This is a genomic window from Aeromicrobium sp. P5_D10 (assembly GCF_054049535.1).
The window spans coordinates 1-55,466 of record NZ_JBFUME010000013.1 but is presented as its reverse complement, the minus strand read 5'-3'; the positions used below and the strand labels follow the sequence as shown (position 1 = coordinate 55,466).

Genomic DNA, 55,466 nt, shown 5'->3' with positions numbered 1-55,466 from the left:
CGCAGCGCACTGCTGACAGCGGCGAGGGCGGCAAGTGGATCATGCAGGAGCGGCCCGTCGGCAGCTTCCACCGCCGGTTCACATTGGGCGACGGCCTGGACACCGAGGCGATCTCGGCACGCTACGACAACGGTGTCCTGAGCGTCTTGATACCTGTCAGTGAACGGGCCAAGCCGCGCAAGATCAGCATCGATGCCGCGCCGGACCAGGCCAGCATCGTGGCGTGACGATCGGTGCGCAACGAGCGCGGCGCCGCCGAAGGGGTCGGTCGTGGGTTTCCTCCCACGGCCGACCCCATTGGCGTGAAGGTGGCATCGCGCCAATGGGCTGAGCGCTGGGACTTCGGTCGAATTTCCGCATGTTGGAACTTTTCGACGGATGAGCAAGGACAATGAGGAGAATTCTCGAGTTGGAGGCCTGAACTTCCAGGGGCTGGAATCCGCCGTTGTGAGGGGTCGTCGTGACGCACTACACAGGAGTCACAGCGAAACCTTGGAGGGTTCATGAGTTCGACGATCACAGCGGTGGGACGAAAGCCAGTCATGGATGATCAGCCGGCCGTTCCCGATCTGGCTCAGTCGTCCGTATCGAAAGCACTCCAAGTCCTGGCCGTCCTGGTCGACAACCCGACCGGCGAGGTCAGTCTCTCCGACCTCAGCGAGGAGGTCGGTCTACCGCGCAGCACGGTGCATCGTCTGCTGAACGAGTTGTGCCAGCACGGTCTCGCCGGCCGGGTGGGACTCAAATACTGCCCGGGGTTCAAGCTCGTCGAGCTGCGGACGAGTTCGCAGATGACCGAGCATCGAGCGCTGCTGACGGTCGCGACGCCGGTGCTGGAATGGCTGTTCGCGCAGACCAGCGTGACAGTTCAACTCGGCGTTCTCCGTGGCTTCGACGTCGTGTGCCTCGAGAAGCTCTCCGGCTCGGGTAGCAGCCGCATCCCTGCGCGGGTAGGAGCCCGACTGCCCGCCTCGTGCACGGGACTGGGCAAGGCGCTGCTGGCTGCCAACGGGTTCGCCGATCTGCTCGAGAACCGCGGCACTCGCAAGCCGCTGCCCAGCCTGACCCAGTTCTCGATCCGCGATCCCAAGGTCCTGGCGAAGCAACTGCGCGATATGTCCAACACCGGAGTCGTGCTCGACAACGGCGAGTCATATGTCGGAGTGCGCTCGATCGCCGCTCCCGTCGTGCCTCGAAACCGGGTCCCCGCCGCCGCGATATCGATCTCAGCATTCGGATCCGGTGCACCTCTGGAGCGGTTCGTGCCGCTCCTGCTTCAAGCCGCGCGGCGTATCGCCGACGGTCTCGCCTGACTTCCGGTCAGCCAGGCGGTCGAGTGTCGACTGCCCCATCCCAGCACCCAGCATCACGACCGGTTCATCGGTCGACCCTAAAAGTGGAGGAAACATGCGAGTTCAGGAAACGATCTTCATCGGTGGTCAGTGGGTCGCCTCGACCGCGACGACCTCGATTGAGGTCGTCAACCCGGCAACCGAACAGGTCGTCTCGTCGGCGCCCGCGGGTACGCCCGAGGACGTCGACCGGGCCGCAGAGGCGGCGTCGGCGGCCTTCGGTGCCTGGTCCCAGTCGAGCCTGGACGTGCGCATCGGCGTCATGCGCGGGGCAGCCGACGCCCTGGAAGCGCGAGTCGAGCAGGTCGCGCAGGACCTGTGTGCCGAGATCGGCAAGCCGATCAACCTGGCACGCGGAGAAGTGCGTTCCGTCGTGGCCGGGCTGCGGCTGATCGGCGAGGATCTGCCCACGATCGAATGGAAGGAGCAGATCGGCAACGCCATCATCGTCAAGGAGCCGATCGGCGTCGTCGGTGCGATAACGGCCTGGAACGCGCCGCTCATGGAGATCTTCGTCAAGGTCTGTGCCGCGATCGCTGCGGGCTGCACCGTGGTACTGAAGCCCAGCGAGCGTTCTCCCAGCACGGCCTTCGTGGTCGCTGAGATCTTCGAGGTCGCAGGTCTGCCCGCGGGCGTGCTCAACGTCGTACCAGGCACCGGGCCGGTTGTCGGTGAGGCGATGGCGACCCACCCCTTGATCGACATGATCTCGATTACGGGTTCGGTGCGCGCCGGCAAGCGGGTCATGGAACTGGCCTCCCAGTCGGTCAAGCGAGTCGCCCTCGAACTGGGCGGCAAATCGCCCAATGTCATCTTCGCCGACGCAGACCTGGAAACTGCGGTCAAGGACGGGGTCGATGACTGTCTGCGGAGCGCAGGCCAGGTCTGTGCTGGCCTGACTCGGATGATCGTGCCATCGGGGCTGGTCGACGAGGTGGCTCGCTTGGCCAAGGCCCGTGCCGAGAGCTATGTCATCGGCGATCCTGCCGACGAAGCGACGACGCTCGGGCCGGTTGCCAATTCCGATCAGCTGGAACGCGTGCGGGGCTATATCCGTCTGGGTCTGTCCGAGGGAGCGATCGCCGTGACAGGTGGCGAGGAGCTGCCCGACGGTGTCGACCGGGGCTACTACGTGCGCCCGACGATCTTCACGGGAGTGCACAACAGCATGCGGATCGCGCAGGAGGAGATCTTCGGACCGGTGCTCAGCATCATCGCGTTCGACGATGACGAGGAGGCGGTCGCGATTGCGAACGACACCCGGTTCGGACTCGGCGCCGCGGTGTGGTCCCAGGATGCCGATCGTGCGATGGCAGTCGCATCGCGGTTGCGGGCCGGCCGGGTCCGGATCAACGGCGGGCCGGTCAACCGGGCCGCTCCGCACGGGGGATTCAAGCAGTCCGGTGTGGGTCGCGAAGGTGGCCGGTTCGGTATCGAGGAGTTCCTCGACCTCAAGGCGATGCTGACGTGACCATCATGCAGAACGCCCCGATCCCATTGATGACGAGCCCACAACGAGAGGTGAGTGACTCCGTGTTCCCACGGCCCCCGGACTTTGCACCGGACCTGCTGCGGAAGGCCTACGGGTGCTTCCCCAGCGGAGTGCTCGCACTTTCCGGGTTGGGGGAGTCAGGCTCTCCGATCGGGATGGCCGTCAGCGCGTTCGTCCCGGTGTCATTGGATCCGCCACTTGTGCAGATCTGCATCCAGAGCTCGTCGACGACCTGGCCGGTGTTACGTGGCATGCGGCGCCTGGGCTTGTCGGTGCTGTCGGAACAGCACGGTCCGGTGGCTCGGGCACTGGCCTCGAGATCGCCCGACCGGTTCGAGAACGTCGACTGGGAAGCCAATGCGGACGGCGCGGTGTTCGTCCACGGATCGACGCTCTGGTTGGAGACGACAATCGAAAGCGAGGCGACCGCAGGCGATCACTCGGTGTGCTTGATGCGGATCTGGTCGATCGATTCACATCCCGATGTCACCCCGCTGGTCGTCCACGGGAGCACCTTTCGGGGTCTGCAACCCAAGCTCGTCCATGGGGTCGGCTGAGTCTTCGACCTCGCCACCGCGGCCGACGGCTCGTCCTGAGGGACGGGCCGTCGGCCGTTTTCGACTCCGGGCGAGCAAGTGATTTGCGGCACATTCCAGATCTCGGAAATGGCTGTTGGCGCGTCCGCCCAGAGCGCATAACTTGATCGAACCGGGCCGCGCAGTGGTCCGATCAGAACATGAGATTCCACTGAAATGAGAGTCGTCGCACCATGACTAAATTGCGGTTCGGAGCGTTCATGGCTCCCTTTCACGCGCGCCCCGGGGACAACCCGACCGTGGGACTTCATCACGACCTGAAGATCGCCAAGCACCTCGATCAACTGGGGTACGACGAGATCTGGTTCGGCGAACACCACTCAGGCGGCGTCGAACTGCTCGGCTCGCCGGAGATCTTCGGCGCCTGGGTCGCGGGCCAAACGAGTCGGATCAAGATCGGCACCGGCGTCATCTCGTTGCCGTACCACAATCCGCTCTGGGTGGCCGAGCGCGCGATCCTGCTCGATCACCTGACTCGAGGACGATTCATGCTGGGGATCGGCCCTGGCTCGCTTGCGACAGACGGCGACATGCTGGGTCTCGACGTCAGCCAGCTGCGCAATTATCTGCAGGAGGATTTCCCGATCCTCATGCGGCTGTTGCGGACCGACGACCTGATCAGCATCGACACGGGCCGCTATCGGCTGGTCGACGCGCGGGTCCAGCTGGATCCGTACAGCGACTTCGATATCGCCGTCACGTCGGTCTTCACTCCGTCGGGTCCGATGCTGGCGGGCCGGTTCGGCATCGGCCTGCTGCAACTGTCGGGTCTGACTCCCGACAGTCTGTCGATCCTGCCGGGGCACTGGGAGACCGTCGAGGCCCAGGCCACGAAGTACGACACCACGGTGCAGCCCAAGGACTGGCGCGTCGTCAGCATCATGCATGTCGCCGAGACGAAGGACAAGGCGATCGAGCAGGTTCGCTACGGCCTGGAGCACTACTTCAACTACTTCCAGGACGTTGTCAGCATGGAACGTCTCATGGCAGCCGGCCGGACGTTCAACGATCGACTCGAGTGGGCCATGGAAACCGGCTACGCGGTTGTCGGCACCCCCGAGGATGCGATCAACAAGCTGGAGGAGATGAACGAAGCGTCGAGCGGACGTGTCGGAGCCTTCCTGCACTGGGCCACCGACTGGGCATCGCCGGACGACACCTTGCGCAACTACTCGCTGTTCGCCGAGCGGGTCATGCCGCAGTTCCAGGGGACGCTCGACCGGATCCAGTCTTCGCAGGACTGGGTCTCGCGCAACTCTGCCGAGATCACCGGCCGGCTCAATGCAGGTGCCAAGCAGTTCGCAGCCGATCATTCAGCAGCGAGGGTCTGAGGGCGGCCCAACAGGGCGGGTTGACTCCCGCGCAGGACCGTGACGGCGAACGGCTGCCGGTCACGCGGCCTGCCGATGCCTGAAGTCGGGGGACTCGAAACATCGGCTCGACCCACAGCAACTCAGACACCCATCAGGAACGGAAGTACAGCACATGAAGCATCTGCGCACCGCGGGGCTTGCCTCCGCCGCATTGACCATCAGCCTCGTCGCCTCGGCCTGCGGCGGCAGCAGCGACAGCGGGGGAGGCGGTGACGAGGTCATCAAGCTCGGCCAGATCCTGCCGATCAACAGCGTCCAGGCCGCGCTCGCCAAGACCCAGGTCGTCGGCGCCCAGATCGCGGTCGACCAGATCAACGCCGAGGGCGGTATCGACGGCAAGAAGGTCGAGATCATCGTCAAGGACAATAAGCTCGAGGCGGCGCGAGTCGGCACCGTGCTGCGTGAGCTCAACGACGAGGGCGTCAAGCTGACCTTCGGCTACGAGACCTCGCCGGAGTGCCAGGCCGGTGCCGAAGCTGCTGTCCGTCTGGGACAGCTCGTCCTCGCCAATCACTGCTCCAGCCCACTGCTGACGAGCCCCAAGCCGGCTTCCGACGCGTTCTACATGCTGTCGGCCAGCGGCGACGAGATCTCCGAGGCAGCCGGCAAGTACCTCGCCACGAGCAAGGCCGAGATCACCGACTGGGACGTGTTCGGCTACGACGCCGACATCACGCGCGGCAACTGGAAGAACATGCAGGCCGCGATGAAGACAGCCGGCGGAACCGTCGACGAGAACCAGGCCTTCTGGGTTCCCGTCGATGCGACCAACTACCGCAGCCAGCTGTCCAAGCAGGTCGCCGGTCTGACCGGCACCAAGGAGAGCCGCGGACTGTTCATGTCGACCTACGGCGCGGGCACCACGAGCTATCTCAAGCAGGCCGAGCCGCTCGGAGTCCTCGACAAGTACTCCGAAATCGTGACGCTGGGTGCCTTCTGGCAGTCCGCGGTCTCGATGAACGGCGCCGCGCCGGAGATCATGAACGTCCACGAGTACGTCGCCGGCTGCCAGGACAACGCGATGGACACCGCCTTCATCGCCGCGTACGAGAAGGAGATGAAGAATCTTCCGGACGCTGGCGCCTACCAGGCCTACGTCGGGGTCAAGTTCTACGCCGCAGCCATCGAGAAGGCCGGCAGCGCGGATCCCAAGGACGTCCAGAAGGCGTTCGCCGGATCCCCTGACCGGCCGCGCCGCCCGACGACCGGACACCCATCTAGGAGTCACTGATTCACGTGAACGACCTTCTCAACATCGTCCTGTCGGGCCTGGCCCAAGGATTTCCGCTCTTTGTCATCGCCAGCGGTCTGACGCTGATCTACGGCGTCCTGCGGGTGCTGAACTTCGCCCACGGCTCGCTGTTCATGATCGGCGCTTACGTCGTGGCCGCGTCTTTGAACAGCACGAGCCTGCCCATGTTCTTGCTGACCGCCCTCTTGGCGGGTCTCTGTGTAGCGGTCGTCGGCGTCCTGTGCGAGGTGCTTGTCTTCCGCCGCCTCTATGACGGCGCCCACTCGATCAGCCTGCTCGGTGCCTTCGCGCTGTTCCTCGTCCTCAACGGACTGGTGGAGAAGATCTTCGGCGTCGAGCCCCGTACTGTGCCCTACCCCAAGACCCTCGCCGGATCCATCGAGGTCGCCGGTGTGCCGATCTCCAAATACGACCTCCTCGTGATCGGCATCGGCCTGCTCATCGCGATCTTGCTGTGGCTGCTGATCAGCCGCACGACATTCGGCGCGCAGATGCGAGCCATTTCGCACGACCGGACCATGGCCCTGGCACTCGGCATCCGGGTCGGGCTCGTCTCGACCGTCGTGTTCGCGCTGGGCGCGTTCCTGGCCGGCATCTCCGGCGCCCTCATCGCACCTGCCACCTCGGTGGACCCGAGTATGGCCGGAGCATTTCTGACGCCGGCCTTCGTCGTGATCATTGTCGGCAGCATGGGTTCGGCCGGCGGCGCATTCGTCGCGGCGCTCGTGCTGCAGACGCTCGAGAGCTTCATCTTCAACTACATCCCGTGGCTCAGCGGCTTCGGGTTCTACGTGGTTGTCGCCATCATCCTGATGGTGCGACCACAAGGCTTGTTCGGTGGACGATCGACGTCCACCGTGGTTGCGCGATAGGGCAGATGATGACCACCAACCAATCTTCCGTCATATCCGTGCTCCGCACGGCCCGCGCCGCAGTCTCGCGACCCGTCGCGATCTTGCCGATCGCCCTGATCATCGCGATCGTCATGCCGGCGATCACGAGCGGCAGCGCCCTGTACGTGTGGACTTCCGCCGCGATCTGGGTGCTGTTCGCGCTCGGGACGAATGTGCTGTTCGGCTGGTCCGGCATGATGTCGTTCGGTCAAGCGGCCTTCTTCGGCATCGGTGCCTACACGGTCGCCCTACTCAACGAAGGAGAGGGCGATGTCTCGCCGCTCCTGCTGGTCCTGATCGCTGCGATCGTCGCCGCGGTCGCCGGCGGATTGTTCGCCCTGATCGCCCTGCGCACCTCGGGTGTCGAATTCGCGGTACTCACGCTGGTTTTCGCCCAGGTGCTGTGGTTGTTGACCTACACCGTGGCCGATCTGCGTGGTGACGACGGCTTCTCCGGTCTGGCGGGCGGCACGCTGTTCGGGATCGACTTGATCCTCGACGTCAACTATTGGTACTTCGCGATCAGCATCGTCGCGGTCTGCGCCTATGGGTTGCGCCGGATCGAGCTGTCGTCGTTCGGTGCCGTGCTCCGGGCGGTTCGCGATGACGATCTGCGTGCGGCATCGCTGGGCCTGCCCGTCCGCCGACTCCAGATCATCTCGTACGCGTTGTCGTCGGCAGTGTGCGGAATCGCCGGAGCGCTCATCGCCCAATTGCAGGGCGTGGCCACTCCGCAGACCCTGATGTTCACGGTGTCCGGCCAGGTCCTGGTGGCCTGCCTGATCGGTGGCACCGCCTTCTGGGGACCGGCAGTCGGCGCGATCGTCTTGATCTCGGCCGAGAACTTCTTCTTCGGTGGCAGCGACTCGCCGGCACTGCTGACGGGACTCATGCTGCTGGTCATCGTGCTGGTCGTGCCGGGCGGCCTGACGAGCCTGCCCAAGGCGTACGGCGATCTGCGCCGCCGGTTCGCGGGACGTGGCGGGCCGACCAGCAGTGTGGGGCCGATCGAGCCAGAGGTCGTGGCCGAGAAACAACCCGTTGGATCGACGACAGGAGCAGACCGATGACCAGCACGCCACTCATCTCGGTCCAAGGACTGGCCAAATCATATGGAGGAGTTCTCGCGATCTCCGAGATCGACCTGGACATCCGTCGGGGCGAGCGCATCGCGATCATCGGACCTAATGGCGCCGGAAAGTCGACGCTGTTCGGAACTATCGCGGGTGAACACCGGGCGACCGAGGGCAAGATCATGTTCGCCGGCAAGGACGTCACGACGTGGCCTCCGTCGCGGCTCACCAAGGCAGGTCTCAGCCGGACGTTCCAGGTCGCCCGATTGTTCGGATCGATGTCGGTACGGGAGAACCTCGTGATCGCCGCGAAGGCGACCCGGCGTAATCCCGTCGTGTGGTGGGACACGTTCACGCACTACGAGACATCGGTCGCAGAACGCGTCGATCGCGCCCTGGGCCGTACCTCGCTGACCGATCTCGCGGATCAGGAGGCGTCGACCCTGCCTCAAGGGGCCCGAAAGACCCTCGAGCTGGCGATGGCGATCGTGCAGGAGCCTCAGGTCCTGCTGCTCGACGAGCCCACTGCCGGGATGTCGCTGGACGACGCGTTGGGCACGATCCGCACGCTCAAGGAGATCTGCCGTGACCAACCGGATCTGACGGTCGTCATCACAGCGCACGACATGGAGGTCATCTTCGCGGTTGCCGAGCGAGTCGTCCTGATGGCCCAGGGACGTGTCGTCCTGGAGGGTACGCCGCAAGAGGTCACCGCCCACGACATCACCCACGAGGTCTACCTAGGAGGTCAGCATGTCTGATCCGGCACTCAAGCTCACCGACGTCAGCGCGTCGTACGGTCCCGCGCAGGCCCTGTTCGACGTCTCTTTGGAAGTTCATGCAGGGGAGATGGTCGGACTGCTCGGACGCAATGGCGCGGGCAAGTCGAGCACGTTCAACGCGGTCATGAATCTGGAGGTGCGCCGCAATGGCTCCATCCACGCTCTCGGCGAGTCGCTGGACGGGGTCAGCACCGACTCGATCGCCCGGCGAGGGGTTGCCTGGGTTCCGGAGAACCGGCGGATCTTCCCGACTCTGACGGTCGAGGAGAACATCGACCTGGCCCGCAGCGCCGCCAAGGGCGAAGGCCTCGGCACGAATGAGCTCGTCGACGCCTTCCCGTTGCTGGGCAAGCTGCTCGGCCGCAAGGGCAATCAGCTCAGTGGCGGAGAGCAGCAGGTTGTTGCGGTGGCACGTGCCCTGGCTCCGAAACCGAAGGTGTTGCTCCTCGACGAGCCGACCGAGGGACTTGCCCCGGTTGTCGTCGAACAGCTCACGGAGTCGATCCGGGTGCTGCCGGAAACGCTCGGCGTCGCAGTGCTCCTGGCCGAGCAGAATCTCAACTTCGTGCTCGGACTGACATCGCGCGTATACGTCCTGGAGACGGGACGCGTCGTGCACTCGGGGACGACCGAAGAATTCGGCCGGGACGAAGTGCTGCAGCGCCGCTACCTGTCGGTCGCCGGGTCGACGGTCGATGTCTGAGGGCGGGCCGACATGATCGTTGAACTCGACCACGGCTCACTGCTCGTGAAGCAGCCCGATGATCTCGACGGACTGCACGTCATCGCCTCGAATCCCGCGGCCCTCGACGCGGCGCTGCGTTCGCGGGGCTGGGGCTGGCTCGCGGGGGACGGCGATGCGCTGCTCGATATCCAAGCCCTGCGGTCGTCCGCGCTGGCCTCCGGTGTCGCCGATGAACGTGACTGGGAACGCCGCTGGACCGCGATGATCGCCTATGGTTTTGTCCGTGATATCACGGACAAAACCCGATTCTTCCGTCCCTGGCGGACCTCGTCGGTCAGGCGCTGCGGCGGATCGCGGCGGTGACAGTTCCCATCGCGATGACCGTGCCGTCGGCGCTCTCTATCCGGGCGATGCCGACCGCGGTCGTACGTCCGACGTGCTCGAGCGTCCCGCGAGCGATCAGCGCGCCACCGGCCGGGCTGGAGCGCAGATAGTTGATCTTGAGCTCGAGCGTCGTGGCGAAGTCGTCATCCGTCAGCTGGGTCAGCACCGCCTGCATAACGGCCGAGTCGACCATCGCCGCGAGCAGCGCACCCGACGGATTGCCGCGGGTGTTGGCCGCGCCGGGTGCACCGTCGTGGTGGATCCAGGCCTGACCGCGCTCGGGCACCTGGAGTGTCAGTCCGAGCGAAGCGTGGATCGGTGACGTCGGATAGCGAGTCTCCAGATCGGTCCAGTGAGACGGGCGTGCGGTACTCATGCGGGTGACTCCTTGCGAGGCAGCGTCGTGACGGAACGTTCGGGTTGATCGGCCTTGCGGACCAGCTGGACGACGCGTTCGCCGGCGAGAGTGGCAGCCGCGAACGAGAGGTCCGAGACCTCATGGAAGAACTGTTTGGTGGTCTGCACCGCGAGGGTCCGGTGGCCGGCGATCGTGCGGGCCAGGACCAGTGAGCGATCGAGCAGCTCGGCATCGGGGACGACCTGGTTGACCATGCCCATCGTGTGCGCCTCATCGGCGTCGATGCGCCTGCCGGTCACGAGCAGCTCCATCGCGGCACGTGCGCCGACGACCTCCTTGAGGCCGACCATCGTGACGCCGTTGACCAGGCCGTGCCTGATCGCGGGATAGCCGAACTGTGACGACTGGGAGGCCACGACGAGATCGCAGGCCATCGCGACGCCGCAGCCAAGACCCAGTGCATATCCCTGGACGGCCCCGATGATGACGGGCCGGCAGTCGCGGAATGCTGCGAACAGCCGCGGGCCGGCCGGACGGACGGGAGTCGGGCGCACTGAGCCGATCTCGCTGAGATCCACGCCGGCACAGAAGTGATCGCCGACGGCGTTCAGCACGACGGCACTGAGTTCTTGCACCGGCTCGGATTCGAGGATCTGGGTCAGTTCGAGCACGCTGGCGTCGTCGAGGGCGTTCTTTTTGTCCGGACGGTTGATCGTCAGGAGTCCGATTCCGTCTTCGAGGACCTCGAAGTCGATATGGGGCATGGTGGCCTTTCGGTGCTGGTGGTTGGAGTCAGTCGCCGATGTAGCGAGGGGTCCGCTTCTCGCGGTGGGCAGCGGCTCCTTCGAGCCGGTCGGAGGTGCTGAGGACCCGCTCGTACAGCGCGGCTTCTACCTCGAAGCCGTTCGCGACGCCGAGGTCCATCGACATGTTGATAGCCCGCTTGGCCTGCACATTGGAGACTGGAGCGGCCGTCGCGATCTCGTGGGCCAGCGCCGCAACCGTCGCTTCGAGCTCATCGGCCGGCACGCAGTGACTGATCATGCCCCAGCCGAGGGCATCGTCGGCGGTGAAGGTCCGGCCTGTGAAGATGAGCTCCTTGGCGCGGGCGATACCCACCAGTCGCGGCAGGATCTGGGTTCCGCCGCCGCCGGGAATCGAGGCGAGACGACTCTCGATCAAGCCCATGCGGGTGCCTTCGGCCGCCACGACGATATCGCAGCCGAGCGCGAACTCGAGGCCGCCGCCGAGGGCGAATCCGTGTACCTGGCCGATGACCGGGCGGATGCAGTTGCGCATCGCCGAGAAGGCGTGCGGTGCGATGCGGCGGCGCACGCGCAGGTCGGCCAGACTCATGTCGGCGCGTTCCTTGGTGTCGGCGCCGACCGAGAAAGCCCGGCCATTGCCGCGCAGGATGACGCACCACACGTCGGGATCGTCATTGATCTGGTCGAACACCTCGATCAGGCGCCGCAGGAGGGGAGTCGTGGCGGCGTTGAGCGCCTCACGTCGGTTGAAGCTGACAGTGGCCACATGATCGACGGTCTCGATCGTGACGAGCTCGGTGCTGGGGGACATGCGGTCAAGCTAGGGATCGCCTGTTCGGGCGTCAACGGACGTTTCCAGATACCTGAATCGGCGGCCCGAAATCCCTGGTCGACGGACCCCGCAGATATCAATCTCGGCGTTGTTTCCACGCCCCGGAAATGATGGTCGCCGCCGGATCGGCCCGAACCTACTGTGTGTCAGCAGCGGGGATCGGTGCGAGCTGCGTACCCGACCTGCACCAGAGGAAGGAAATCCGTGGACTTCACACTCTCGCCGGCAGCCGAGGAGTTCAGGCTCCGGTTTCGTTCGTGGCTTGAGCAGAACGTTCCACAGGAGTGGCGCACGTATGCGATGCACCGGCAGTCCTTCGATGACGCCGTCCAGGTCCGCCGTGACTGGGGACGCCTGCTGCACTCCGGCGGCTGGGCCGGCCCGGCTTGGCCCGTCTCGGAAGGTGGTCTCGGTCTCGGCCTCGACGAGTTGACGGCCTACACCGAAGAGCTGGTCCGGCACGGTACGCCCGAGCCGATGAACGCCAATGCGATCGGCATCCTCGGGCCCACGATCATGACGCACGGCACCGCCGACCAGCAGGCGCGGCATCTGCCGCCGATGCTGGCGCACGAGGTGTCGTGGTGTCAGGGATTCTCCGAGCCGGGCGCCGGATCGGATCTCGCCGGATTGTCGACGCGGGCCGTGCACGATCCCGAGGCCGGTGTCTACCGGCTCAGCGGGCAGAAGCTGTGGACGTCCCGGGCGCAGTACGCCGACTGGTGTTACATCCTGGTGCGGACCGAGAGCGGCAGCAGCCGGCACCGCGGCATCAGCATGATGCTGATGAGGATGGACCAGCCCGGCGTCGACATCCGGCCCCTGCGCAGCATCGCGGGCTCGTTCGAGTTCAACGAGCTGTTCCTCGACGAGGCCGTGGTCGAGGAGCGCGATCTGATCGGTCAGCCGGGTGACGGCTGGAAGCTCGCGATGTTCGCGTTGGGCAATGAACGCGGCACCCGTCTGGTCGAGCGGGCGCTGAAATTCCGCAAGGAACAGTCCGCCGGTCTGCACGATGTCGTCGCGACCTCGGCGTCGGGGAGCGTCCCGGCCGCGATGGCGCAAGGAGTCATCGATGCGCGGGTCGTCGACGCGATGGCCCACCGGGTGCTGGCGCTCAGCGCCGAAGGAGCTGAACTGGGCGCCTTGTCGTCGATGGCCAAGCTCGTGTGGAGCGAGGCCTATCAGAAGTTCCTGACCACGACGATGCAGTGCTTCGGCGTCGACGGCCTGGCCGATGCGCCGCCGTTCGATGCCTGGCAGGACCGGCTCATGCGTGGCCGCGCCGCCACGATCTACGGCGGCACCTCCGAGGTGCAACGCAATGTCATCGCCAAGTCGCTGGGGCTCCCGGCGAGCTCCGCACGCTGACGACCACCCCATCACGAAGGACACACGTGCACTACTCACTGACTGCGGATGAACGGGATCTCCAGGACGGGCTGCGAGCATTCCTCGCCGATCTGGTGCCCACCGACGCCTATCAAGCGATCTGCGAGAGCGACTCGGGATTCGACCGCCTGACCTGGAAGAACCTCGCGGATCAGGGCTGGCTCGACCTCGTGCCGATGGCCGAGGAGGCAGGCGGTTCGGCCTGGCCCATCTCGGGTGTCGTGATGGCCGAGGAGTTCGGCCGTTCGCTGGTGCCGGCGCCGGTCGAGCTTGTCGCAGGATTTCTCCTGCCTGTGCTTCGTGGCCTGGCGCCCGGAGCGCTCGGACTGCCGGTCGACGGCCCGCCGCCGGACGAGCTGCTCACCTGCCATCTGGCCGATCTGACCCGGCACGTCGTGCAGGGGGCCGAAGCCGTTCCACCCGCGGTCCGGGCTCACGTGACGGCTGACGGCGTGACGATCGACGGCGAACTCGGCGGCGTCCAGTTCGGTGCTGTGGCGTCCTCGCTCGTGCTGCCGGTGTCGACGGGCAGCGAGTGGCTCCTGGTCAGGATCGACCTCGCTGCCGCAGGCGTCCAGGTCGAGCCCGTACGAACTGTCGACCCGGGACGCGCCTCGGCCGATGTGGTCCTGAGCGGCGTGCGGATCGGCGAGGCCGACTTCGTGCAAGCGGGTGCCGACGGTCTCCCGATCGAGCAGCTCCTGGTCGACGGACTCCTGTCGTATCTGCTGTTCCTCGACGGCAAGGCGGTGGGTGCCTCGGTCGCGCTGCTTGAACGCACGATCGCCTATGTCGTCGAACGTCGACAGTTCGGTGTGCCGATCGGCTCGTTCCAGGCGGTCAAACACAAGGTTGCCGACATCGCGACATTGATCGAGTCGTCCCGGTCGCTCTCGACGTACACGGCTTGGCTCGTCTCACAGCGTGCGGACGACAGGATCGAAGCGGTGCTTTCGAGCCGACTGCACTGCGCGGACGGGTACCGGCGGGCGTGTGAACTCGCGATCCAGTGCCACGGTGGCATGGGCTTCACGTGGGAGGTCGGTCTGCACACGTGGTACCGCTCGGCGACCTACGATGCCGCGGTCGCCGGTGTCACGCTGGACGATCTGGCCCGCATCGTGGGACGTGCGGCATGACGGGGCAGCAGTCGTCCCTCGTGGCGGCCGGCGGAATCGGCGCTCTGCTCGACAGCCGCTCACTCGCCGTGGTCGGGGCCTCCGACACGCCGGGGTCGCCGGGTCTGCGGGCGATGCAGACGATCCTCGGATCGGGGTTCACCGGCGAGGTCCTGCCGGTCAATCCGAGACGTCCGCTGTTCGACGGGACACCGGCCGCCGCCTCGCTGGACGACGTCCGGCCGGGTCCGGTCGATCACGTGCTGATCCTGACGCCGGCCGGCACCGTCCCGTCGGTGCTGCGCAGTTGCGTCGCGCGCGGAGTCGGTGCCGTGACGGTGCTGTCGTCGGGAGTCGGCGAAGGGGACGTGACCGCCCAGGCGCAGTTGCTCGCCGAGATCATCGGTGACTCCGGGATGCGCGTGCTGGGTCCCAACTGCCTCGGCGTGGTCAATGCGCACAGCGGACTCATCGCGAGTCCGGCCTCGGCGTTCGTGTCGGGACAGATCAGTGCCGGACCGATCAGCATCGTGAGCCAGAGCGGTGCCGTGGGCGCCTATCTCGTGGGTCTGCTGTCCGAGGTGGGGCTCGGCGTGCGCTACTTCGCGAGTACCGGCAATGAGACCGATCTGAGACTGGGGGAGATCGTCGGCCACTACGCGCAGGACGATCTGACCGGTGCCGTCGTGATCTATCTGGAAGGACTCCGCGACGTCGACTCGTTCATCCCCGCGGTCGCCGAATGCCGCAGGCGGGGCAAGAACGTCATCGTGATCAAGGCCGGTGCGACGTCGGTGGGTGCTGCAGCGGTGCAGTCGCACACCGCGGCGCTCGCCGGTGACGATGCGGTGTACGACGCGGTATTCGACCGGCTCGGTGTGTTCCGGGCCCGGTCGATCACGGAGGCCGCCGTTGCACTCGGCGCTTCGTTGCCGCCGTTGCGGACGCCGCACCGTATCGAACGGCTCGCGGTCATGACGACATCAGGCGGCCTGGGAATCCTGGCCGCCGAGGCGCTGGTGGGTGAGGACTTCGAACTGCCGGACGTCCCGGAACAGACACAACGCCACATGCGTGAGCTGCTGCCGTTCTGCACCCCGCACAATCCGATCGACCTCGGCGGGACCGTGCCATCGGACCCCGAGGCGTTCCTGGGGCTGCTGCACCTGACCGTGGACGATCTCGAGCTGGATGCCCTGGTCGTCGTGGTCAGCAATCTGCCCCGATCGCCGATCGCCTGGGATAACATCCGGGCAACGTTGACTCGACTGATCGGCTCGACCGACGCCGTCATCTCCGTCGTGGGTGCGCTGTCGAACGACGACATCGCCTATTTCCGTTCACTCGGTGCGATCACGGCGACGGATCCGTCGGTGGCGGCCCAGGAGCTGCGGGTGCTCGACCGGATCACGGCGCTGCGATCGAGTGTCGGCTCGGTGGACGTGCCGCTCGTCGTCGAGGCACCGGCGTCGACTACCGCGCTGGGCGATGTCGAGGCCATGACCCGCCTCGCCGGGTGCGGAGTCAGATTCCCCGACCAGATCGTGATCGACCTCGCGATCCGGCAGACGCCGGATCTGTCGTCGGTTCGGCTGCCGGCCGCGGTCAAGCTGCTCCAGACCGGGGTCCTGCACAAGGCTGCTGCGGGCAATGTCGTGATCGGCGTGGAGGACCGCGATGAGCTGATGGCGCTGGTTGCCGCGTTCCGCGCCAAGGCCATCGGCGCGGGTCACATCCTCGTCCAGACCATGGTCGACGGCATCATCGCCGAAGTCATCGTCTCGGCCAGGCGCGATGCGACGTTCGGTCCGATGTACGTCATCGGCACGGGCGGCAGGCACGTCGAACTGCTGCAGGACCGGGTCATCCTGCTTGAGCCGGTGACTGCCGCCGATGTCACGGCGGCCCTGGGTCAGCTGAAATTCCTCGGCGATCTCGGCCCGCACTCCGCCGCGTGCGCTCACGACGTCATGGGAGTCGTCGAGGCATTGCGCCTCGCGCTCGCACAGGACCCGTCAGTCGTGGAGATCGAGATCAATCCCGTCATCTTGAGGTCACGGTCGCCAGCAGGTGTCGCGGTCGATGCCGTCGTCCAGGTCGGAACCCGAGAGCCATGAAAGAGGTCACCATGAAGATCCCCGAGAAGGTTGTCATCCGCGAGGTGTCGGCCCGTGACGGACTGCAGAGCGAGCCCGTCGAAATCGGCACGGCAGCCAAGATCGAGCTGATCAACTGCCTCGCCGATGCCGGCTTCCCACGTATCAACGTGACGTCGTTCGTGAGCCCCAAAGCCGTCCCGCGTATGGCGGACGCGGTCGAGGTCATGGCCGGTGTCATCAGACGGCCGGGTCTGGAACTCGATGTCTCAGTACCCAATGTGCGGGGAGTCGAGCGGGCGCTGGCAACCGACGTCGACACGATCGTGGTGTTCGTCGCAGCCAGCGATGAGGGCAATCTGCGCAATGTCCGTCGTACGACCGAGGCGTCGATGATCGAGACCGAGGCCGTCATCAAGCTGGCCCGCGAGGCCGGCCGCCAGGCCGTCGGCACCGTCTCGATGGCCTTCGGATCTCCCTACGGCGATATCGTCACACCCGATGACGTGATGCGGCTGGCCGGCCGTTTCGTGGCCGCCGGAGCCACTGGATTATCGCTCGGCGACACGACCGGCGAGGGCGATCCGAGCGCGGTCTTCTCGATCGTGACCCGGTTGCTGACCGAGTTCCCCGACGTCGATCTCGCCCTGCACCTGCACGACACCCGCGGGCTGGCCCTGGCCAACGTCCTTGCGGCGATGCAGGCCGGTGCATGGCAGTTCGACAGTGCGATCGGAGGCATCGGCGGATCGCCGTTCACCCGTGACGCAGGCGGGAATCTCGCGACCGAGGACCTGGTCTACATGTGCCGGGCCATGGGCATCGACACCGGCGTCGACCTCGACGCACTGCCGGCGATCAACGGCTTCCTGGAACGCCGGCTCGAACATCCGCTGCCGGGCCGCGCGGGGCAGTACCTGCGCCGTCACGAAACGGTCGACGCATGAGCGTGACGATCTCCGAGGGGATCCTCGACGGCATCCGGGTGCTCGACCTCACGGGTGCGCTGTCGGGCCCGTACACCGCGATGATGCTGGCCGAGCACGGCGCTGACGTCATCGAGGTCGAACATCACCTGACGGGTGACGAGGCCCGGGTGTGGCCGCCGATCGTCGGGGGAGTCAGCAGCTATTTCGGCTCGATCAATCGCAGCAAGCGCAGCCTGGCGATCGATCTGAAGGATCCCGACGGTCTCGCGATCGTCCGGGATCTGGCCAGTCGAGCAGATATCGTGATGCAGAGCTTCACGCCGGGCGTCATCGATCGCCTGGGACTCGGCTACGACACGATCCGCGAACTGAATCCCTCGGTCGTCTACTACTCGTTGTCCGGCTACGGACAGGATGGGCCGTGGCGGGAGAAGCGCGGCTACGATCCGATCATCCAGGCCGCGAGCGGCTTCATGAGCGTCACGGGTGAAGCCGGCCGCACGCCGGTCAAGTCGATGATTCCGATCGCCGACCTGTCGAGCGCGATCTACGGCTACGCCGCGATCCTCGGCGCCTTGTTCCGGTGCCAGCGCACGGGCAAGGGGCAGTACATCGACCTGGCCATGATGGACGTCAACGTCTCAATGCTCAGCGTTGTCGGCTCGCGCTATCTGCACACCGGCGTCGTGCCGGAGCGCAGCGGCACCGAGAACCCGCAGCGCGTGCCGTCGGCGGCATTCGAGTGCGCCGACGGGCGGTTCCTGCAGGTTGTGCCCAATCAGCGGCAGTGGCCCGCGTTCTGCCGGTTGCTGGACCACGAGGAGTGGATCGAGGATCCGCGCTTCGCCTCGCCGCCGGCCCGCACGGAGCACCAGGACGTGTTGTATCCGCTGATCCGGACCGCTTTCCTGCGGCGTGGAGCCGACAACTGGAGCAAGCTGCTCGACGATGCGACGATCGCGTCGTCTCCGATCCACGGGATCGACGAGGTGTTCGCGCTGCCGCAGGTGCAGCACCGCTCGATGGTGCAGTCGTACGTCGATCCGGTCATCGGCGAAGTGCCCGCCATCTCCTTGCCGTTCCGCTACTCCGAGACACCCACCCGGATCATGTCGGCCCCGCCCCAGTTGGGAGAGCACACCATCGACGTGCTGCGCGAACTCGGCCACAGCGAGGCCGCGATCACCGCACTCATCACCAGAGGAGCCGTGACGAGCACGTCACGGCAGGACAAGGACGACATATGACGATCGACACCATCACCGAAGGCCCGGTTCTCGTCTCCCAGGACGGCCGGGTCTGCACCATCACGCTCAACCGCCCGGAGGCCAGAAATGCGTTGAGCAAGGAATTGCTGGAGCAGCTGTCGTCCGCGCTGGATCGGGCTGCTGAGGACCCCGATGTCGGCGCTGTCGTGCTGACCGGGAGTGGCCAGGCCTTCTGCTCGGGCGCCGATCTGAAGGAGGGTGCCCGCAATCTCGGCGATGACGCATTCCAGGCCAACTACGACCGCTCGACCCAATCCATGCAGGTGCATCGGCAACTGCCGCGGTTGTCCAAGCCGGTCATCGCCGCGGTCAACGGGCCGGCTGTGGCAGGTGGCTGCGGGCTGGCGATGTCGTGCGATCTCGTCTTCGCCGGCGCGGGGGCCCGCTTCGGCTACCCCGAGGTCAACCGTGGCCTGGTGGCCGCGATGGTCATGGTCAGTCTGAGTCGTCTCGTCGGACGCAGGCAGGCGCTCGACCTGCTGCTGTCCGGACGGCTCATCCCGGCCGCCGAGGCCAAGGAGCTGGGCCTGATCAACACCGTGGTGGCGGATGAGGACGTGGTCGCTGCCGCCCAGGCCTATGCTGCCGATCTCGCGGCGAAGCCCGCATCGGCGCTGCAGTACACGAAAGATCTCTACCGGCAGGTGCAGGAGCTCGACTACGACCGGGCCATGGAGTACGCGCGTGACCTGAACCTGATGCTGCGGCAGACTGGTTCGGTGCGCACAGGAGTCAGCGAGTTCGTCTCAGGCACTGCAAAGCCCTTGCAGTGATCGCTTCGCTGGCGCTGGTCCTGCGTGAGCCGGGTACCCGACCCGTCCTCGAAGAGGTGCAGGTCAGTGACCCTGCTGCCGGACAGGTCCGGGTTCGTATCGTGGCTTCGGGGATCTGCGCGACCGACGTGCACGCTCTCACAGGAGAGCAGCCGATCCAGAGGTTCCCGGTGATCCTCGGGCACGAGGGCGCCGGGATCATCGAGTCGGTCGGGCCGGGGGTCGACGGGCTGTCGGTCGGCGACCACGTCGTCCTCGCGCTGTCGTCGCCATGCGGTGCGTGCCGTGCCTGCCGGCGAGGACGCAGCGATGAGTGCGACAGCGAATGGCGGCGGACCGGATTCGCCGGGGTGCAGATGGACGGACGTTCGACGATTCGCCAGCGCGAGGACGACATCTTCCCGTTGTTCGGCGTCGGCACGTTGACCGAGTACACAACCGTCAGGGCGAGCCAGGCCATCAAGATCGATGCTGAATTGCCGCTCGATCTGATGTGCCTGACGGGATGCTGCGTTGTGACAGGCGTGGGGGCGGCGATCCACACGGCGCAGGTCGAGCCGGGTGACAGCGTGCTGGTCGTGGGCTGCGGGGGAGTCGGCCTCAACATCATCCAAGGCGCCCGGATCGCCGGCGCGACGACGATCATCGCCGCCGACGTCGACGCTGCAGCGCTGGACCTGGCCCGTCGACTCGGCGCCACGCATGTCGTGGACTCGCGCCGTGAAGAGTTGGACGTCCGTGCGATCGTCCCCGACGGGGTCGATTTCGCGTTCGAGGTCGTGGGCAGCCCGGCTCTGATCGTGGCGTGCCTCGACCAGACCCGAATCGGCGGGACCTGCGTCTTGGTGGGGCTGACGGCCCCTGGTGCCACGGTCCCGGTCGATGCGCGGGTGCTCAACGGTGCGCGCCGGCTCGTGGGCTGTCGCGGCGGGGGCGGTGTCCCGGCCGAGAACATCGCGATGCTTTCGCGGTTCTACCGTGACGGCGAGCTGCGACTCGCCGAGCTGGTGGGCCCACAGCTCGACTTCGTCGATGTCTTGACCGGATTCGACTCGTTCGGCCGCAGTGGGCCGGGCCGAACGGTCATCAAGATGGTCTGAACCCTTGGGCCTGGAGTGCCAGGTCGGCAGCGACTCCGTTCGGAGCCCGGGCCTCTCGGCGCGCCGAGGTTGTGACGGGAACGGCGGTGCTCCAGGCGATCTTGGCACCGCCCCGGTCACATCGGTGGATGAGATCCACATCCTCGCCGCTGGACAGCGGACTGAAACCGCCTATCGCCTCGTAGCACGTCGCAGTGAGCCCGAGGTTCGCACCGTGGATATGCCCGTGGTGGGTGCCGTGGGCAGCATCGTCGAAGTACTGCTTGACCCAGGCCGCGAACTCGTTACGATCCAGCGGCGCGAGGACGACCGTCCCGCAGAACACGTCGTAGCCGAGTCGGGCGGCGTGCAGCTGGGATCCGAGCCAGCCCGCAGGGACCCGGCTGTCGGCGTCGGTCGTGGCGAGCCACTGGCGGTGCGTGCTGCCAGCATGGCGCCTCAGCACTGCGGCGAATCCGGCGGCCCGCGCCGCGCCGACGTTGCCGGCATCGATCTCGACGACGTCCGCACCGAGACCGGCCGCCACCTCGGCCGTGCGATCGGTGCATTGATCGGCGACCACTGTGATGTCGACGCTGATGTGCGGAACTCGCAGGCGCGCGGCCCGCAGTGCGTGGAGAGCTGTGGGCAATAACGTCTCTTCATCGCGCGCCGGGACCACGACCGACACGATGGCTGGTTCAGATCGCCGCACGCTCGAACACCTCCAGGCGGAAGTCGTCCTCCATGTGCTGGACCACGACGGTCCAGCCCGGCCGGGCCATCAGCTCCCGGTGCACATCGTCGCCAGTACAGACGGCTGCCTCGAAACTGTGCCGCCAATGGACCGCGGCCAAGTGCCCACCGGGTTCGAGGCTGGCCAGTGCCTGGTCGATCGTGCTCTGCCGATCAGCGGCGGACAGGTAGTACATGAGTTCGGAGAGCACGATGAGATCGAATGTCCCCTGCGGCCAGGCCTCGGGGATGGCACCTTGGACGAAGACCGCGTCGGGTGCTCGACGTTTGGCCTCGACGAGCGGACTCGCCACCGGGTCCGTCGCGATGACTTCATCGCAACGGGCCACGAGGCGGGCAGTCAACATACCGATCGAGCAGCCCGCCTCGAAGGCCCGGCGGTAGTTCGTTCGAGGCAGACTGGCCATCGTCACGTCGTACTTGCGGCGCTCGTACACGCGCTCGGCGAGGCTCCAAGGATCGCTCGACGACGCGTACATGTCCTCGAAGTACTCGGGCTGGGTCATATGACGATCGCTTCCGGTGCATAGGACGCATGTTCCAGCAAGGCATGCTCGACCACCGCGAGATCTGCCGGGTGATCGCTGAGAGGGCGAACCTGGGATGTGAAGGCGCTGATCGCCCGGCGTTTGCGCATCCGTGCGGTCGAGGAACAGTCGAGGCGGCGAATTCGGTCCAGCCACGGCTGAGCATCCGGCTCGGTCCATGCCCATGTCCAGACGGGGAACCGCCATATCGGGGTGTGGCCGTCGCACAGTCGCACTGCGGCGGCCCCCAGGGCGTCGTGGTCGGGGTGACCATCGTGCTCGAACGGTGCGAGGACCAGATCGGCGGCGGCTACCAACGGTGCCAGCGCGGTGGCCAAGGCTGCGCCGTGGTCGGCGAGAGCGCCGTCGGGCAGACCGAGCCGGTGGATCTGAGGGGAGTGGAAGCCGAGCGCGGCCAATGCCCGGATCAGCTCGAGCGGACGTCGGGCGCGCAGCTGCTCGGGCGTGACACTGGGACTGCCCGGGTGTGAGGCTTCGCCATCGGTTGCCGTCACGAACGTGACATCGCGGCCGGTCTGTCCGACCAGCCAGGCGCCCACGGCCAGCACCTCGTCGTCGGGATGGGCGGACAGGACGAGGATCGAACCGCCGGGATCATGCGGGGGCGTTGCGGGGAGACCTTCGAGGTAATGCCTCCAACGGCTAGGCATGGGCGGGTCCCAGCGATCCCAGACGTGCCAGATCACGTCCGCCGTGATGCTGACGGACGAAGACCTGGAGATCGGCGACCCGCGCACTGTGATCGGCATCGAAGGCCAGGGGGCCGGGCCCGAGGGCGTGGCCGGCACGCGTGAGGGTGTCCTCGGCCAACGCTGCGGCCCGAGCCCTGATCGACTGCGCCATGCGTTCGACCTGCGGAAGAGGGATGCTCTGCTGGTCGGCCCGACATGCGGCGGCCTCGAGCGTCATTTCCATCGTGTCGAGATCGGCGCGTATCGCGCCGAGACCCGCCGCGGCATGCGGGTCGAGGCGTCCTGTCTCGACCAGATCGCAGATGCCGCGCGCGCCCCCGAACCAGGCGGCGGCGATGCCGATCGCACCCCACCAGAAGCCCGGCCGATCGGTGTAGTCGCCGGGGGAGCCGATAGGCGTCGCAGGCACGTGGTCGAACTCAAGCGTGACGGTGCCGGTTCGGGCCATGCCCGGCCCCACCCAGGATGGTGCTGCCTCATCGGTGGAGATTCCGTGGCTCGCCATATCGATCGCGAACAGCTGTGATCCGTGCGTCGTTTCGGCAGTCACCAAGGCATGCGTCACGATGGCCGCGCCGGAGCAGAACGCCTTCCGCCCCGAAAGGGTCCAGCCGCCGGTGCCGTGACGCCCCGCCAGAACTGCGAACGGTGGTTCGGCGGCCCACACCGCCCAGGCCTGACCCGGTTCGATGGCCGGGCCGTCGAGATCTGCCAGGATCGCTGCGGCGTCGTGATGTGGCTCTACCAGCTTGACCAGCGGGAGGTCATGGCGCGCCAGGGCTGAGATGAGATCCCACCGTCGACCTGTCTGTCCTCCTGCAGGCAGTGGCCACGCAGTATCGATATTGGCGCGAAGTGTTGCCAGGTCGATGGAGTTCGTCGTCGCGCCGTTCTCGGCCACCTATTCGTTGTCCGCTTCGGCTGCCGTAGCGGGGCCTTCGGGGGTCGCTCCGCCTTCGGACGTCCAGTCGGCGGAGTCGCCGTCATCAAGCGCCGGATCGGACGGGTCAGCGTCCTTCTTGTGCCGCCCGGGTCTGGGCTCTGCTGCATCTGTGGGTGAGTCGGTCATGGCGTGCATGTACCCCGTGAGCGGTTCGTCAACCGTCGGATGGGACGGCGCGACTCGAGGAATAAATCGGCCTCCATCGGGGTACGGGCGATGCATCGGAGGAGCTCACACGAACAGGAGCTGTCATGCGAATCGCGATCCTGACGTCGAATACCGGCGTTGAGAAAGCTGAACTCATCTCGCCTCGGCAAGCCATCGAGCGACGCGGCTGGCAGGTCGATCACGTGGCGCCGGAAGCCGGCCCGGTGCAGACCATGGAGCACGATGTCGACAAGGACGCCGTGTACGACGCCGAGGTGGCGATTACCGATGCGGCGCCGGCCGACTACGACGGTCTGATCCTCCCCGGTGGCACCGTCAACGCCGACAAACTGCGCATGGAGAATGCGGCGCTCGATTTCGTGCGGGCCTTCGCGGGTGCCGGGCGACCCGTCGCGGCGATCTGCCATGCGCCGTGGTTGCTCGTCGAGGCCGGTCTGGTGTCCGGAAAGACCCTGACCTCCTATGCCTCGCTGCGCACCGACATCGTCAATGCCGGTGGCACATGGGTCGATCAAGAAGTCGTGCACTGCTCGGCGGACGGCTGGGATCTGGTCACATCGCGCAACCCGGGCGACCTGGAGGCGTTCAACGCGCGAATCGCTGAGGTCTTCGGAGCGTCATGACCCTGCCGATCGCTTTGTCGCTGGGCTGGGCCGGCCTCATCCTCGAGGTGGCGGTGTTGGGCTGGCTGTTGATACGACACCACCGATGAACGTCCGGTCTGGTCTCGCGTCAGGCCTCGCCGCGCTGGTTCTGATGTCGGGCTGCGTCGTCGCGAGTCCTGACGACGACACGTATCGCGACGCCGCGGCGACGGCACTCGCGACGGCTGCGAGTGAAGTCGGCACCGTGGAGCTGATGCTGGATCTGCTGGATCGTGACAAGATCACCCGGCCTGTCGTGGTCGCTCAGGTGCGCTACAGCGAGGCCGGGCTCGAGAAGACCGCAGCAGGATTCGAGTCGCTCAATCCGCCGCCGGGCGAAGATGGGCTCGGGCAGTCCGCGGGGACGCTGTTCGACGAGGCCGCCGATGCCATGCAGGACGCGCGCCGTGCGATCGAGCGTCGCGAGATTGCGCAGTACACAGTGATCAGCCGACAGCTTGGGGAGCTGGCGAGCCGATTGCAGACTCTTGAGGAGAGTGCCTCATGAGCAGGTTGTTCGCGGTCGCTCTGGGTGTGCTCACGGCGATCGGCGGCTTCGTCGACATCGGGGACCTGGTGACGAATGCGCAGGTCGGCTCGCGCTTCGGCATGTCTTTGGCATGGGTTGTGCTGGTGGGCGTCGGCGGCATCATGGTGTTCGCCGAGATGTCGGGAAGGGTCGTGGCCGCCAGCGGCCGGCCGACGTTCGACATCGTCCGCGAGCGGCTGGGACCGCGCATCGGCCTGGTCAACCTGGGCGGCTCGATGGCGGTCACCTTCTTGACGTACGTCGCCGAGATCGGCGGCATGGCCTTGGCGCTGGAGCTCGCCACGAGCGTCCACGAGGTGTTGTGGATCCCCGTCACCGCCGCGGCGGTGTGGATCGTGTTGTGGCGGGCGAAGTTCTCGATCATGGAGAACGTGTTCGGACTGCTGGGCCTCGCGCTGATCGTCTACGCCGTCGCGCTCTGGCAGCTCGGGCCGGACTGGTCGGAGCTGTTCCACTCGGCCGCGACCCTCGACAAGCCGGGCGGCGAGGAGTGGTCGACCTATGCATACTTCGCGATAGCGCTGTTCGGAGCCGCGATGACACCGTACGAAGTCTTCTTCTTCTCCTCCGGGGGTGTCGAGGAGGAGTGGGACTCCTCCTCGATCGCGACGATGCGCGCCAATGTCTTCGTCGGATTCGCTTTGGGCGGCACTCTTTCCTTGGCGATCGCGGGAGTCGCGACAGTGACTCTCATGCCGGCGGGCATCGAGGTCGCGACCTTGGGTCAGGTCGCCCTGCCGGTCGCGATCGCCTTGGGCAAAATCGGTCTGGTCATCGCGATTCTTGGATTCTTCGCCGCGACGTTCGGTGCCGCCTGCGAGACCGGACTGTCCCTCGGCTACAGCATCGCGCAGTACTTCGGCTGGCAATGGGGCAAGTTCGTGCGCCCGTTCGAGGCCGCCCGCTTCCATGCCGTGATCCTGGTCGCGACGATCCTCGCCGTGATCGTGCTGTTGACGACCGTGGATCCGATCATGGTCACCGAGTTCTCGGTGGTGTTCTCCGCTGTCGCACTTCCGCTGACGTATCTGCCGATCTTGATGGTCGCGAATGATCGCGGCTATATGGGTCAGTACCGCAACCGGGTGCTCTCCAACACGTTGGGAACGATCTATATGGTCTTGGTCCTGCTGGCCTCGTTCGCGGCGATCCCGTTGATGATCTGGACCAAGATGGGCACGTCATGAAGGCACTCGGGATGCACATCGAAGGCGCGATCGACGTCCAGACTGACCTGCTCGACCGCCAGATCGTCAGCAGCGACGGCGCCATGATCGCGAAGGTCGACGACATCGAGGTGGCCGAGCACGACAGCCGCCTGATCGTGAGCGGGCTGCTGGTGGGTCCCGGTGCACTCGGCCCGCGTCTGGGCGGCGTGCTCGGTGAGCTGGTGGTCGACTCGTGGAGCCGACTCGCCCGGCGTTCGCCGCAGGAACCCCGTCGTATCGACTACACACATGTCAGCGGTCTCGCGACAGTTTTGACGCTGGACAGATCGCGCCGGCAGATCGAGATAGACGGGCTGGAGACCTGGACGCGCGTCCATCTGATCGATGCGCTGCCCGGGGCCGGCCACGATCCGCAATCCTCGTCGGACGACCGGACTCCCGATTCGATGGCCACCGGTCCGGACGACACGGGGGATCGGCACCGATTCAGCCGACTCGCGGGGATGCGGGTGATTCTTCGCGACGGTACGGCCCACGACCTCGTCACCGACGTCAGGCTCGCGCAAGGGCCGGTACGCGGCCATCTGCCGACCTTGACCGTGGACGGGATGATCGTGGGTCGCAATCGACCGGGGACGCTGTTCGGATACGACCGCAATTGCCAGCAGGGCCCATGGCTCATCCAGCAGATCCTGCGTTGGGTGCACCGGCATGCGGGATACGTCGACTGGTCCGAGATCGCCTCGATCGACTGGGAAGCTCGCACCGTGACGCTCGCGATCGACCGCCCACGTTCCCTCCGCGGTCTTTGACGCGGTGCATACAAGCCGCTTCTGCGGGTACGTGTCGGCAATAGCCTTGGAGGTTCGATGAGCAGTGGCCCGCGCGAGCAGCACACCCGTCCCGACGGCGTCACGACTGAGACGGTCGAGGCGGTCGGCAAGCTGAGCGAGGCACTCGAAGTTGTCGAAGAGGCCCGCGGTCTCCTGTACGCCTTCCACCGACGTTGCGGGACCGCGGATCTGATGCTCGGAGATGCCGTCGAGTTATTGCGTCAAGCCGGTCACGAGCAGTTCGCTGCCGATATCGAGCACGATCTGGTGGGTCGCAACATCCTGGAGGGCCGCTGGTCGTTCCAGGTTGTCGAGGAGTACGACGCCGGCTACTACGCGGCATTTCGCACACACGAACGTGCGGTACGAGATGGACTCACGGCGGGCAGGAAGCACCTGTTCGAGGCCGAGATGAAGGAAGACCGGCGTACCCAAGGCCGGCGACACCATGAAGCAGCACCACGAGACAAGGAGTGATCATGCCCGCCAAGAAGAACTCCAGCGTGAAGAATCCGTCGATGTACGAAGATCTGCGCGACGATGGCGCGTCGAAGGAGAAGGCGGCCCGCATCTCGAATGCGGCGGCCCAAAAAGGCCGGTCCGAGTCATCGGTCGCGGCGAAGGGCGGCAAGTCCGGCTCGTACGAGGACTGGACCGTGCCCGAACTCCGCCGCCGCGCGAAAGAGCTCGGCCTGCGCAATTACTCGGGCAAGAAGAAGGCTGAACTCGTCAAGGCACTGCGCGAGCATTGACATGCCATCGTCCGGCGAGGCTTCATCGACGGAGGGGGCCGGGAACAAGATCGACCGCAACTGGCAGGAGCTTCTTCAAGAACTGCGTGTCGCGCAGACCGGGATACAGATCCTGACCGGCTTCTTGCTGACGATCCCGTTCACCCCGCGTTTCGAGGAGTTGTCAGAAGCAAGGCATGCGGTCTACGGCTCGGTCCTGTGTTGTGCGGTCGTCGCGACGCTGCTGCTGATGACGCCGGTCGCACTGCATCGCGCGCTGTTCCACCAGGGCGCTCGCCCGTGGCTTGTCGAGATGGCGGACCGGTTGGCCCGGTGGGGCCTCGCTGCCCAGATCGTGGCGATCTCCGGCGCCGTGTGGCTGATTCTCGATCTGATCGGTCCGTGGTGGATCGCCAGTATCGTCGTGGCGGCACTTGCGCTGTTCGTCGTGTCGGTGTGGGTCGTCCTACCGCTCAGGGCGCGGTAGTGGGAACGGTGGTGACGGTCCGGGCCGGTGAGGTGTATCGGGCACCGATGCGCTCGCGGGTCGACGACATCGATGCCGGCGCGGCCGTCGACTGGGCTCTGGCGGCGGGCTACGTCGGAGTCGGTGTGAAGGGGCAACCCCACGAGGAGCGCCGCACACAGGCGCGGCTGCGACGATTCGCCGAGGCGGCAGACGGCTCCTACGTATGGACCCGTGACGGGGAGGGGCTGCTGTTCCTCGGGCAGATCGCCGGACCTCTCGTGCGCGACCGTGCCGGCGAAGCCCACGATCTGGTGCACGTCAGACCGTGTCGCTGGCACCGCGAACCGGTGGATCCGGTGATCGTGCCGGCCGCGGTGAGCCACAGTTTCGATCGGGGAGGCCGCAACTTTCAGCGGATCAATGCGCCTGGCGTGCTGGCGGAGACCTCAGATGTGTGGGAGCGGCTGGAGTCTGGTCGCTAGGCCAGGAGCGCCGCAGAATCGACGTTGCCGTCCGTCTCATTGATCGCGGTGGCCAGAGTCTCGATGTGCTCGACGGGGAGGTCGAGACCCGCCTCGTCACAACCCTTCCGGAGTTCTTGCTCCACGGTGCCTTCGACCGCACCGTCCTGATATGCGGCGACCCGATCGACCACGCGTTGGATGGCTTCGAATTCTTCGCTCGTGTATTCGCTCATGACCAGGAGGTACCCGGGCCGGACCGGTCCAATCGCGGTTTCAGCGCTCCAGGCGGGTGATCCGTACGTCGAGTCGTCGGCTGAGTTCGTCGACCGTCGTGCCGAACGTCTCGATGACGGTGATGCCCGCGGGCTCGACGGAAAAGGTGGCGGCTTCGGTGTAGATCCGGCTGACGCAGGCCAGGCCGGTGAGCGGATACGTGCAGGCCGGGACGATCTTGGCTTGTCCTGTCTTGGTGAACAGATTCATCATGACGAACACGTCCTTGGCGCCGATCGCCAGATCCATCGCACCGCCGACAGCCGGGATCGCGTCGGGGGCGCCGGTGTGCCAGTTGGCCAGGTCACCATGCTCCGAGACCTGGAATGCGCCGAGGACACAGACATCGAGGTGGCCGCCGCGCATCATCGCGAAGGAGTCGGCGTGATGGAAATAGGACGACCCGGGCAGTTCGGTGACCGGGACCTTTCCGGCATTCGTCAGGTCGCGATCGATCTGGTCCCCGGTTGCAGCCGGGCCCATGCCGAGCATGCCGTTCTCGGTGTGCAGCGTGATATCGGCCGAAGGGTCGAGATGGTCGGCGACCTTGGTGGGTTGGCCGATGCCCAGGTTGACGTAGGAGCCGGCCGGGATGTCACCGGCCACGACGGCGGCCATCTCGTCGCGGGTCAACGGGGCGCGGTGGGGATTCTCGATGGTCACGCTGGAACTCAGAGAGGTCGTCATGCCTGATCCTGTCCTGTTGCCACGATGCGATCGACAAAGATCCCGGGCGTGACGACTGCCTCGGGATCGAGGTCACCGACTTCGACGACTCGGTTGACCTGGACGATCGTGGTGGTTGCTGCGGTGGCCATGACCGGACCGAAGTTGCGGGCTGTCTTGCGGTACACCAGATTGCCCGCCCGGTCGCCCACGTGCGCGCCGATCAAGGCCACATCGCCGCGGATCGGCATCTCCAGGACGTAGTCGCGACCGTCGATCGTTCGGGTCTCCTTGCCTTCCGACAAGGGGGTGCCGACGCCGGTGGGGCAGAAGAACGCCCCGATCCCAGCGCCGGCGGCCCGCATGCGCTCGGCCAGATTCCCCTGTGGGACGACCTCGAGCTCGATCTCCCCGGCACGATAGAGCCGGTCGAAAACCCACGAATCGGACTGGCGGGGGAATGAGCAGATGACTTTGCGAACCCGACCGGCCGCCAGCAGCGCTGCCAGACCGGTGTCGCCGTTGCCGGCGTTGTTCGAGACGACTGTCAGCTCGTCGGCTCCCTGCTGGATCAGCGCATCGATCAGGGCCACGGGCATTCCGGCCATGCCGAATCCGCCGATCAGGATCGTGGCGCCGTCGTGGATACCGCTGACCGCCTCGGCGGTGCTTGCCGCGATCACCGTCACCGGATCGCCTCTTGGTTCTCCAGAACCATGGCCAGTGCCTGACCCACTCCGATGCAGATTGCGGCGACGCCCCAGCGATCGCCCGACTCGCGCAGGCGATGTGCCAGGGTGCCGACGATCCGCGCGCCGGAGGCCCCCAAAGGATGGCCGATCGCGATCGCACCGCCCTTGGCGTTGACGATCTCGGGATCGATCTTCCAGGCGTCGACACACGCAAGGGATTGCACTGCGAAGGCTTCGTTGAGTTCGACCGCGGCCACATCGGACCAGGCGATTCCGGCGCGCGCCAGGGCGGCGTTGGCGGCCTCGACCGGAGCGAAGCCGAAGTCCTGCGGATCGAGTGCGTGCACACCGCGGCCCGCGATGCGGGCGATCGGATCGAGACCGATCCGATCGGCGGCAGCTTCCGAGCCGAGCAGCAGCGCTGCGGCGCCATCGCTCAGCGGGGAGGCGTTTCCGGCCGTGATCGTGCCGTCGGGCCGGAAAGCAGGTCGGAGTCCGCCGAGCTTGTCGGCTGTCGTGCCCTGCCGGATCGACTCGTCGCGGGGGAGCTGTGCGTCGTCGACGGGTACGACGAGATTGTCGTAGAAGCCGGATTCCCAGGCGGCGGCCGCCAATTCGTGCGAGCGGGCCGCGAAGGCGTCCTGACGGCTCCGGCTGATGCCGAAACGTTCCTGTAGCTGTTCATTGCACTCACCGAGCGAGACGGTCCATTCCTTCGGCATGCGGGGGTTCACCAGGCGCCAGCCCAATGTCGTCGAGACTGCCGTGACATCGCCTGCCGGGAAACCGCGAGCGGGTTTGGGCAGCACCCAGGGAGCCCGCGTCATCGATTCGACGCCGCCGGCGATCATGATGGTCGCGTCGCCGGTCTCGATCGTGCGCGATGCGATCATGGCGGCATCGAGGCTGGATCCGCACAGTCGGTTGACCGTCGTTGCGGAGACCGAGGTGGGCAGTCCGGCCAGGAGCGCCGCCATCCGGCCGACATTCCGATTGTCCTCACCGGCGCCGTTGGCATTGCCCCAGACGATGTCGTCGATGTGTGCGGTATCGAGCCCAGGCGCCTTGGCCAGGACGCCGGCCAAGGCCGTTGCGGCCAAGTCGTCGGGCCGGACGCCCGCCAGCGCACCGTTGAACCGGCCGAACGGGGTACGCGCAGCAGCGTAGATATGAGATGTCAAGACAGTTTCAACTCTCGATAACTAAAGTTCGCAGTGCGAACAAGAGTGCGTCAAACGAACGTTTTGACTCTAGCAAAGGGTGGGTCGAACAGGAAGTCCGCACGAATCCACCGCAGCAACTGCTCCAGGGCCAGACAGACGCCGATCAACGCTGCAGTGAGCAGGATCGGCTCGACCACGGCGTACCCGGCCCACGTCGGTTCGAAGTCGATCTTGCGGGTCAACTGGTCGAATCCGGCCAGTGCCGCCAGATGTATGACGTAGATCGGCAGCGTGCGTTGCCCGAGGAATGCGAGCGTCGCGGTGGTGCGGCGGGCACGCCGGGCGACGACCGCCGCCCCTGTCAGCCCGAACAGCGTGGCAAGGATCGAAACGGCGGGCCATATGCCGAACCAGGCCTCGGCTCCGAGGGCGTACATCGCTGCGACGCACACCGCGTAGACCGTGAAGCAGGTCAGCGCGGTTCGAACGTTGGCCCGATGCGCCAGACGTTCCAACGGTTCACGTCCGTACAGACCGGCCAGGAAAAAGAACAGATTCTGCAAGACCTGCGCGCGGTTGCTCGGATCGAGCAGCAGATGCGAGGCTGCGGCCGCCGAAACCAGGAACGCCGCGACCAGGACCCAACCGCGGGGGACCGGTCGGACGAGTCGGGCGATCGTGAAGTACACCGCCAGGGCATACAGGTACCACAGGTTGGTCGGATTGATCGTGGCATATTCGATCAGCTGCCACGGGCCTTGAGCGCGTGCGGTGTCGAAGTGCGGCGTGAACGACATGATCGCGGTGTGGATCAGCAGCCACACGATGTACAGGTACACGAACTTCGCGATCCGGGTCCGGATCAGCATCGAGAGCGGTCGGGCTACGGCGGTGACCGCGAACATCCCGGAGATCGTGAAGAACAGCGGCATCCGCAGTGGCAGGAGGAGCTCGCCCACACGTCCCCAGAATCCCGATACTGGCAAGCCGGTGTCCCACTCGACCTGCTGGAAGTGTTTTGTGACGACGTGCCAGAGCACGACCAGGACGATGCACACGCCCTTGGCGACGTCGGGCCACAGCTCGCGTCGGCGACCCAGGGTGTCGGGCGCGCTCACGCGGGGGATCCTGCGAGGGCGCCGCCGTGGGCCTCGATCAGGTGTGCCACCACGACCTCGAGCGCGCAGGCGCGTGAGCCTTTGACCAGGACGCTGTCCCCGTCACTCAGCGCGCCCAGCGCACCGATCGCCCCTGCTGAATCGGCGACGACCGTCGCATCGCGGCCGAACACCTCGGCCGCAGGGGCCGCGTCGCCGATCGCGAGGAGGCGGTCGATGCCGAGGTGGCGGGCAAGGGCCCCGATGTCACGGTGGGCACGCGTCGTGAGCGCACCGAGTTCGCGCATCCCGCCGAGCACCGCGATCGTGCGGCCAGACCGGTGAGCGCCGGCTTCGGCCAAAACCTTCAGGCTCGCGGCAGTCGAAGCCGGGTTGGCGTTGTAGCTGTCGTCGATCACGAGGACTCCGCTGGCTGTCGTGATCGGTACGAGTCGATGCGGCGAGACCTCATGGACCGTGCTGAGTCTTTCGGCCACGGTGTCGAGATCCAGTCCTGCAGCCAGTGCTATCGCGGCGGCTGCCGCGGCGTTCATGACCTGGTGTTCGCCGATCAGCGACAGCTGTACAGGCACCGACCGGCCCTCGTGGCCGAGGCGGAAGTGCGGCCGGCCCATGGCATCCAGGCGCCTCTGGCTGACGCTGACATCGCCCGAGCGTCCGAACGTGAGTGTCCGCGCAGGGGTCAAACCGGCCATCGCGGCAACGGCCGGATCATCAGCGTTGAGCACGGCTGTTCCACCGGGCGCCAGGGCCTGGACCAGTTCCGATTTGGCGGCACACAGCAACTCGCCTGAGCCGAACTCGCCGATGTGCGCCGTGCCGACGGCCAGCACCGCGGCGATGTCGGGACGGGCGATGTCGACGAGCCAGGCCAGATGGCCGACGCCGCGGGCACCCATCTCCAGTACGAGATCGCTGTCGTCCGGTTGCAACCGCAGACAGGTCAACGGCACGCCGAGTTCATTGTTCAGATTGCCCGCTGTCGCCACCGCCGACGGGATCAGATCGGCCAGGAGATCCTTCGTCGTGGTCTTGCCGTGCGAACCCGTGAGCGCGTGCACGCGGGGTCCGACGGCGCGGACGACGTGCCGGGCCAGACGGCCGAGTGCGACGACAGGATCGTCGACGAGGACGGTGGGCCGGTCGGTACGGCGTGATCCGAGCACCGCGTGTGCGCCACCGACGTGATCGTGACCGTCGACGCGACTGCCCTTGATCGCGACGAACAGTCCGCGCTCGACGGGCTCGCGGCTGTCGAGGTACGCGGGGCCGGTCACCCGTGCTTGCGGATCGTCGGCGTCGACGATGCCGCCGGTGACGGCCGCGATCTGGGCCAGAGTCATGGGGATCATGTCGACCATCGTGGTTCCAGCGCCCGGGGCGGCGCCTCATCCGGCGGGCTATTTGTCTGTACCTGAGGCCAGTCGTCCGGTACCTCAGTCGGAGGCGCGGAACGGGCCGCCTGCAGCACGGTTGGTGATATGACGATCCTCCTGACCAATTCACATGTCACATCGATCCCCGTCGATGAGTGCGGGGAGCAGCTCGTGCGTCTCGACGGCGGTTTCGGCCCGGCGCGTGCGCTGGTCCGCGCGGGACTTGCCGACCGGCTGGACGTGGCTCGGGCCGCGCTGCCCGGACGTTTGCAGCTGCGAGTCGTCGAGGGCCACCGCAGCGCACGGGCGCAGAGCGCCATCATCGCCGACTACTCCGCGCAATTGCGCCGGCTCGATCCGGATCTGTCGAGCGACGATGTGCGTCGCCTGAGCAGTCGGTTCGTGGCACCGCTCGAGGTCGCCCCGCACGTGGCCGGCGCGGCCGTCGACCTGACGCTGGTCGATGTCGAGCGGCGTGAACTGGACCTCGGTACCGCGATCAACGAGACGCCCGAACAGAGTCAGGGTCGTTGTTACTTCGCGGCACCCGATATCAGCGCCGACGCCCGCGCCACCCGGCAGATCCTGGCCGAAGTGCTCGGCGGTGCCGGGTTCGTGAACTATCCGACCGAATGGTGGCACTGGAGCTTCGGCGATCGATACTGGGCGCTGCTGGCCGATGCACCCGCGGCGATATACGGACCCGCGTCGGAGATCGCGGCATGACGGCCCGGGCGCTGGCTCAGACGCGACAGCGCGACGGCCGGTCACGTCTGCACATCGACCTCGCTGCGGTCGCAGCCAACACCGAGTTGCTGGCCGCTCTGGCTCCGGGGGATCTGATGGCGGTGGTCAAGGCGGACGGATTCGGCCACGGTGCCGAGGACATCGCCCGAACCGCATTGGCCCACGGCGCCAGCTGGCTCGGTGTGACCTCGATCGCCGAAGCGCTGCCACTGCGCGACGCCGGACTGAACGTCCCGATACTGAGCTGGCTCAATCACTGCACGGCCGACTTCGCAGAAGCACTCGAGGCAGATCTCGATCTGGCCGTGCCCGACCTGGGGCACCTGGATGCGATCGCCCGGGCAGCGGCGTTGTCCCAACGTCCGGCTCGCGTGCATCTGCATCTCGATTCCGGTATGGCCCGCGACGGGGCTGCCCCCGATCAGTGGCGGGCCCTGTGCGGGGCGGCACGCGCGGCCGAGCGTCAGGGCTGGATCAAGGTCGTGGGGATCATGAGTCATCTTGGCTGCGCGGGCACTCCGGGACATCGGGCCAATCTGGCGGCCCGGACGAGGTTCGCGCGAGGGCTCTCGACGGCTCAGGCCGCCGGACTGCGTCCGAGCCGGTGCCATCTGGCCGCTACCGCCGCGGTGCTGACCGATCCGGCCAGCCACCACTCGATGGTCCGGGTCGGAGCCGGACTCGTCGGGATCGACCCCACGGGTGGGAACCGGCTACGTCCAGCCCTCACCTTGACATCGCCCCTGGTCGGCGTCCGGCATGTGCGCGCAGGGACCCCCGTCGGCTACGACCACAGCTGGCTCGCGCCGGCCGCCACGAATCTCGGCCTTGTGGCGCTGGGCTACGCGGACGGCCTGCCGCGAGCGGCGTCCGGACGAGCCGAGGTGCTCGTCGCAGGCCGCCGCTGCCGGGTCGTGGGACTCATCTCGATGGACCAGATGGTCGTCGATCTCGGTGACCTGCCGGTGGCAGCCGGAGAGCCTGTGACGGTCATCGGTACCGACCCCGGCAACGCTCCGACCACAACGGAGTGGGCGGCGTGGGCCGACACGATCGAACACGAGATCGTCACGGGCCTCAGAGTGCGCGGCGCGATCCGTACGACCTCCCCGGCTTCACCCTCACGACTCAGGAGCATTTCATGATCACTTCTTCAGTAGCGCCCTTTCCCGTCGCACCCGGTGCAGCGCGGCTGCGAGTCGCCGTCGTCGGCGGTGGGCAGAACTCTGAGCACGATGTGTCGATCGCGTCGGCAGCTGCGGTCTCGCGCGCTCTGACAGCAGCCGGGCACGAAGTCGTGCCGCTGACGATCGACCGTGACGGTCTCTGGCGTGAACGCGAACAGCGTCCTGTCGGCCTGGCCGGTGCGGTGCACGCCCTGCGCAGTTGCGATGTCGTGATCCCGATGCTGCACGGGCCGCGGGGCGAGGACGGCACGTTGGCCGCGCTGTGCGAACTGGCCGGTGTCATCTATGTCGGCTGCGGCGTCGCGGCAGCTGCCATCGCGATGGACAAATGGGCGACCAAGGCCGCGGCGAATGCGGCGGGTATCCGCACCGCCCCTGCGGTCTTGCTGACGCCGCGTGATGTGGACGGATACGAGTGGACGCACCCTGTCGTGGTCAAGCCGGTCGCCGCGGGTTCGAGTCACGGCGTGAGCCTCGTCGAGACCGCGCAGGAGCTGCCCGCCGCGCTGGAAGCGGCGTTCGCGCACGATGTGCGGGTTCTGGTCGAAGACGTCGTGGTCGGCCGGGAGATCGACATCGCGGTGCTGGGTGGTCCGACACGTCAGACCGTCACGCTGCCGTCCGCCGAGATCGTCGTGCGTCCCGAGGTCGGAGTGTTCGACTTGGCCGCCAAATACGACGGATCGGCCGACATCCGGATCCCGGCGCAACTCGACGAGACAGAACGCTGCTTGCTGGAGGACGCAGCGGTCACGTTGTACGAGGCGCTCGGCTGCACCGGAGTCGTGCGGGTCGACTTCTTCCTGACCGACGAGGGTGCGGTTCTCAACGAGATCAACACGACACCGGGATTCACCGAAGAGTCGCAGGTTCCCCGGATGTTCGCGGCGGCAGGCCTGTCGCTGCCCCAGGTGATGGACCTGCTCGTACGCGAGGCCGGGGGAGTCGCGGCGTGGGCGGACTCACGTCCGGCGTGACCCGTGCCGATCACGGCGTACCATCCATGTCCATGACCTGGCGTGAGCTGTCCCGCGGTTGGGCGCCCGATCTGGCCTTCGGTTTCGTCGTCTTCCTGGTGGGCCTGTTGGAGGCTTCGTCGGGCGCTATCTACGAATACGAGGCCAGGCTGCCGTACGTCGCACTGGCCGCGGGGGTCGCGCTGGCGGTCGCGACGTGTCGCCATCTGCCGGCCGCGGGACTGCTGATCTTCTGGGTCATCGCCTTCGTCCAGGTCGATCAGCAGCTGAATCCCTTGCTGATCGAAGTCTCGGCCGCTCTGGTGGCCTTCGGCTGTGCGCGCTGGGGACGGCTCGGCACCGTGATCGCCAGCGGGGTGTCGATACCGGTGGCAGCCGTGATCGGGATCGTGCTGGTCAGTTCGGGCCGGCTCGATGCCGTGGTCTACGGGCCCCAGAGCAACATCATCTTCCAGGCGACCCGTTCGGTCGGGGACTCCTGGCAGATCGGTGCCGCGACGCTCGGAATCACGATCTTGGGCATTCCCTGGTTCGTCGGTCTCGTGCTCCGGTTGGCCGGAAATGTTCGGCAGTCCAGGATCTCCCAGGCCGAGGCCGAGGCCGATGCTGCCAGGGCCATGAAGGAGTCCGAGCAGGCGCGCGAGATCGCCAGGCTGCAGGAGGCACAGGCCAGCTTGGCCCACGATGTGCACGATGTCGTCGGACATTCGTTGGCGGTCATCTTGGCCCAGGCCGAGAGCGGTCCGTACCTCGACGACCCGGATGCAGAGGTCCTCAACGAGAAGCTGCGCCGCACGATGGCCACGATCGCCGAATCGGCACGCGCGTCGCTCGGCGATGTGCGACGGGTGCTGGTCGCGAGCCGCGATCAGTCGGTCGTGGTTCCGCCCGGTGGCCTCGACACGCTGATAGCCAGCATCGAGCGCAGCGGTCAGGACATCCGGTCGTCGGTTGTCGGAATGCCCCGTCCGATGCCTCCTGAACTCGAGAGCGTCGCGTATCGGGTCCTGCAGGAGTTGTTGACCAATGCGATGCGCCACGGCAGACGCGATGCGCCGATCTGGATCCTGCGGGATTGGGACGCCGAACTCCGGTTGGAGGTGCGCAACCTCATGACCGATGCCCCACAGGGTCTCGGCGGCCTGGGCGTCACGGGAATGCAGACCCGGCTGGAATCGGTGGGCGGCCGATTGCTCATCGCCGAGAGCCGACAGCCCGAAGGTCGGGAGTACGCCGCGACCGCCTGGGTGCCGACAAGAGACGAGACACCATGAGCGAGCCCATCCGTATCGTGCTGGTCGACGACCAGGACCTGTTCCGTGAGGGAGTGCGGGTCATCCTCGACGCTCACGACGATCTCACGGTCGTCGGCTCGGCCGGTGACGGTGTCGAGGCCGTCCGACTGGTCGACGAGCTCTCGCCCGACGTCGTGCTGATGGACCTGCGTATGCCGCAGATGGACGGCGTCGAGGCCACCAGGCAGATCTTCACCCCTGAGCGGGTCGCCCGGCGTGATGCCCTGGTGCGCGTCGTCGTGCTGACGACGTTCGACCTCGACACCAGGGCGGCGATGGCGATCCGGCACGGGGCCAGTGGATTCCTGTTGAAGGACACGACCCCCATCCGGTTGGTCGAGGCGATCCGCACGGTCCATGCCGGCAATGCGGTGCTGGCCCCCACGGATCTGTCGACCCTCCTCGACGAACAGTTCAAGGCGCCGACCCCGGTTCCGCCGAAGTACCTCGATCTGACCGACAAGGAGACTGAGGTGTTCCAGGCCGTGGCCCGCGGTCTGTCGAATGTCGAGATCGCCGGGCTCCTGTTTGCGAGTGAATCGACAGTCAAAACACATGTCGGCGCGATACTGCGCAAGCTCGCCCTGCGCGACAGGGTGCAGATTGTCGTTTTCGCGCACGAGCACGCTTTGGTCTAGAGTCGCCGCGGGCATCGTGCCCCTGAACCTGGGTCTGACGGGAGCAATGTGTCATCTGCGGCGCCGACTGTGCGTGCAGCCTTGCGGTCACCCCGGCTCCTGAGGATCGAGGTCCTCGGTGGACTCGTCGTGGCGCTGGCGCTGATTCCCGAGGCCATTTCGTTCTCGATCATCGCAGGCGTGGATCCGTCCGTGGGTCTGTTCAGCGCCTTCACGATGGCGGTATCGATCGCGGTGTTGGGCGGCCGTCCGGCGATGATCTCGGCGGCGACAGGTGCCGTGGCATTGGTCGTCGCTCCGGTCGTCCGCGATCATGGCCTCGACTATCTGATCGCCACAGTCCTGTTGGGCGGCATCATCCAGATCCTGCTGGCCGTCGCGGGAGTGGCCAAACTCATGAGGTTCATCCCGCGCTCGGTCATGCTCGGCTTCGTCAACGCCTTGGCGATCTTGATCTTCGTCGCGCAGATCGACCACCTGGTCGATGTGCCGTGGCAGGTCTATCCCATGGTCGCGGTCGGTCTGATCGCGATCGCGGGGCTGCCACGCCTGACGTCCGCGATCCCGGCTCCGCTGGTCGCGATCGTGCTGCTGACGGGCTTCGTCCTGGTCGCCGGCGTCGACGTTCCCGACGTGGGTGACCAGGGTGCCTTGCCGGACAGTCTGCCGACTCTGGGGCTGCCGGATATCCCCTGGACGTGGGAGACCCTGCAGATCATCGCCCCGTACGCCCTTGCCATGGCATTGGTGGGACTTCTCGAATCGCTGATGACCGCGACATTGGTCGATGAGATCACCGACACCCGGACGTCCAGGACCCGGGAGGCCTGGGGGCAGGGCGGCGCGAACCTGATCACGGGCTTCGCAGGCGGTATGGGCGGTTGCGCCATGATCGGGCAGACCATGATCAATGTGAAGTCCGCTGGTGCCCGGACCCGGCTGTCGACGTTCTTGGCCGGGATCTTCCTGCTGATCCTGGTCGTGGGCCTCGGCGACGTTGTCGAGATCATCCCGATGGCCGCACTCGTCGCGGTCATGATCATGGTCGCGGTCGGCAGTTTCGACTGGCGCAGCGTCCGGCCCAGCACCTTGCGCCGGATGCCCAAGAGCGAAACGACGGTCATGGTCACGACAGTTGTCGTCGTCGTGGTGACCCACAATCTCGCGATCGGCGTGGGTGTCGGGGTGCTCGTCGCGATGGCGCTGTTCGCCCGCCGGGTGGCTCATCTGACGTCGGTCGAGCGCACCGAGGTAGACCGTGACGGCCGCCCCGTCGCGGTCTACACCGTCACGGGCGAACTGTTCTTCGCGTTCAGCAATGATCTGCCCTACTCGTTCTCCTACGCCGACGATCCGGATGAGATCGTCGTCGACCTTACGGGCTCGCATGTCTGGGATGCCTCCTCGGTCGCAGCCCTCGATGCGATCGCGGCGAAGTACGCTGCCGTCGGCAAGTCCGTCACGATGGTCGGGCTCAACGAGGCGAGCTCCTCGATACACGAACGGCTGACCGGACGGCTGTCGTAGCGGTATAAATCGAACTGCAGTCAACCCGTAAAAAAGTTCAGGTTGCAATTTGGGTACCTTTGTCGCGTAACACCCACCAGTAGTTCTAGAAGTCGGAGCAGTCGATGGCAAACGTTGAAGCGGTTCTGAATGCAGCAGGGCTGACCAACCCGAAGGTCCACGAGTACGTCACGTACTGGGCCGAGCTCACCGGCGCGGAGGCCGTTGAGGTTGTCAGCGCAGCTGACGATGCACGACTTATCCAGGAGGCATTGGCCGCAGGCGAGCTGGACCCGGCGGGCGACGGCCTGTACTACTCGCGCAGCTATCACAAGGACACCGCCCGCTCCGAAGAGCGCACGATCGTCGCGACGAGCAGTGAGTCCGACAAGGGTGTGTACAACAACTGGCGTCCGTCGTCGGAGATGAAGCCCCTGCTCGAGGACCGCATGCGCGGAGCCTCGAAGGGCAAGACGATGTACGTCATCCCCTATCTCATGGCTCCTGCCGGCAACGCGCTCGCGCCGTATGCGACGGGCGTCGAGCTGACGGATGCACGCACCGTCGTCCTGCACATGATCCGGATGTCGCGGGTCGGTGCCGAGTACCTCGAGAACCTCGACGACCCCAACCAGTTCGTGCGCGCGGTGCACGTGACCGGTGACCTGGAGAACCTCGGTCAGGGCACTCCCGACGACCAGCGCTACTTCGTCACGGTCGCCGACGAGCGCACGATCTTGCACTACGGCTCGTCCTATGGCGGAAACGCGCTGCTCGGCAAGATCGCCCACGGCCTGCGCCAGGCCGCCTACGACGGTTGGGCGTCCAAGAAGTTCCTGGCCGAGCAGTACATGCTGATCGGCATCCACGACAAGCAGACCGGCAAGACGTACCACGTCTGCGGTGGCTTCCCGAGCGCTTCGGGCAAGACCAACCTGGCCATGATGCTGGCCCCCGACGCGCTGGGCGACCGGTATCACGTGTCGTTCTACGGCGACGACATCGCCTGGCTGTGGGTCGACGAAGCCACCGGCAAGCTCTACGGCATGAATCCCGAGTACGGCGTGTTCGGTGTCGCGAAGGACACCAACGAGACGACGAACCCGACGGCACTGGGCTCGATCGCACCGGGCACGCACGCGATCTTCACCAATATCGCCTACAACCCCGTCACCCGCGAGGTGTGGTGGGAGGGACGTACTCCGGCGCCGCCGGCCGATCCGACCGACTGGCTCGACTGGAAGGGCAATCCGATCACGGATCGGACCCCCGAGCAGGCCGGTGAGCCCTGGGCACACCCCAACAGCCGCTTCACCACGACGCTCGACAACGTTCCCAACATCGCCCCCGACTACGACGCGCCTGCCGGTGTGCCGATCGACGCGATCATCTTCGGTGGACGTACCCGTGACCGCGAGCCGTTGATCCGGGCGATCCACGATCTGGCCGAAGGCGTCTACGACGGTCTGACGCTGGGCGCCGAGGCGACGTCCGCGGCCGAGGGCAAGGAAGGCGTCCTGCGTTACGACCCCATGTCGAACCGTCCGTTCATGGCGTACGGCGAGGGCGACTACGCCCAGCACTACCTCGACATCGTCGGTGCCGCGTCGGAGCCGCCGATCTTCGCTCACGTCAACTGGTTCCAGCGCGATCCCGAAGACGGCCACTTCCTGTGGCACGGCTACCGCGACAACCTGCGCCCGCTGCTGTGGCTGCTGCAGCTCAAGAACGGTGAGGTCACGGGTCGCCAGACGCCGGTCGGCATCATCCCGACGGCCGACGAGCTCAACCTCGAGGGCGTGGAGATCAGCGACAAGGACCTTGAGACGATCTTGTCGATCGACGTCCCGCGCTGGCAGCAGGAGATGGGCTACCGCGAGGAGCACCTCAAGCAGTTCCGTGACCTGCCCGAAGCGATCTGGGAAGCCCATCGCCGAGTGGCAGCTGCACTCGACGAGTAATCAGGTTTGACCAAAGAATCGGGTTCTGTCTGCGATATCGCGGACAGAACCCGATTTTCATGTCCGGCACAGGCGAGCCTTTCTTGACTCGTTCAAGTTAAGCGCTATGGTGGTCATGTGCCCACACAGACCGATCTCGAGCAGTTGCTGCGCGGGGTCGACCTGCGGGTGACCCGGCCGCGCCTGGCTGTGCTCGACGCGGTGTATTCGCATCCGCACGCCGATACCGATCTGGTCATCAGCACGGTCCGCCAGAATCTCGGCGATGTGTCCCATCAGGCGGTGTACGACGTCTTGAAGGCGTTGACGTTGGCCGGGCTGCTGCGCCGTATCCAGCCCTCTGGCTCGGTCGCCCGCTATGAGTCGCGCGTCGGCGACAACCATCACCACGTGGTCTGTCGCACGTGTGGCGCGATCGCCGACATCGACTGTGCGATCGGCGGGGCGCCGTGCCTGACGCCCTCACACGACCATGGCTTCGAGATCGACGAAGCCGAGGTCATCTACTGGGGCATCTGCCCCTCCTGCTCCACCGCCCGGCAAAGCTGAGACTGACTGCCGTGCGGTCGAACCACCTTCGACACCAAGAACGAAAGGCCTTATATGTCTGACCACGACGACGCCGTGCTGGCTGATCTGAACGACACCGAAAATGTTCAGAACACCGCCGCGGAGGGCAAGTGCCCCGTCATGCACGGCAGTGCGCACCCCACCGAGAGCGGGAGCAGCAATCAGGGTTGGTGGCCCAAGCGGCTCAACCTGAAGATCCTGGCCAAGAACCCCGATGTCGCGAACCCGCTGGGTGCCGACTTCGACTATGCGGCGGCATTCAAGGCGCTCGATCTGGCGGCCCTCAAGTCCGATATCGGCGAACTGCTGACCAGCTCGCAGGACTGGTGGCCGGCCGACTTCGGCAACTACGGCCCCTTCATGATCCGCATGGCCTGGCACAGTGCAGGCACCTACCGCGTGCAGGACGGCCGTGGCGGTGCGGGCGCCGGTATGCAGCGCTTCGCCCCGATCAACAGCTGGCCCGACAACGTCCTGCTCGACCGGGCCCGCCGCCTGCTGTGGCCGATCAAGAAGAAGTACGGTCAGTCGATCTCCTGGGCCGACCTCATGGTGCTGGCCGGAAACGTGGCCCTGGAAGAAATGGGCTTCGAGACGTTCGGCTTCGCCGGCGGACGTGAAGATGTCTGGGAGCCCGACGAGGATGTCTACTGGGGCCCCGAGACCGAGTGGCTCGGCGGCGATGAGGGCGGCAAGCAGCGTTACTCAGGTGACCGCGACCTCGAGAACCCGCTGGCTGCGGTTCAGATGGGTCTGATCTACGTCAACCCCGAAGGCCCTGAGGGCAATCCCGATCCGCTGGCCTCGGCTCGCGATATCCGCGACACGTTCGCGCGCATGGCGATGAACGACGAGGAGACCGTCGCGCTGATCGCCGGCGGTCACACATTCGGCAAGACGCACGGCGCCGGTTCGGCCGATCTGGTCGGTCCCGAGCCCGAGGCCGCCCCGATCGAGCAGCAGGGTCTGGGCTGGAAGTCGTCGTACAAGTCGGGCAAGGGCATCGACGCGATCGGCTCGGGCCTGGAGGTCACCTGGACCTACCACCCGACACGTTGGGACAACGAGTTCTTCCACATCCTGTTCGCGTACGACTGGGAGCTGTTCCTCTCGCCGGCCGGCGCGCAGCAGTGGCGTCCGAAGAATGGTGCGGGTGCCGACATGGTTCCCGAGGCATTCGGCGACGGCAAGCAGGAGCCGCGCATGCTCACATCCGATATCGCTTTGCGGGCCGATCCGATCTACGAGAAGATCTCGCGCCGTTTCAAGGAGAACCCGGCCGAATTCGCCGATGCATTCGCTCGCGCCTGGTTCAAGCTGACGCACCGTGACATGGGCCCGGTCGTCCGTTATCTCGGTCCTGAGGTGCCGACCGAAGAATTGCTGTGGCAGGACCCGCTCCCCGCCTCCGAGGGTGCACCCCTCACGGCAGCCGATGTCGCGACGCTCAAGGCCGCGATCATCGCGACCGGACTGAGCGTCAGCGATCTGGTCAGCACCGCCTGGGCCTCTGCTTCGACGTTCCGTACGAGCGATATGCGCGGCGGTGCCAACGGTGCGCGGGTTCGTCTGGAGCCCCAGATCTCCTGGGAGGCCAATAACCCGGCCGAACTGCGTCGTGTGCTGGCTGCCCTCGAAGGCGTCCAGTCGCAGTTCAATGCGGCTGGCGGCGCACACGCCTCGCTGGCCGATGTCATCGTGCTCGCTGGTGGAGTCGGCGTCGAGCAGGCCGCTGCGGCTGCCGGTCACCACGTCGTCGTGCCGTTCACGCCGGGTCGGGTGGACGCCTCGCAGGACAAGACCGATGTCGAGTCCTTCGCGTGGCTCGAGCCGGCTGCCGACGGCTTCCGCAACTACGAGTCCAAGGGCAGTCGCCTGCCGGCCGAGTACGCGCTGGTCGACAAGGCGAACCTGCTCGGCGTCAGTGCCCCCGAGATGACGGTCCTGGTCGGTGGACTGCGCGCCATCGGCGCCAACTACGACCGCTCGTCGCTGGGCGTTCTGACGGATGCGCCGGGCACGCTGACCAACGACTTCTTCGCCAACCTGCTGGAGCCGGGTGTGGAGTGGAAGTCCGTCGACGACACGCAGAGCGTGTTCGAAGCCCGCGATGCGGCTGGCGACGTCCGCTGGACCGGCACCCGTGCCGATCTCGTGTTCGGCTCGAACTCCGAGCTGCGCGCGCTGGCCGAGGTCTACGCAAGCGATGACGCCAAGGAGCGCTTCGTGTCGGAGTTCGTCGCGGCGTGGGTCAAGGTCATGGACGCGGACCGGTTCGACCTGGTCTGATCCCTCCCCTGAGGGCTGGTTCAATTGAGGGACTCGAGAATCTGGTTCTGTCCGCGATTCAGCGGACAGAACCAGATTCTTTTGTCCTGCCGGGCGTGCGGATGTCGTGGACCATCAGGGCGACGGCGAGTGACAGCACGGACTCGGAGTCGTCGAGGTCGGTCGCCAAGATCTGTTCGACCTTCTTCAGTCGGGCATACAGCGACTGGCGGCTGATGTGGCTGGCCTGTGCGAGCGCTGCCTTGTTGCCGCGCAGCTCGACGTACTTCCGCAGCAGGTCGAGCAGCCCCCCGTCGTGCTCGGCCTCGTGGGCCAACAGCGGTGCGAGCTCTGATTCGGTGAAGCCCAGAACGCGTTCATCGTCCTGCAACTGGGCCACGAGGCCCCGCAGCCGGACGTCGGTCGACCGGAACCACGCCAGGGTCGACGTCGGCAGTGCGTGGGCCGCCTCGGCGATGTGCACCGTCGTGCGCACGCGCGCCGCTGCCCCCAGCAGCGTGCCGCTCGAACGGCCCACGCCGAGCACGGCCGATCCGGGCGTCGAGCGGGACTCCTCGCGTTCGGCCGTCGATCTGGCCAATGCCGTCAGCGCGGGATCCTCGGCCGATTCGGAGCGGATCGCCAAGATGATGCCGACGACACCGTCGGAGACGCCGCCGGCGATCCCGGTGAGGCGGGCCGCCCGCAACGCCTCGGATATCGACTCGAGGTGGGTGCGGGCCCGTCGCTGCCTGGCGATCTGATCGGGTAGCGGTGTCGGCCCGAACGATGCGACGACCGGGAGATACAGCGCGGTCGGCCGCATGCCGAGCGCGCGAGCCCGCGCCAGACCGTCGGCTTCGTCCTGGATCCGGCCTTCCATGAGCTCCTGCAGCAGGGACTCCTGTGCCTGGAACTGCAGGCGGGTCGTATCGCGTTCGACGAGCCTTGACAGCTGCAGTGCCTGCGCCGCGCGCTGCATCACGACCGCTGTGCCGACCCGGTCGTCGATCCGGCCGGGAGCCACGATCCGGCCCCACGGCGATCCGCGAAGTCCGACCGGGCACGTCAGCCACTCTTCGGGACCCGACGTGCCGGGCTCGTCGAGCACCGGTGCCCGACGGCTGCGCTCCTCCCACGTCCGCAACAACTCGCCGGAGGTCTGTCCGTGCTGTGCCAGCGCGACGACGCGGTGGCCGGCATCTTCCAAGAGGATCGGGCCGTTGATCAGCTCGGCGGCTTCCTGCAGGATCGTCGGCGCGTCCGCGCTGTCGAGGCTGAGATTCGTGAACACCTCGTGCGTGCGTTGGGCGAACTCGAGACCCTGATACTGCTCTCCGACGATCATGCGATGCACGGTTTCGGTGATCGAGACGAATCGCACTCCCGCGTGCAGTGCGACGACCGGTACGCCGAGCCGCTCGGCGTCCGCGACGAAATCACCGGGAAGTGTCGGCAGACGGGGTCCGAGTTCGACGATCAGACCGCAGGAGCTGGCATCGGCGAGTTGCTGGATGAAGCGACGGGGATCCGCCGAAGGCCCGCTGATCGGCAGGCCGGTCGTGAGCACCACCTCGTGACCGCCCAGGAGGTCGTCGATGTCGTCGACCTCCGTGACGTGGACCCAGCGCACGGGCCGATCGAGCAGCTCCTCGCCGGCTACGACTTCAGGCTCCCCGGTGGCCAAGACGTCGAGCGAGAGCATCGTGCGTAGGGTTAATGACACGGTCCAAGCCTACCCTCGTGGGTTGACACTGTGTATGAGTTGTCGGGCCAGGTCGAGACACTGTGATCGTGGCTTCCAGCCCGTGCAAGGGCCAAACTGGAAGGACCACCGCCTGAAGGAGCTGCATGACAGTCACGATCGCCCATTGGTCCGCCGGCAAGCCGTTCGAGGGCGACCCTCAGGGCTTCGCACCCGTGATGAATCCAGCCACCGGAGAGGTCACCGGCCAGGTGGCGCTGGCTTCGCCGCAGGATGCGGAGCAGGTCATCGCCGCAGCTACTGCTGCGGCGCCCGAATGGGCGGCACTGTCAGTCGCCAAACGCACCCAGGTCATCTTCGCGTTCCGTGAACTGTTGAACGCCCGCAGCGACGAGGTCGCCGAGATCATCACCCGCGAGCACGGCAAAGTCCTCTCGGATGCGAGGGGGGAGGTCGCGCGCGGCCAAGAGGTCGTCGAGTTCGCGTGCGGCGTCGGTCATCTGCTGAAGGGCAGCTTCTCGGCGGCGGCCTCGACGGGCATCGACGTGCACTCCTTGCGCCAGCCGCTCGGCGTCGTCGGCATCATCAGCCCGTTCAACTTCCCGGCGATGGTCCCGATGTGGTTCTTCCCGATCGCGATCGCCGCCGGCAACGCGGTCATCGTCAAGCCGAGCGAGAAGGATCCCTCCGCCGCTTTGTGGATGGCCGAACTGTGGCAGGAGGCCGGTCTGCCCGACGGCGTCTTCAACGTCCTTCAGGGCGACAAGACCGCAGTCGACGCGCTGCTCGACAGCCCCGACGTCGCATCGATCAGCTTCGTCGGCTCGACCCCGATCGCGCAATACGTCTACGAGCGGGCCAGTGCCCGCGGCAAGCGGGTCCAGGCGCTCGGCGGGGCGAAGAATCACATGATCGTGCTGCCCGACGCCGATCTCGACCTGGCGGCCGACTCCGCGGTCAACGCCGGATACGGCAGCGCAGGTGAGCGTTGCATGGCGATCAGCGTGCTGGTCGCGGTCGGTGACATCGCCGACGATCTGGTCGGCCGGATCGCCGAGCGCACCCGCACTCTTGTCGTCGGCGACGGTGCGAGCTCCGATCAGCGCGAGGCTGACATGGGTCCGCTCGTGACGCGTGTGCACCGAGACCGCGTCGCCGACTTCGTCGTCTCCGGTGAGAAGGCCGGCGCGACAGTTGTCATCGACGGTCGCGACGTCGAGCCACGCGGTGGGGCGGACGGATTCTGGCTCGGCCCGACGCTGTTCGATCACGTCACGACCGATATGGACATCTACACCGAGGAGATCTTCGGCCCGGTGCTGTCGGTCATTCGCGTCGACACGTACGACGAGGCGATGCAACTGATCCGTGACAATCCGTACGGCAACGGAACGGCGCTGTTCACGACCGATGGCGGTGCCGCCCGCAAGTTCGGGATGGAGGTCGAGGTCGGCATGGTCGGCATCAATGTGCCGGTGCCGGTGCCCGTTGCGTACCACTCGTTCGGTGGCTGGAAGGCTTCCCTGTTCGGTGACAGCCACGCGCACGGAACCGAGGGCATCAACTTCTTCACCCGCAACAAGGTCATCACTTCCCGCTGGGCAGATCCGTCGGTGACCCGCACGAGCGGACTAGAGCTGGCTTTCCCGAGCACCCAATGAGTAGAACTGAACTATGAGTCGCCACAGCACGGTCTTCGAACGCCAAGCGCCACCTGCGAGCGCCGTGACTGCGGCGCKCGCAGGTTCTGAGCAGCGCGTCTTCTGGCTCGACGACGCTCCAGGGGAGTCGTACCGGCAGCTCGAAGGCGGCCACACGGCCGATCTGACGGTGGTCGGCGGCGGGTACTGCGGGCTCTGGACGGCTGTGCTGGCCAAGCGCCGTGACCCCGGGGCACGTGTCGTGCTGCTAGAGGCAGAGACGATCGGTTGGGCGGCATCGGGTCGCAACGGCGGATTCGTCGAGGCGAGCCTGACGCACGGCGAGGAGAACGGCCGCAGCCGCTGGCCCGACGAGTACGACACGCTCGAACGGCTCGGCTCGGCCAACCTCGATGCGATGGAACGCGATCTGGTCGAGCTGGGCATCCATGCCGAGTTCGAGCGCACGGGTGTCTTGTCCGTCGCCTACGAGCCGCACCAGGTCAGGTGGCTGGAGGAGATGACCGAGGGTGAGCTACTCGACGAGCAGGCCGTCCAGGCCGAGATCTCGAGTCCGATCTACCGCGCAGGCCGTTGGGCCAAGGAGGACAGTGCGCTGGTGCACCCGGCGAGGCTGGCGCACGGGCTGGCCCTCGCTGCGGCCAAGCTGGGAGTCGAGGTGCACGAGCACTCCGCCGTGACGAGTCTGCGGTCGGTCCGCCGCGGCACCGTCGACGTCGGTACGGCGCGAGGAATGGTCCGCAGCAAGCAGGTCGCGCTGGCGACCAATGTGTTCCGTCCGCTGCTGCGCCGCAGCCGGCTCATGACGGTTCCGGTGTACGACTACGTGTTGATGACCGAACCGCTCAGTTCCGAGCAGCTGTCATCCCTTGGTTGGAGGAACCGTCAAGGAGTCGGCGATCTGGCCAATCAGTTCCATTACTCACGTCTGACCGCCGACAATCGCATCCTCTACGGCGGCTACGACGCGATCTATCATCCGGGCCGGAAGGTGCGGCCCGAGTACGAGGACCGGGACGAGTCGTTCCGGCGCCTGGCCTCCCACTTCCTGACGACGTACCCGCAGCTCGAAGGTCTCGGCTTCAGCCACCGGTGGGCCGGTGCGATCGACACGTCGACGCAGTTCTGTGCGTTCCACGGCCTGGCTCGCCGCGGACGTATCGCCTACGCGTCCGGATTCACGGGTCTCGGCGTCGGTGCGACCCGATTTGCCGCTGAGGTCATGCTCGACCGGCTCGCCGGTACACCGACCGAACGCACCCAGCTGGAGATGGTGCGCAAGAAGCCGCTCCCGTTTCCGCCCGAGCCATTTGCCACGGTCGGTATCGAGGCGACTCGGTGGTCGCTCGACCGGGCCGATCACGATCAGGGACGTCGGAATCTGCTCTTGCGCACGCTCGACAGGCTCGGACTCGGGTTCGACTCATGAGCGAACGCGTACTCGCCGCCGACGTCAATATCGCGGCGCTCGACAACGACGAGTTGGACCCGGCCGACGTCAGGCAGGGCAGTCCGGCCGTCTCGTCCGCCGGGCTCGCGGCAGTCGGTGGAACCGATATCGGGATCTGGCAGATCACCGAGGGGCAGGTCACCGACACCGAAGTCGATGAGGTGTTCATCGTGCTCAGCGGTCGCGGGCAGGTCGAGTTCGACGACGGCTCGGTGCTGACGCTGGTGCCGGGCACGGCGGCTCGTCTGCGCGCCGGTGAGCGCACGACCTGGACCATCACTGAAACTCTCCGCAAGATCTACATCATCGAAACGGGCACCCCATGAGCGATCTCATTCAAAACTACGTCAACGGCGCGCTGGTCGACTCGGCGGCGACCGACTTCATCGAGCTCGTGGATCCCACGACCGGCAAGGTCGACGGCCGTTCGCCGATCTCGACCGAGGCCGAGGTCGACGAGGCATTCGCAGCCGCACTGGCGGCGTCGAAGACGTGGAAGCGGACGACCCCGCGCGTGCGGCAGCTCGCCTTGCTGAAGATCGCCGACGCGGTCGAGGCGGCACGTGACGAGCTGGTGGAGCTGCAGTCGCGCGATACCGGTCAGATCAAGGGGCATATCGCGACCGAGGAGATCGACCAAGGCGTTGACCAGCTGAGGTTCTTCGCCGGAGCCGGACGCCTCTTGGAGGGCAAGTCGTCGGGGGAGTACGTCGAGGGTCTGCAGTCGAGCATCCGGCGCGAGCCGATCGGCGTCGTCGCGCAGGTCACGCCGTGGAACTACCCGTTCGCGATGGCGATCTGGAAGATCGCTCCGGCGCTGGCCGCGGGCAACACGATCGTGCTGAAGCCCAGCGACACGACACCACGTTCAACGGTACGTCTGGCCGAGATCTGCGGCGAGATCCTGCCCGCGGGTGTCTTCAACGTCGTCAACGGCAATGCCGAGACCGGCCGCCTCATGGTCGACCACAAGATCCCAGGTCTCGTCGCGATCACGGGTTCGGTGCGGGCAGGCATCGAGGTCGCGGTGTCGGCGGCCAAGAACCTCAAGCGGGCGCACCTCGAACTCGGTGGCAAGGCACCGGCCGTCGTGTTCGCGGATGCGGATCTGGCGGCCGCTGCCGAAGGCATCGCGATCGGCGGCTACTTCAACGCCGGCCAGGACTGCACCGCGGCGACGCGGGTCATCGTCCACGAAGATGTTCATGACGAGCTGCTGGCGCTGCTGGTCGCACAGGCCAAGGAGGCACGTCCGGGTCTGCCGGACGATGCCGAGGCGACGTACGGCGCGCTCAACAATGCCGGCCATCTGGCGTCGGTCGAACGGATGATCGCAGGTCTGGGCGCCCACGCCACGATCGAGACGGGTGGCACGCGCGCTCCCGGCGATGGCTTCTACTTCGAGCCGACCGTCATCTCAGGTGTCCGTCAGACCGACGCGATCGTGCAGCAGGAGGTCTTCGGTCCGGTGTTGACGGTGCAGTCGATGACCTCTGAGGAGCAGGCTGTCGAGCTTGCCAATGACGTCCCGTACGGCCTAGCCGCAAGTGTGTGGACCAAGGATCACGGTCGGGCTCTGCGGCTGACCGCCGAGCTCGACTTCGGCTGCGTCTGGGTCAACACCCATATTCCCTTCGTCTCGGAAATGCCGCATGGTGGATTCGGGGCCTCCGGCCACGGCAAGGACCTCTCGGCCTACGGACTCGAGGAGTACACCCGGGTCAAGCACGTCATGAGCAACGTGGAGGGCTGATCTGTGACTACTCAGGATGTTGACGTACTGATCGTCGGCGCGGGCGCGACCGGCTTGTCGGCGGCGTACGCGCTGCACCGGGCAGGCCGCACCGTCGCGGTGCTGGAGAGTCGCGAACGAGTCGGCGGGCGGCTGTGGACCGACGAGGTCGACGGCGTCGACCTCGAGCTCGGCGGCCAGTGGGTCTCGCCCGACCAAGAGGCGTTGCTCGCGATGCTCGACGAGCTCGGCCTGGAGACGTTCGAGCGCCACCGTGAGGGGGAGTCGGTGTACATCGGTCTCGACGGCGAACGGCGCACGTTCACCGGTGAGGTCCTGCCCGTCCCGCCTGCGGTCGAAGCGGAGATGGATCGGCTGACGGCGCTGCTCGACGAGCTGTCGGCGCAGATGGATCCGGCTCGGCCGTGGGCGATGCCCGGTGCCGCCGAGCTCGATCAGATCAGCTTTGCCGGCTGGCTCGACGCCAACACCGATGAGCGCGAGGCCCGCGACAACATCGCGATGTTCATCGCGCAGGCGATGCTGACCAAGCCCGCCCACGCCTTCTCGGCGCTGCAGGCGGTCTTGATGGCGGCCAGCGCCGGAAGCTTCAGCAACCTGGTCGACTCGGAGTTCATCCTCGACAAGCGGGTCATCGGTGGGCTGCAGCGGGTGCCGCTGCGACTGGCTGAACGGCTCGGCGACGCGGTGCACACGGGCCGTGACGTCGAGAAGGTCGTCTGGACCGACAACGGCGTGCACGTGATCAGCGGCGACTTGACGGTCGACGCCCGACACCTGATCCTCGCGATCCCGCCGACGGCCGTGACGCGCGTGCGGTTCGAGCCGCCGCTCCCGTCGATCCAACGCGAGACCCGCCAGCACCAGTCGTTCGGGCAGGTTATCAAAGTCCATGCGACGTACGAGACGCCCTTCTGGCGTGACGCCGGGCTGTCCGGCACCGCGTTCAGCCCGTACCTCGTGGTGCACGAGGCCTACGACAACACCAATCACGGCGACGACCGCGGCACCCTGGTGGCGTTCGTGTCAGACCTGCAGGCCGACGAGGTGCTCCGGCTCGACGCGGACGAACGCCAGGCCACGATCCTGGCGAGCCTCGCCAGGTACTTCGGTCCCGACGCCGAGCAGCCGCTGACCTACTTCGAGAGCGACTGGACGTCCGAAGAGCTCGGCAGCGGGGCATACGGCGCGAGCTTCGACCTCGGCGGTCTGACCCGATTCGGGCCCCGCCTGCGCGAACCCGCCGGTCCGATCCAGATCGGCAGCTCCGACGTCGCCGGACTCGGCTTCCAGCACGTCGACGGCGCGCTGCGCGTCGGCGCCGAGCTCGCCGACCACATCCTGACCAGCTCCTAGACCCTGCTCAGCTCCTAGAAAGAGGTGCCCACCATGAACCAGCCGAACCCGGACCACGATCGCCTTCAGCAGTCCGCGCGTGACCATCTGGTCATGCACTTCTCCAAGCAGGAGCTCGACAATCTGCTTGTCCTCGACCGGGGCGAGGGTCCGTACGTGTTCGACACGCAGGGACGCCGCTATATCGATGCACTGTCGAGCCTGTTCTGTGCGCAGCTCGGCTACTCCTACGGCGAAGAGATCGCCGAAGTCGCCGCAGAACAGCTGCGCACCCTGCCCTTCAACACCAACTGGGCGACCGCCCATCCAGCCGCGATCGATCTGGCCGAGAAGATGAGCAGCCTGGCACCGGCCGACGACTACAAGGTGTTCTTCACCGGGGGAGGCTCCGAGGCGGTCGAGGCGGCCTGGAAGATGGTGCGCGAGCACTTCATCGCGATCGGTCAGCCGCAGCGCACCAAGGCCATCGCGCGCGACCGCGCGTATCACGGAGTGACGCTCGGCGCCTTGTCGTTCACGGGGGTCGCCGGCTTCAAGAACGACTTCGGCACCCCGCCGATCGACGTGACACACGTGTCTAATACCAATGAGTACCGCCTCGATCCGGACAAGGATCCGGCGGCGTTCTGCCAGCGACTGTTGACCGAGGTCGAGGATGCGATCATCGCGGCGGGCGTCGACGAGGTCGCGCTCATCATCGCCGAGCCGGTGCAGAACTCGGGTGGTTGCTTCGTGCCGCCGCCGGGTTATTGGCAGGGTCTGCGTTCACTGGCCGACAAGTACGGCGCGTTGCTCATGGCCGATGAGGTCATCACGGCATTCGGCCGGATCGGGGAGTGGTTCGCGATCTCGCGCGAGGACATCGCGCCCGATCTGATCAGCGTCGCCAAGGGATTGACCTCGGCCTATGCGCCGATGGGCGCGGTTCTGGTGCGTAAGCGGGTTCTGGCTCCGCTGGTCGACGGCAGCCGGGTGTTCCGCCACGGCATCACGTTCGGCGGTCACCCGTTGAGCGCCGCGATCGCCTTGCGCAATATCGAGATCATCGAGCGCGACCAGGTGTTGGAGAACGTCCGCGCGCTCGCGCAGCCCTTGCATGACAAGCTCCAGCGGCTGTTGGACCTGCCGATCGTCGGCGATGTCCGCGGCGCGGGCTTCTTCTGGGCCATGGAACTGGTCAGCGACGATGAGGGCACCAGATTCGACCAAGGCGAACGCGATGAACTGCTGCGGTCATTCCTGCCGCGTCGTCTGCGCGAGGCCGGAATCATCGCGCGGTGCGATGACCGCGGCGATGCGGTATTGCAGATCGCTCCGCCGCTGATCGCGGATGAAGCGCTGCTCGACGAGATCGTCGCCGGTCTGGAAGACGTCCTGCGCGATGCCGGCAAACACATGGGCCTGGCCTGAGTAGTGGCCCTCGGGTTCAGAGCGCGACGGTGCCGGTGACGCCGATCGTGGTCTGGCCGCCGACCCACAGGTCATCGCCGACCAGATCGACGTGGACCCGTCCCTTGCGTTGGAGCCGGGTGCCCTGCGCGGCGACGTAGGAGGCAGGCGCTCGGCCGGTCGAGGTCAGCCACTGGCCGATCGAAGCGTTGAGGCTTCCCGTGACGGGGTCCTCGCCGATCGCGCCCGGGAAGAAGGCCCTGACCTCGAAGGCGGCTTCGGTTCCGGGAGGATGCGGGCCGACCACACCGATCTTGTCGAGCACCCCGAACGCCGAAGTGTCGGGGTCGATCCCGAGTACGGACTCAGAGCTGTCGAGCAGTAACGCGACCCAACCGGGGCCGTTGTCGGCCCAGGCCGCGTCGATGACCTGGTCTTGGGTCAGTCCCAAGGTGGTGATTGCTTCGGCCAGATCGATGGGGTCGACCGGTCCGTCACGCAGCAACGGAGGTGCGGCGAAGGCGAGCCGGTCACCGTCGATCCGCACTCTGACCAGGCCGGTGTCGCATTCCTGCACGATCTGTTCCTGGGTGCTCGGATTTCCGTCTGCGTCCAGCCAGGCGCGGGCCGATCCCAAGGTGGGGTGTCCCGCGAACGGCAGTTCGCCGCCAGGCGTGAAGATGCGAAGGCGGTAGTCGGCGCCTTGGACAGTGGGCCGGAGCATGAACGTCGTCTCCGAGAGATTGGTCCATCGTGCGAACGCCGCCATCTGCTGGTCGTCGAGGTCATCTGCGTCGTGCACGACGGCGACGGGATTGCCCGAGGTGAGCTCAGATGCGAAGACGTCGACCTGGGTGAAGCGATGCATGGCACCAATCTACGGGCGTTGTGGATAAGTCTGCTGTTGCGAAATGGGGGTGTCTGGGGTGGTGTTTAGGTTTGAAGTATGAATCCGGCACCCACGATTGACGCGATGCGCAATGCGGCGCAGATGCTTCGTAGCGGCGACGTGCGCGAGCAGATTCACGCGCTTCAGGATTTGCAGCATGCGGTTGATGCGGCGAAGGCGGCGTTGTTGGCTGAGCTGGATTCGTCGAAGGATTTTGAGGTTGATGGTGCTTCGACGTTGAGTGCGTGGGTGCGTAACCAGTTGCGGATGAATGCGGGGCAGGCCTCACAGTTGGTCCGTAATGCTGCGGCGCTCAAGGAGCTGTCGTTGGTGGCTGAGGTGGCGTTGGCTGGTCGGATGAGTGC

The 55,466-nt window shown here is 66.4% G+C and carries 58 protein-coding genes (1 of these 58 running past the window's edge); 42 read left to right on the top strand and 16 right to left on the bottom strand.

Annotated features, from left to right (window positions below; all coding sequences use genetic code 11):
- The 11 genes from ACXJKC_RS20545 to ACXJKC_RS20495 all read left to right on the top strand — a co-directional run.
- Window positions 1-227: the 3' portion of an Hsp20/alpha crystallin family protein gene (locus ACXJKC_RS20545; protein ID WP_456698619.1), read on the top strand. Its footprint begins 190 nt before the window's first position; 227 of the gene's 417 nt are visible here — the last part of the coding sequence; its start codon lies off the left edge, out of view; it ends in the stop codon at window positions 225-227.
- A 276-nt stretch (window positions 228-503) separates the two neighbouring features.
- A complete protein-coding gene (locus ACXJKC_RS20540; RefSeq protein ID WP_456698618.1) occupies window positions 504-1,313 on the top strand; it encodes an IclR family transcriptional regulator in 810 nt (269 codons plus the stop codon).
- Window positions 1,314-1,407: 94 nt separating this feature from the next.
- A complete protein-coding gene (locus ACXJKC_RS20535; protein ID WP_456698617.1) occupies window positions 1,408-2,823 on the top strand; it encodes an aldehyde dehydrogenase family protein in 1,416 nt (471 codons plus the stop codon).
- 62 nt (window positions 2,824-2,885) lie between these two features.
- On the top strand, window positions 2,886-3,401 hold the full coding sequence (locus ACXJKC_RS20530) for a flavin reductase family protein (RefSeq protein WP_456698616.1): 516 nt from the start codon (window positions 2,886-2,888) through the stop codon (window positions 3,399-3,401).
- A 239-nt stretch (window positions 3,402-3,640) separates the two neighbouring features.
- Window positions 3,641-4,771, top strand: coding sequence for an LLM class flavin-dependent oxidoreductase (locus ACXJKC_RS20525; protein ID WP_456698615.1), 1,131 nt, complete (start codon window positions 3,641-3,643; stop codon window positions 4,769-4,771).
- Between the two features lie 154 nt (window positions 4,772-4,925).
- Window positions 4,926-6,044, top strand: coding sequence for an ABC transporter substrate-binding protein (locus tag ACXJKC_RS20520; RefSeq protein WP_456698614.1), 1,119 nt, complete (start codon window positions 4,926-4,928; stop codon window positions 6,042-6,044).
- A gap of 5 nt (window positions 6,045-6,049) precedes the next feature.
- Window positions 6,050-6,937 (top strand): branched-chain amino acid ABC transporter permease, encoded by an 888-nt coding sequence (locus ACXJKC_RS20515; protein WP_456698613.1) that lies wholly within the window; start codon window positions 6,050-6,052, stop codon window positions 6,935-6,937.
- Between the two features lie 8 nt (window positions 6,938-6,945).
- Complete coding sequence (locus ACXJKC_RS20510) at window positions 6,946-8,028, top strand: branched-chain amino acid ABC transporter permease (RefSeq protein WP_456698612.1); 1,083 nt, start codon at window positions 6,946-6,948, stop codon at window positions 8,026-8,028.
- Complete coding sequence (locus ACXJKC_RS20505; protein WP_456698611.1) at window positions 8,025-8,792, top strand: ABC transporter ATP-binding protein; 768 nt, start codon at window positions 8,025-8,027, stop codon at window positions 8,790-8,792. The genes ACXJKC_RS20510 and ACXJKC_RS20505 overlap by 4 nt, the downstream gene beginning before the upstream one ends.
- Window positions 8,785-9,516: an ABC transporter ATP-binding protein gene (locus tag ACXJKC_RS20500; protein WP_456698610.1), complete on the top strand. Its 732-nt coding sequence runs from the start codon at window positions 8,785-8,787 to the stop codon at window positions 9,514-9,516. Before ACXJKC_RS20505 ends, ACXJKC_RS20500 begins: the two co-directional genes overlap by 8 nt.
- 12 nt (window positions 9,517-9,528) lie before the next feature.
- Window positions 9,529-9,861, top strand: a complete 333-nt coding sequence (locus tag ACXJKC_RS20495) for a hypothetical protein (protein ID WP_456698609.1) — start codon at window positions 9,529-9,531, stop codon at window positions 9,859-9,861.
- On the opposite strand, the gene ACXJKC_RS20490 is transcribed toward ACXJKC_RS20495, so the two are convergent.
- Genes ACXJKC_RS20490 through ACXJKC_RS20480 form a run of 3 tightly spaced genes read right to left on the bottom strand, consistent with a single transcriptional unit; the run spans window position 9,833 to window position 11,818 of the window.
- Window positions 9,833-10,258, bottom strand: coding sequence for a PaaI family thioesterase (locus tag ACXJKC_RS20490; protein ID WP_456698608.1), 426 nt, complete (start codon window positions 10,256-10,258; stop codon window positions 9,833-9,835). The genes ACXJKC_RS20495 and ACXJKC_RS20490 overlap by 29 nt on opposite strands.
- The gene (locus tag ACXJKC_RS20485; RefSeq protein ID WP_456698607.1) at window positions 10,255-11,004 is read right to left on the bottom strand and encodes an enoyl-CoA hydratase/isomerase family protein; all 750 of its coding nucleotides are present in this window, start codon (window positions 11,002-11,004) and stop codon (window positions 10,255-10,257) included. Before ACXJKC_RS20485 ends, ACXJKC_RS20490 begins: the two co-directional genes overlap by 4 nt.
- 28 nt (window positions 11,005-11,032) lie before the next feature.
- Window positions 11,033-11,818: an enoyl-CoA hydratase/isomerase family protein gene (locus ACXJKC_RS20480; RefSeq protein ID WP_456698606.1), complete on the bottom strand. Its 786-nt coding sequence runs from the start codon at window positions 11,816-11,818 to the stop codon at window positions 11,033-11,035.
- Window positions 11,819-12,043: 225 nt separating this feature from the next.
- On the opposite strand from ACXJKC_RS20480, the gene ACXJKC_RS20475 reads away from it, so the two are divergent.
- Genes ACXJKC_RS20475 through ACXJKC_RS20445 form a run of 7 tightly spaced genes read left to right on the top strand, consistent with a single transcriptional unit; the run spans window position 12,044 to window position 20,515 of the window.
- The gene (locus tag ACXJKC_RS20475; RefSeq protein WP_456698605.1) at window positions 12,044-13,210 is read left to right on the top strand and encodes an acyl-CoA dehydrogenase family protein; all 1,167 of its coding nucleotides are present in this window, start codon (window positions 12,044-12,046) and stop codon (window positions 13,208-13,210) included.
- Window positions 13,211-13,236: 26 nt separating this feature from the next.
- On the top strand, window positions 13,237-14,370 hold the full coding sequence (locus tag ACXJKC_RS20470) for an acyl-CoA dehydrogenase family protein (RefSeq protein WP_456698604.1): 1,134 nt from the start codon (window positions 13,237-13,239) through the stop codon (window positions 14,368-14,370).
- Window positions 14,367-16,466: an acetate--CoA ligase family protein gene (locus tag ACXJKC_RS20465; RefSeq protein ID WP_456698603.1), complete on the top strand. Its 2,100-nt coding sequence runs from the start codon at window positions 14,367-14,369 to the stop codon at window positions 16,464-16,466. The genes ACXJKC_RS20470 and ACXJKC_RS20465 overlap by 4 nt, the downstream gene beginning before the upstream one ends.
- 11 nt (window positions 16,467-16,477) lie before the next feature.
- Entirely contained in the window at window positions 16,478-17,392 is a 915-nt protein-coding gene (locus ACXJKC_RS20460; RefSeq protein ID WP_456698602.1) for a hydroxymethylglutaryl-CoA lyase, read from the top strand.
- On the top strand, window positions 17,389-18,621 hold the full coding sequence (locus ACXJKC_RS20455) for a CaiB/BaiF CoA transferase family protein (protein WP_456698601.1): 1,233 nt from the start codon (window positions 17,389-17,391) through the stop codon (window positions 18,619-18,621). Before ACXJKC_RS20460 ends, ACXJKC_RS20455 begins: the two co-directional genes overlap by 4 nt.
- Entirely contained in the window at window positions 18,618-19,415 is a 798-nt protein-coding gene (locus tag ACXJKC_RS20450; protein ID WP_456698600.1) for an enoyl-CoA hydratase/isomerase family protein, read from the top strand. Before ACXJKC_RS20455 ends, ACXJKC_RS20450 begins: the two co-directional genes overlap by 4 nt.
- Window positions 19,412-20,515: an alcohol dehydrogenase catalytic domain-containing protein gene (locus tag ACXJKC_RS20445; RefSeq protein WP_456698599.1), complete on the top strand. Its 1,104-nt coding sequence runs from the start codon at window positions 19,412-19,414 to the stop codon at window positions 20,513-20,515. The genes ACXJKC_RS20450 and ACXJKC_RS20445 overlap by 4 nt, the downstream gene beginning before the upstream one ends.
- Here the strand turns inward: ACXJKC_RS20445 and ACXJKC_RS20440 are convergent.
- From ACXJKC_RS20440 to ACXJKC_RS20420, 5 genes are read right to left on the bottom strand one after another with little or no spacing between them, the layout of a single operon-like run.
- A complete protein-coding gene (locus ACXJKC_RS20440) occupies window positions 20,502-21,209 on the bottom strand; it encodes a glycosyltransferase (RefSeq protein WP_456698598.1) in 708 nt (235 codons plus the stop codon). The genes ACXJKC_RS20445 and ACXJKC_RS20440 overlap by 14 nt on opposite strands.
- Window positions 21,196-21,756 (bottom strand): class I SAM-dependent methyltransferase, encoded by a 561-nt coding sequence (locus ACXJKC_RS20435; RefSeq protein WP_456698597.1) that lies wholly within the window; start codon window positions 21,754-21,756, stop codon window positions 21,196-21,198. Before ACXJKC_RS20435 ends, ACXJKC_RS20440 begins: the two co-directional genes overlap by 14 nt.
- On the bottom strand, window positions 21,753-22,448 hold the full coding sequence (locus tag ACXJKC_RS20430; RefSeq protein WP_456698596.1) for a PIG-L deacetylase family protein: 696 nt from the start codon (window positions 22,446-22,448) through the stop codon (window positions 21,753-21,755). Before ACXJKC_RS20430 ends, ACXJKC_RS20435 begins: the two co-directional genes overlap by 4 nt.
- A complete protein-coding gene (locus ACXJKC_RS20425; protein WP_456698595.1) occupies window positions 22,441-23,391 on the bottom strand; it encodes a hypothetical protein in 951 nt (316 codons plus the stop codon). The genes ACXJKC_RS20430 and ACXJKC_RS20425 overlap by 8 nt, the downstream gene beginning before the upstream one ends.
- Window positions 23,392-23,559 carry a hypothetical protein gene (locus tag ACXJKC_RS20420; RefSeq protein WP_456698594.1) on the bottom strand — a complete coding sequence of 56 codons (168 nt, stop codon included), beginning with the start codon at window positions 23,557-23,559 and terminating at the stop codon, window positions 23,392-23,394.
- 125 nt (window positions 23,560-23,684) lie between these two features.
- On the opposite strand from ACXJKC_RS20420, the gene ACXJKC_RS20415 reads away from it, so the two are divergent.
- The 8 genes from ACXJKC_RS20415 (at window position 23,685) to ACXJKC_RS20380 (ending at window position 28,479) form a co-directional block, all read left to right on the top strand.
- On the top strand, window positions 23,685-24,224 hold the full coding sequence (locus ACXJKC_RS20415) for a type 1 glutamine amidotransferase domain-containing protein (RefSeq protein ID WP_456698593.1): 540 nt from the start codon (window positions 23,685-23,687) through the stop codon (window positions 24,222-24,224).
- A gap of 85 nt (window positions 24,225-24,309) precedes the next feature.
- Window positions 24,310-24,753 carry a hypothetical protein gene (locus ACXJKC_RS20410; protein WP_456698592.1) on the top strand — a complete coding sequence of 148 codons (444 nt, stop codon included), beginning with the start codon at window positions 24,310-24,312 and terminating at the stop codon, window positions 24,751-24,753.
- A complete protein-coding gene (locus ACXJKC_RS20405) occupies window positions 24,750-25,982 on the top strand; it encodes an NRAMP family divalent metal transporter (RefSeq protein ID WP_456698591.1) in 1,233 nt (410 codons plus the stop codon). Before ACXJKC_RS20410 ends, ACXJKC_RS20405 begins: the two co-directional genes overlap by 4 nt.
- Window positions 25,979-26,776, top strand: a complete 798-nt coding sequence (locus tag ACXJKC_RS20400) for a hypothetical protein (protein ID WP_456698590.1) — start codon at window positions 25,979-25,981, stop codon at window positions 26,774-26,776. Before ACXJKC_RS20405 ends, ACXJKC_RS20400 begins: the two co-directional genes overlap by 4 nt.
- A gap of 57 nt (window positions 26,777-26,833) precedes the next feature.
- Window positions 26,834-27,274, top strand: coding sequence for a hypothetical protein (locus ACXJKC_RS20395; RefSeq protein ID WP_456698589.1), 441 nt, complete (start codon window positions 26,834-26,836; stop codon window positions 27,272-27,274).
- 2 nt (window positions 27,275-27,276) lie between these two features.
- Window positions 27,277-27,549: a DUF7218 family protein gene (locus tag ACXJKC_RS20390; protein ID WP_456698588.1), complete on the top strand. Its 273-nt coding sequence runs from the start codon at window positions 27,277-27,279 to the stop codon at window positions 27,547-27,549.
- A gap of 1 nt (window position 27,550) precedes the next feature.
- Complete coding sequence (locus ACXJKC_RS20385) at window positions 27,551-28,015, top strand: DUF6328 family protein (RefSeq protein WP_456698587.1); 465 nt, start codon at window positions 27,551-27,553, stop codon at window positions 28,013-28,015.
- Window positions 28,016-28,026: 11 nt separating this feature from the next.
- Entirely contained in the window at window positions 28,027-28,479 is a 453-nt protein-coding gene (locus tag ACXJKC_RS20380; protein ID WP_456698586.1) for a GAF domain-containing protein, read from the top strand.
- Here ACXJKC_RS20380 and ACXJKC_RS20375 read toward each other — a convergent pair.
- The 6 genes from ACXJKC_RS20375 to ACXJKC_RS20350 are packed head-to-tail and all read right to left on the bottom strand — an operon-like array spanning window position 28,476 to window position 33,725.
- Window positions 28,476-28,694, bottom strand: coding sequence for a hypothetical protein (locus tag ACXJKC_RS20375; RefSeq protein ID WP_456698585.1), 219 nt, complete (start codon window positions 28,692-28,694; stop codon window positions 28,476-28,478). The two genes, ACXJKC_RS20380 and ACXJKC_RS20375, sit on opposite strands and share 4 nt — an antisense overlap.
- A 40-nt stretch (window positions 28,695-28,734) precedes the next feature.
- Entirely contained in the window at window positions 28,735-29,421 is a 687-nt protein-coding gene (locus tag ACXJKC_RS20370) for a 3-oxoacid CoA-transferase subunit B (protein WP_456698584.1), read from the bottom strand.
- Window positions 29,418-30,089 (bottom strand): 3-oxoacid CoA-transferase subunit A, encoded by a 672-nt coding sequence (locus tag ACXJKC_RS20365; protein WP_456698583.1) that lies wholly within the window; start codon window positions 30,087-30,089, stop codon window positions 29,418-29,420. The genes ACXJKC_RS20370 and ACXJKC_RS20365 overlap by 4 nt, the downstream gene beginning before the upstream one ends.
- Window positions 30,086-31,273 carry a thiolase family protein gene (locus ACXJKC_RS20360; protein ID WP_456698582.1) on the bottom strand — a complete coding sequence of 396 codons (1,188 nt, stop codon included), beginning with the start codon at window positions 31,271-31,273 and terminating at the stop codon, window positions 30,086-30,088. The genes ACXJKC_RS20365 and ACXJKC_RS20360 overlap by 4 nt, the downstream gene beginning before the upstream one ends.
- Before the next feature lie 50 nt (window positions 31,274-31,323).
- Window positions 31,324-32,373: an acyltransferase family protein gene (locus ACXJKC_RS20355; RefSeq protein ID WP_456698581.1), complete on the bottom strand. Its 1,050-nt coding sequence runs from the start codon at window positions 32,371-32,373 to the stop codon at window positions 31,324-31,326.
- A complete protein-coding gene (locus ACXJKC_RS20350) occupies window positions 32,370-33,725 on the bottom strand; it encodes a UDP-N-acetylmuramoyl-tripeptide--D-alanyl-D-alanine ligase (RefSeq protein ID WP_456698580.1) in 1,356 nt (451 codons plus the stop codon). Before ACXJKC_RS20350 ends, ACXJKC_RS20355 begins: the two co-directional genes overlap by 4 nt.
- Window positions 33,726-33,854: 129 nt before the next feature.
- Here ACXJKC_RS20350 and ACXJKC_RS20345 point away from each other — a divergent pair, with 129 nt between their 5' ends.
- The 9 genes from ACXJKC_RS20345 to katG all read left to right on the top strand — a co-directional run bounded on the left by ACXJKC_RS20345 (window position 33,855) and on the right by katG (window position 44,919).
- On the top strand, window positions 33,855-34,475 hold the full coding sequence (locus tag ACXJKC_RS20345) for a M15 family metallopeptidase (RefSeq protein ID WP_456698579.1): 621 nt from the start codon (window positions 33,855-33,857) through the stop codon (window positions 34,473-34,475).
- Window positions 34,472-35,641 (top strand): alanine racemase, encoded by a 1,170-nt coding sequence (gene alr, locus ACXJKC_RS20340; RefSeq protein ID WP_456698578.1) that lies wholly within the window; start codon window positions 34,472-34,474, stop codon window positions 35,639-35,641. The genes ACXJKC_RS20345 and alr overlap by 4 nt, the downstream gene beginning before the upstream one ends.
- Window positions 35,638-36,660 carry a D-alanine--D-alanine ligase family protein gene (locus ACXJKC_RS20335; protein WP_456698577.1) on the top strand — a complete coding sequence of 341 codons (1,023 nt, stop codon included), beginning with the start codon at window positions 35,638-35,640 and terminating at the stop codon, window positions 36,658-36,660. Before alr ends, ACXJKC_RS20335 begins: the two co-directional genes overlap by 4 nt.
- A gap of 32 nt (window positions 36,661-36,692) precedes the next feature.
- Entirely contained in the window at window positions 36,693-37,934 is a 1,242-nt protein-coding gene (locus tag ACXJKC_RS20330) for a sensor histidine kinase (protein WP_456698576.1), read from the top strand.
- Entirely contained in the window at window positions 37,931-38,593 is a 663-nt protein-coding gene (locus ACXJKC_RS20325; protein WP_456698575.1) for a response regulator, read from the top strand. The genes ACXJKC_RS20330 and ACXJKC_RS20325 overlap by 4 nt, the downstream gene beginning before the upstream one ends.
- 48 nt (window positions 38,594-38,641) lie before the next feature.
- Complete coding sequence (locus ACXJKC_RS20320) at window positions 38,642-40,120, top strand: SulP family inorganic anion transporter (protein WP_456698574.1); 1,479 nt, start codon at window positions 38,642-38,644, stop codon at window positions 40,118-40,120.
- A gap of 104 nt (window positions 40,121-40,224) precedes the next feature.
- Window positions 40,225-42,060, top strand: a complete 1,836-nt coding sequence (locus tag ACXJKC_RS20315) for a phosphoenolpyruvate carboxykinase (GTP) (protein WP_456698573.1) — start codon at window positions 40,225-40,227, stop codon at window positions 42,058-42,060.
- Window positions 42,061-42,177: 117 nt separating this feature from the next.
- Window positions 42,178-42,609 (top strand): Fur family transcriptional regulator, encoded by a 432-nt coding sequence (locus tag ACXJKC_RS20310; protein WP_456698572.1) that lies wholly within the window; start codon window positions 42,178-42,180, stop codon window positions 42,607-42,609.
- A gap of 54 nt (window positions 42,610-42,663) precedes the next feature.
- On the top strand, window positions 42,664-44,919 hold the full coding sequence (gene katG, locus ACXJKC_RS20305; RefSeq protein ID WP_456698571.1) for a catalase/peroxidase HPI: 2,256 nt from the start codon (window positions 42,664-42,666) through the stop codon (window positions 44,917-44,919).
- 58 nt (window positions 44,920-44,977) lie between these two features.
- Here katG and ACXJKC_RS20300 read toward each other — a convergent pair whose 3' ends face one another.
- The gene (locus tag ACXJKC_RS20300; RefSeq protein ID WP_456698570.1) at window positions 44,978-46,624 is read right to left on the bottom strand and encodes a PucR family transcriptional regulator; all 1,647 of its coding nucleotides are present in this window, start codon (window positions 46,622-46,624) and stop codon (window positions 44,978-44,980) included.
- Window positions 46,625-46,749: 125 nt separating this feature from the next.
- Here ACXJKC_RS20300 and ACXJKC_RS20295 point away from each other — a divergent pair, with 125 nt between their 5' ends.
- Genes ACXJKC_RS20295 through ACXJKC_RS20270 form a run of 6 tightly spaced genes read left to right on the top strand, consistent with a single transcriptional unit; the run spans window position 46,750 to window position 54,233 of the window.
- Complete coding sequence (locus ACXJKC_RS20295) at window positions 46,750-48,264, top strand: CoA-acylating methylmalonate-semialdehyde dehydrogenase (protein WP_456698569.1); 1,515 nt, start codon at window positions 46,750-46,752, stop codon at window positions 48,262-48,264.
- Between the two features lie 13 nt (window positions 48,265-48,277).
- Window positions 48,278-49,693 (top strand): NAD(P)/FAD-dependent oxidoreductase, encoded by a 1,416-nt coding sequence (locus ACXJKC_RS20290; RefSeq protein ID WP_456698568.1) that lies wholly within the window; start codon window positions 48,278-48,280, stop codon window positions 49,691-49,693.
- The gene (locus ACXJKC_RS20285) at window positions 49,690-50,040 is read left to right on the top strand and encodes a cupin domain-containing protein (protein ID WP_456698567.1); all 351 of its coding nucleotides are present in this window, start codon (window positions 49,690-49,692) and stop codon (window positions 50,038-50,040) included. The genes ACXJKC_RS20290 and ACXJKC_RS20285 overlap by 4 nt, the downstream gene beginning before the upstream one ends.
- Window positions 50,037-51,467, top strand: a complete 1,431-nt coding sequence (locus tag ACXJKC_RS20280) for an aminobutyraldehyde dehydrogenase (RefSeq protein WP_456698566.1) — start codon at window positions 50,037-50,039, stop codon at window positions 51,465-51,467. Before ACXJKC_RS20285 ends, ACXJKC_RS20280 begins: the two co-directional genes overlap by 4 nt.
- 3 nt (window positions 51,468-51,470) lie before the next feature.
- Entirely contained in the window at window positions 51,471-52,823 is a 1,353-nt protein-coding gene (locus ACXJKC_RS20275; protein WP_456698565.1) for a flavin monoamine oxidase family protein, read from the top strand.
- Window positions 52,824-52,856: 33 nt separating this feature from the next.
- The gene (locus ACXJKC_RS20270) at window positions 52,857-54,233 is read left to right on the top strand and encodes an aminotransferase class III-fold pyridoxal phosphate-dependent enzyme (RefSeq protein ID WP_456698564.1); all 1,377 of its coding nucleotides are present in this window, start codon (window positions 52,857-52,859) and stop codon (window positions 54,231-54,233) included.
- A gap of 16 nt (window positions 54,234-54,249) precedes the next feature.
- Here ACXJKC_RS20270 and ACXJKC_RS20265 read toward each other — a convergent pair whose 3' ends face one another.
- Window positions 54,250-55,080, bottom strand: coding sequence for a PhzF family phenazine biosynthesis protein (locus tag ACXJKC_RS20265; RefSeq protein WP_456698563.1), 831 nt, complete (start codon window positions 55,078-55,080; stop codon window positions 54,250-54,252).
- 78 nt (window positions 55,081-55,158) lie between these two features.
- Here ACXJKC_RS20265 and ACXJKC_RS20260 point away from each other — a divergent pair.
- Window positions 55,159-55,466, top strand: a 308-nt coding sequence (locus ACXJKC_RS20260) for a DUF222 domain-containing protein (RefSeq protein WP_456698562.1), incomplete at its 3' end; no start/stop codon positions are given.

What these genes read in the sequence shown, in the direction of transcription:
- ACXJKC_RS20370 (WP_456698584.1), bottom strand. Translation starts at nt 29,421, where the DNA reads ATGACGACCTCTCTGAGTTCCAGCGTGACCATCGAGAATCCCCACCGC.
- ACXJKC_RS20315 (WP_456698573.1), top strand. Translation starts at nt 40,225, where the DNA reads ATGGCAAACGTTGAAGCGGTTCTGAATGCAGCAGGGCTGACCAACCCG.
- ACXJKC_RS20450 (WP_456698600.1), top strand. Translation starts at nt 18,618, where the DNA reads ATGACGATCGACACCATCACCGAAGGCCCGGTTCTCGTCTCCCAGGAC.
- ACXJKC_RS20430 (WP_456698596.1), bottom strand. Translation starts at nt 22,448, where the DNA reads ATGCCTAGCCGTTGGAGGCATTACCTCGAAGGTCTCCCCGCAACGCCC.
- ACXJKC_RS20405 (WP_456698591.1), top strand. Translation starts at nt 24,750, where the DNA reads ATGAGCAGGTTGTTCGCGGTCGCTCTGGGTGTGCTCACGGCGATCGGC.
- ACXJKC_RS20385 (WP_456698587.1), top strand. Translation starts at nt 27,551, where the DNA reads ATGCCATCGTCCGGCGAGGCTTCATCGACGGAGGGGGCCGGGAACAAG.
- ACXJKC_RS20285 (WP_456698567.1), top strand. Translation starts at nt 49,690, where the DNA reads ATGAGCGAACGCGTACTCGCCGCCGACGTCAATATCGCGGCGCTCGAC.
- ACXJKC_RS20460 (WP_456698602.1), top strand. Translation starts at nt 16,478, where the DNA reads ATGAAGATCCCCGAGAAGGTTGTCATCCGCGAGGTGTCGGCCCGTGAC.
- ACXJKC_RS20540 (WP_456698618.1), top strand. Translation starts at nt 504, where the DNA reads ATGAGTTCGACGATCACAGCGGTGGGACGAAAGCCAGTCATGGATGAT.
- katG (WP_456698571.1), top strand. Translation starts at nt 42,664, where the DNA reads ATGTCTGACCACGACGACGCCGTGCTGGCTGATCTGAACGACACCGAA.
- ACXJKC_RS20505 (WP_456698611.1), top strand. Translation starts at nt 8,025, where the DNA reads ATGACCAGCACGCCACTCATCTCGGTCCAAGGACTGGCCAAATCATAT.
- ACXJKC_RS20480 (WP_456698606.1), bottom strand. Translation starts at nt 11,818, where the DNA reads ATGTCCCCCAGCACCGAGCTCGTCACGATCGAGACCGTCGATCATGTG.
- ACXJKC_RS20435 (WP_456698597.1), bottom strand. Translation starts at nt 21,756, where the DNA reads ATGACCCAGCCCGAGTACTTCGAGGACATGTACGCGTCGTCGAGCGAT.
- ACXJKC_RS20345 (WP_456698579.1), top strand. Translation starts at nt 33,855, where the DNA reads ATGACGATCCTCCTGACCAATTCACATGTCACATCGATCCCCGTCGAT.
- ACXJKC_RS20400 (WP_456698590.1), top strand. Translation starts at nt 25,979, where the DNA reads ATGAAGGCACTCGGGATGCACATCGAAGGCGCGATCGACGTCCAGACT.
- ACXJKC_RS20490 (WP_456698608.1), bottom strand. Translation starts at nt 10,258, where the DNA reads ATGAGTACCGCACGCCCGTCTCACTGGACCGATCTGGAGACTCGCTAT.
- ACXJKC_RS20535 (WP_456698617.1), top strand. Translation starts at nt 1,408, where the DNA reads ATGCGAGTTCAGGAAACGATCTTCATCGGTGGTCAGTGGGTCGCCTCG.
- ACXJKC_RS20350 (WP_456698580.1), bottom strand. Translation starts at nt 33,725, where the DNA reads ATGATCCCCATGACTCTGGCCCAGATCGCGGCCGTCACCGGCGGCATC.
- ACXJKC_RS20520 (WP_456698614.1), top strand. Translation starts at nt 4,926, where the DNA reads ATGAAGCATCTGCGCACCGCGGGGCTTGCCTCCGCCGCATTGACCATC.
- ACXJKC_RS20465 (WP_456698603.1), top strand. Translation starts at nt 14,367, where the DNA reads ATGACGGGGCAGCAGTCGTCCCTCGTGGCGGCCGGCGGAATCGGCGCT.
- ACXJKC_RS20295 (WP_456698569.1), top strand. Translation starts at nt 46,750, where the DNA reads ATGACAGTCACGATCGCCCATTGGTCCGCCGGCAAGCCGTTCGAGGGC.
- ACXJKC_RS20495 (WP_456698609.1), top strand. Translation starts at nt 9,529, where the DNA reads ATGATCGTTGAACTCGACCACGGCTCACTGCTCGTGAAGCAGCCCGAT.
- ACXJKC_RS20455 (WP_456698601.1), top strand. Translation starts at nt 17,389, where the DNA reads ATGAGCGTGACGATCTCCGAGGGGATCCTCGACGGCATCCGGGTGCTC.
- ACXJKC_RS20270 (WP_456698564.1), top strand. Translation starts at nt 52,857, where the DNA reads ATGAACCAGCCGAACCCGGACCACGATCGCCTTCAGCAGTCCGCGCGT.
- ACXJKC_RS20500 (WP_456698610.1), top strand. Translation starts at nt 8,785, where the DNA reads ATGTCTGATCCGGCACTCAAGCTCACCGACGTCAGCGCGTCGTACGGT.
- ACXJKC_RS20510 (WP_456698612.1), top strand. Translation starts at nt 6,946, where the DNA reads ATGACCACCAACCAATCTTCCGTCATATCCGTGCTCCGCACGGCCCGC.
- ACXJKC_RS20325 (WP_456698575.1), top strand. Translation starts at nt 37,931, where the DNA reads ATGAGCGAGCCCATCCGTATCGTGCTGGTCGACGACCAGGACCTGTTC.
- ACXJKC_RS20485 (WP_456698607.1), bottom strand. Translation starts at nt 11,004, where the DNA reads ATGCCCCATATCGACTTCGAGGTCCTCGAAGACGGAATCGGACTCCTG.
- ACXJKC_RS20390 (WP_456698588.1), top strand. Translation starts at nt 27,277, where the DNA reads ATGCCCGCCAAGAAGAACTCCAGCGTGAAGAATCCGTCGATGTACGAA.
- ACXJKC_RS20330 (WP_456698576.1), top strand. Translation starts at nt 36,693, where the DNA reads ATGACCTGGCGTGAGCTGTCCCGCGGTTGGGCGCCCGATCTGGCCTTC.
- ACXJKC_RS20395 (WP_456698589.1), top strand. Translation starts at nt 26,834, where the DNA reads ATGAGCAGTGGCCCGCGCGAGCAGCACACCCGTCCCGACGGCGTCACG.
- alr (WP_456698578.1), top strand. Translation starts at nt 34,472, where the DNA reads ATGACGGCCCGGGCGCTGGCTCAGACGCGACAGCGCGACGGCCGGTCA.
- ACXJKC_RS20415 (WP_456698593.1), top strand. Translation starts at nt 23,685, where the DNA reads ATGCGAATCGCGATCCTGACGTCGAATACCGGCGTTGAGAAAGCTGAA.
- ACXJKC_RS20525 (WP_456698615.1), top strand. Translation starts at nt 3,641, where the DNA reads ATGGCTCCCTTTCACGCGCGCCCCGGGGACAACCCGACCGTGGGACTT.
- ACXJKC_RS20280 (WP_456698566.1), top strand. Translation starts at nt 50,037, where the DNA reads ATGAGCGATCTCATTCAAAACTACGTCAACGGCGCGCTGGTCGACTCG.
- ACXJKC_RS20410 (WP_456698592.1), top strand. Translation starts at nt 24,310, where the DNA reads ATGAACGTCCGGTCTGGTCTCGCGTCAGGCCTCGCCGCGCTGGTTCTG.
- ACXJKC_RS20335 (WP_456698577.1), top strand. Translation starts at nt 35,638, where the DNA reads ATGATCACTTCTTCAGTAGCGCCCTTTCCCGTCGCACCCGGTGCAGCG.
- ACXJKC_RS20420 (WP_456698594.1), bottom strand. Translation starts at nt 23,559, where the DNA reads ATGACCGACTCACCCACAGATGCAGCAGAGCCCAGACCCGGGCGGCAC.
- ACXJKC_RS20265 (WP_456698563.1), bottom strand. Translation starts at nt 55,080, where the DNA reads ATGCATCGCTTCACCCAGGTCGACGTCTTCGCATCTGAGCTCACCTCG.
- ACXJKC_RS20375 (WP_456698585.1), bottom strand. Translation starts at nt 28,694, where the DNA reads ATGAGCGAATACACGAGCGAAGAATTCGAAGCCATCCAACGCGTGGTC.